Annotated in this window: 52 protein-coding genes, 1 tRNA gene and 1 pseudogene (1 of these 54 cut by a window edge); 36 read left to right on the forward strand and 18 right to left on the reverse strand. The window is 71.0% G+C overall.

The features are described from left to right. Together ACH427_RS06560 and ACH427_RS06565 are read left to right on the forward strand one after the other, a co-directional pair. A pseudogene (locus tag ACH427_RS06560) lies at positions 1 to 181 on the forward strand (NAD-dependent malic enzyme); the annotation flags it as partial. Between the two features lie 273 nt (positions 182 to 454). Continuing rightward, positions 455 to 736 carry an HU family DNA-binding protein gene (locus ACH427_RS06565; protein ID WP_071961969.1) on the forward strand — a complete coding sequence of 94 codons (282 nt, stop codon included), beginning with the start codon at positions 455 to 457 and terminating at the stop codon, positions 734 to 736. Positions 737 to 1,069: 333 nt separating this feature from the next. Here ACH427_RS06565 and murA read toward each other — a convergent pair whose 3' ends face one another. Then, positions 1,070 to 2,410 (reverse strand): UDP-N-acetylglucosamine 1-carboxyvinyltransferase, encoded by a 1,341-nt coding sequence (gene murA, locus ACH427_RS06570; protein ID WP_398868303.1) that lies wholly within the window; start codon positions 2,408 to 2,410, stop codon positions 1,070 to 1,072. Between the two features lie 233 nt (positions 2,411 to 2,643). Between murA and ACH427_RS06575 the strand changes: the two genes are divergently transcribed. Continuing rightward, on the forward strand, positions 2,644 to 3,243 hold the full coding sequence (locus ACH427_RS06575) for a YqgE/AlgH family protein (protein WP_398868304.1): 600 nt from the start codon (positions 2,644 to 2,646) through the stop codon (positions 3,241 to 3,243). On the opposite strand, the gene ACH427_RS06580 is transcribed toward ACH427_RS06575, so the two are convergent. Then, positions 3,236 to 4,084 (reverse strand): LysR family transcriptional regulator, encoded by an 849-nt coding sequence (locus ACH427_RS06580; RefSeq protein WP_398868305.1) that lies wholly within the window; start codon positions 4,082 to 4,084, stop codon positions 3,236 to 3,238. The two genes, ACH427_RS06575 and ACH427_RS06580, sit on opposite strands and share 8 nt — an antisense overlap. Positions 4,085 to 4,213: 129 nt before the next feature. Here ACH427_RS06580 and ACH427_RS06585 point away from each other — a divergent pair, with 129 nt between their 5' ends. The 12 genes from ACH427_RS06585 (at position 4,214) to ACH427_RS06640 (ending at position 19,105) form a co-directional block, all read left to right on the forward strand. Continuing rightward, complete coding sequence (locus ACH427_RS06585; RefSeq protein ID WP_398868306.1) at positions 4,214 to 5,434, forward strand: MFS transporter; 1,221 nt, start codon at positions 4,214 to 4,216, stop codon at positions 5,432 to 5,434. Continuing rightward, positions 5,421 to 5,714, forward strand: coding sequence for a DUF3039 domain-containing protein (locus tag ACH427_RS06590; protein ID WP_116212048.1), 294 nt, complete (start codon positions 5,421 to 5,423; stop codon positions 5,712 to 5,714). The genes ACH427_RS06585 and ACH427_RS06590 overlap by 14 nt, the downstream gene beginning before the upstream one ends. A gap of 133 nt (positions 5,715 to 5,847) precedes the next feature. Then, positions 5,848 to 7,482: a beta-N-acetylhexosaminidase gene (locus ACH427_RS06595; protein ID WP_398868307.1), complete on the forward strand. Its 1,635-nt coding sequence runs from the start codon at positions 5,848 to 5,850 to the stop codon at positions 7,480 to 7,482. A gap of 296 nt (positions 7,483 to 7,778) precedes the next feature. Beyond that, on the forward strand, positions 7,779 to 8,675 hold the full coding sequence (locus ACH427_RS06600; RefSeq protein WP_398868308.1) for an FAD binding domain-containing protein: 897 nt from the start codon (positions 7,779 to 7,781) through the stop codon (positions 8,673 to 8,675). Further along, complete coding sequence (locus tag ACH427_RS06605; protein WP_398868309.1) at positions 8,672 to 10,651, forward strand: 2Fe-2S iron-sulfur cluster-binding protein; 1,980 nt, start codon at positions 8,672 to 8,674, stop codon at positions 10,649 to 10,651. The genes ACH427_RS06600 and ACH427_RS06605 overlap by 4 nt, the downstream gene beginning before the upstream one ends. Positions 10,652 to 10,674: 23 nt before the next feature. Then, positions 10,675 to 13,014: a xanthine dehydrogenase family protein molybdopterin-binding subunit gene (locus ACH427_RS06610; RefSeq protein WP_398868310.1), complete on the forward strand. Its 2,340-nt coding sequence runs from the start codon at positions 10,675 to 10,677 to the stop codon at positions 13,012 to 13,014. A 96-nt stretch (positions 13,015 to 13,110) separates the two neighbouring features. Further along, positions 13,111 to 13,530 (forward strand): hypothetical protein, encoded by a 420-nt coding sequence (locus tag ACH427_RS06615; protein ID WP_398868311.1) that lies wholly within the window; start codon positions 13,111 to 13,113, stop codon positions 13,528 to 13,530. Then, positions 13,527 to 15,062: a hypothetical protein gene (locus tag ACH427_RS06620; protein ID WP_398868312.1), complete on the forward strand. Its 1,536-nt coding sequence runs from the start codon at positions 13,527 to 13,529 to the stop codon at positions 15,060 to 15,062. The genes ACH427_RS06615 and ACH427_RS06620 overlap by 4 nt, the downstream gene beginning before the upstream one ends. Positions 15,063 to 15,168: 106 nt before the next feature. Next, positions 15,169 to 16,269: a type VII secretion-associated serine protease mycosin gene (mycP, locus tag ACH427_RS06625; RefSeq protein ID WP_398868313.1), complete on the forward strand. Its 1,101-nt coding sequence runs from the start codon at positions 15,169 to 15,171 to the stop codon at positions 16,267 to 16,269. Between the two features lie 48 nt (positions 16,270 to 16,317). Beyond that, positions 16,318 to 16,698: a hypothetical protein gene (locus ACH427_RS06630; protein WP_398868314.1), complete on the forward strand. Its 381-nt coding sequence runs from the start codon at positions 16,318 to 16,320 to the stop codon at positions 16,696 to 16,698. A gap of 6 nt (positions 16,699 to 16,704) precedes the next feature. Beyond that, a complete protein-coding gene (locus ACH427_RS06635; RefSeq protein ID WP_398868315.1) occupies positions 16,705 to 18,534 on the forward strand; it encodes an alpha/beta hydrolase in 1,830 nt (609 codons plus the stop codon). Positions 18,535 to 18,616: 82 nt separating this feature from the next. Continuing rightward, positions 18,617 to 19,105: a hypothetical protein gene (locus ACH427_RS06640; RefSeq protein ID WP_398868316.1), complete on the forward strand. Its 489-nt coding sequence runs from the start codon at positions 18,617 to 18,619 to the stop codon at positions 19,103 to 19,105. Positions 19,106 to 19,896: 791 nt separating this feature from the next. Here ACH427_RS06640 and ACH427_RS06645 read toward each other — a convergent pair. From ACH427_RS06645 to ACH427_RS06660, 4 genes are all read right to left on the reverse strand, one after another. Next, positions 19,897 to 20,253 (reverse strand): hypothetical protein, encoded by a 357-nt coding sequence (locus tag ACH427_RS06645; RefSeq protein ID WP_398868317.1) that lies wholly within the window; start codon positions 20,251 to 20,253, stop codon positions 19,897 to 19,899. 299 nt (positions 20,254 to 20,552) lie between these two features. Beyond that, a complete protein-coding gene (locus ACH427_RS06650; RefSeq protein WP_398868318.1) occupies positions 20,553 to 20,894 on the reverse strand; it encodes a hypothetical protein in 342 nt (113 codons plus the stop codon). A 320-nt stretch (positions 20,895 to 21,214) separates the two neighbouring features. Further along, positions 21,215 to 21,289: transfer RNA gene (locus ACH427_RS06655), tRNA-Cys, on the reverse strand. Between the two features lie 77 nt (positions 21,290 to 21,366). Then, a complete protein-coding gene (locus ACH427_RS06660; RefSeq protein WP_398868319.1) occupies positions 21,367 to 22,239 on the reverse strand; it encodes an alpha/beta fold hydrolase in 873 nt (290 codons plus the stop codon). Between the two features lie 88 nt (positions 22,240 to 22,327). Here ACH427_RS06660 and ACH427_RS06665 point away from each other — a divergent pair, with 88 nt between their 5' ends. The 3 genes from ACH427_RS06665 (at position 22,328) to ACH427_RS06675 (ending at position 25,026) form a co-directional block, all read left to right on the forward strand. After that, the gene (locus ACH427_RS06665) at positions 22,328 to 23,233 is read left to right on the forward strand and encodes a LysR family transcriptional regulator (RefSeq protein WP_398868320.1); all 906 of its coding nucleotides are present in this window, start codon (positions 22,328 to 22,330) and stop codon (positions 23,231 to 23,233) included. A gap of 144 nt (positions 23,234 to 23,377) precedes the next feature. Continuing rightward, on the forward strand, positions 23,378 to 23,932 hold the full coding sequence (locus tag ACH427_RS06670) for a cysteine dioxygenase (protein WP_398868321.1): 555 nt from the start codon (positions 23,378 to 23,380) through the stop codon (positions 23,930 to 23,932). Beyond that, the gene (locus tag ACH427_RS06675) at positions 23,932 to 25,026 is read left to right on the forward strand and encodes a YeiH family protein (RefSeq protein WP_398868322.1); all 1,095 of its coding nucleotides are present in this window, start codon (positions 23,932 to 23,934) and stop codon (positions 25,024 to 25,026) included. Before ACH427_RS06670 ends, ACH427_RS06675 begins: the two co-directional genes overlap by 1 nt. Positions 25,027 to 25,097: 71 nt before the next feature. On the opposite strand, the gene ACH427_RS06680 is transcribed toward ACH427_RS06675, so the two are convergent. Next, a complete protein-coding gene (locus ACH427_RS06680; RefSeq protein ID WP_398868323.1) occupies positions 25,098 to 25,790 on the reverse strand; it encodes a hypothetical protein in 693 nt (230 codons plus the stop codon). 117 nt (positions 25,791 to 25,907) lie between these two features. Between ACH427_RS06680 and ACH427_RS06685 the strand changes: the two genes are divergently transcribed. The 4 genes from ACH427_RS06685 (at position 25,908) to ACH427_RS06700 (ending at position 31,735) form a co-directional block, all read left to right on the forward strand. After that, positions 25,908 to 27,422 carry an MFS transporter gene (locus ACH427_RS06685; RefSeq protein WP_398868324.1) on the forward strand — a complete coding sequence of 505 codons (1,515 nt, stop codon included), beginning with the start codon at positions 25,908 to 25,910 and terminating at the stop codon, positions 27,420 to 27,422. Positions 27,423 to 27,717: 295 nt separating this feature from the next. Continuing rightward, positions 27,718 to 29,508, forward strand: coding sequence for a DEAD/DEAH box helicase (locus ACH427_RS06690; RefSeq protein WP_398868325.1), 1,791 nt, complete (start codon positions 27,718 to 27,720; stop codon positions 29,506 to 29,508). Positions 29,509 to 29,836: 328 nt separating this feature from the next. Continuing rightward, positions 29,837 to 30,478: an IclR family transcriptional regulator gene (locus ACH427_RS06695; protein ID WP_398868326.1), complete on the forward strand. Its 642-nt coding sequence runs from the start codon at positions 29,837 to 29,839 to the stop codon at positions 30,476 to 30,478. A gap of 462 nt (positions 30,479 to 30,940) precedes the next feature. Then, positions 30,941 to 31,735, forward strand: coding sequence for a PDZ domain-containing protein (locus tag ACH427_RS06700; protein WP_398868327.1), 795 nt, complete (start codon positions 30,941 to 30,943; stop codon positions 31,733 to 31,735). A gap of 12 nt (positions 31,736 to 31,747) precedes the next feature. On the opposite strand, the gene ACH427_RS06705 is transcribed toward ACH427_RS06700, so the two are convergent. The 5 genes from ACH427_RS06705 to ACH427_RS06725 form a co-directional block, all read right to left on the reverse strand. Continuing rightward, on the reverse strand, positions 31,748 to 32,743 hold the full coding sequence (locus tag ACH427_RS06705; RefSeq protein ID WP_398868328.1) for a glycine betaine ABC transporter substrate-binding protein: 996 nt from the start codon (positions 32,741 to 32,743) through the stop codon (positions 31,748 to 31,750). Position 32,744: 1 nt separating this feature from the next. Continuing rightward, positions 32,745 to 33,620, reverse strand: a complete 876-nt coding sequence (locus ACH427_RS06710) for an ABC transporter permease (RefSeq protein ID WP_398868329.1) — start codon at positions 33,618 to 33,620, stop codon at positions 32,745 to 32,747. A 163-nt stretch (positions 33,621 to 33,783) separates the two neighbouring features. Then, complete coding sequence (locus tag ACH427_RS06715) at positions 33,784 to 35,043, reverse strand: ABC transporter ATP-binding protein (RefSeq protein ID WP_398868330.1); 1,260 nt, start codon at positions 35,041 to 35,043, stop codon at positions 33,784 to 33,786. Next, a complete protein-coding gene (locus ACH427_RS06720) occupies positions 35,036 to 35,683 on the reverse strand; it encodes an ABC transporter permease (RefSeq protein ID WP_398868331.1) in 648 nt (215 codons plus the stop codon). The genes ACH427_RS06715 and ACH427_RS06720 overlap by 8 nt, the downstream gene beginning before the upstream one ends. A gap of 70 nt (positions 35,684 to 35,753) precedes the next feature. Then, on the reverse strand, positions 35,754 to 36,233 hold the full coding sequence (locus tag ACH427_RS06725; protein ID WP_116212028.1) for an Lrp/AsnC family transcriptional regulator: 480 nt from the start codon (positions 36,231 to 36,233) through the stop codon (positions 35,754 to 35,756). A gap of 121 nt (positions 36,234 to 36,354) precedes the next feature. On the opposite strand from ACH427_RS06725, the gene hppD reads away from it, so the two are divergent. Then, on the forward strand, positions 36,355 to 37,497 hold the full coding sequence (gene hppD, locus ACH427_RS06730) for a 4-hydroxyphenylpyruvate dioxygenase (protein ID WP_398868332.1): 1,143 nt from the start codon (positions 36,355 to 36,357) through the stop codon (positions 37,495 to 37,497). A gap of 256 nt (positions 37,498 to 37,753) precedes the next feature. Further along, entirely contained in the window at positions 37,754 to 39,121 is a 1,368-nt protein-coding gene (locus ACH427_RS06735; RefSeq protein WP_398868333.1) for an FAD-binding oxidoreductase, read from the forward strand. Positions 39,122 to 39,317: 196 nt separating this feature from the next. Here ACH427_RS06735 and ACH427_RS06740 read toward each other — a convergent pair whose 3' ends face one another. Then, positions 39,318 to 39,722, reverse strand: coding sequence for an SsgA family sporulation/cell division regulator (locus ACH427_RS06740; protein WP_398868334.1), 405 nt, complete (start codon positions 39,720 to 39,722; stop codon positions 39,318 to 39,320). 362 nt (positions 39,723 to 40,084) lie between these two features. On the opposite strand from ACH427_RS06740, the gene ACH427_RS06745 reads away from it, so the two are divergent. Together ACH427_RS06745 and ACH427_RS06750 are read left to right on the forward strand one after the other, a co-directional pair. After that, on the forward strand, positions 40,085 to 41,446 hold the full coding sequence (locus tag ACH427_RS06745) for an RDD family protein (protein WP_398868335.1): 1,362 nt from the start codon (positions 40,085 to 40,087) through the stop codon (positions 41,444 to 41,446). A gap of 75 nt (positions 41,447 to 41,521) precedes the next feature. Then, positions 41,522 to 42,328, forward strand: a complete 807-nt coding sequence (locus ACH427_RS06750) for an RDD family protein (RefSeq protein ID WP_398868336.1) — start codon at positions 41,522 to 41,524, stop codon at positions 42,326 to 42,328. Here the strand turns inward: ACH427_RS06750 and ACH427_RS06755 are convergent. Continuing rightward, complete coding sequence (locus ACH427_RS06755; RefSeq protein ID WP_398868337.1) at positions 42,314 to 42,601, reverse strand: hypothetical protein; 288 nt, start codon at positions 42,599 to 42,601, stop codon at positions 42,314 to 42,316. The genes ACH427_RS06750 and ACH427_RS06755 overlap by 15 nt on opposite strands. A gap of 315 nt (positions 42,602 to 42,916) precedes the next feature. Here ACH427_RS06755 and ACH427_RS06760 point away from each other — a divergent pair, with 315 nt between their 5' ends. Together ACH427_RS06760 and ACH427_RS06765 are read left to right on the forward strand one after the other, a co-directional pair. Next, the gene (locus ACH427_RS06760) at positions 42,917 to 45,322 is read left to right on the forward strand and encodes an immune inhibitor A domain-containing protein (RefSeq protein ID WP_398868338.1); all 2,406 of its coding nucleotides are present in this window, start codon (positions 42,917 to 42,919) and stop codon (positions 45,320 to 45,322) included. Between the two features lie 130 nt (positions 45,323 to 45,452). Further along, the gene (locus ACH427_RS06765) at positions 45,453 to 45,779 is read left to right on the forward strand and encodes a hypothetical protein (RefSeq protein WP_398868339.1); all 327 of its coding nucleotides are present in this window, start codon (positions 45,453 to 45,455) and stop codon (positions 45,777 to 45,779) included. Between the two features lie 152 nt (positions 45,780 to 45,931). On the opposite strand, the gene ACH427_RS06770 is transcribed toward ACH427_RS06765, so the two are convergent. Together ACH427_RS06770 and ACH427_RS06775 are read right to left on the reverse strand one after the other, a co-directional pair. Continuing rightward, a complete protein-coding gene (locus tag ACH427_RS06770; protein WP_398868340.1) occupies positions 45,932 to 46,525 on the reverse strand; it encodes an isochorismatase family protein in 594 nt (197 codons plus the stop codon). A 157-nt stretch (positions 46,526 to 46,682) separates the two neighbouring features. Next, complete coding sequence (locus ACH427_RS06775) at positions 46,683 to 48,011, reverse strand: nicotinate phosphoribosyltransferase (protein WP_398868341.1); 1,329 nt, start codon at positions 48,009 to 48,011, stop codon at positions 46,683 to 46,685. Between the two features lie 128 nt (positions 48,012 to 48,139). On the opposite strand from ACH427_RS06775, the gene clpS reads away from it, so the two are divergent. The 8 genes from clpS to ACH427_RS06815 all read left to right on the forward strand — a co-directional run bounded on the left by clpS (position 48,140) and on the right by ACH427_RS06815 (position 54,001). Beyond that, positions 48,140 to 48,451 (forward strand): ATP-dependent Clp protease adapter ClpS, encoded by a 312-nt coding sequence (gene clpS, locus ACH427_RS06780; protein WP_398868342.1) that lies wholly within the window; start codon positions 48,140 to 48,142, stop codon positions 48,449 to 48,451. Continuing rightward, complete coding sequence (locus tag ACH427_RS06785) at positions 48,451 to 49,044, forward strand: DUF2017 domain-containing protein (RefSeq protein WP_398868343.1); 594 nt, start codon at positions 48,451 to 48,453, stop codon at positions 49,042 to 49,044. Before clpS ends, ACH427_RS06785 begins: the two co-directional genes overlap by 1 nt. A gap of 342 nt (positions 49,045 to 49,386) precedes the next feature. Then, a complete protein-coding gene (locus ACH427_RS06790; protein WP_398868344.1) occupies positions 49,387 to 50,877 on the forward strand; it encodes an amino acid permease in 1,491 nt (496 codons plus the stop codon). Between the two features lie 212 nt (positions 50,878 to 51,089). Further along, positions 51,090 to 51,512: a Mov34/MPN/PAD-1 family protein gene (locus ACH427_RS06795; protein WP_398868345.1), complete on the forward strand. Its 423-nt coding sequence runs from the start codon at positions 51,090 to 51,092 to the stop codon at positions 51,510 to 51,512. A 96-nt stretch (positions 51,513 to 51,608) separates the two neighbouring features. Then, positions 51,609 to 51,725, forward strand: a complete 117-nt coding sequence (locus ACH427_RS06800) for a putative leader peptide (RefSeq protein WP_361523696.1) — start codon at positions 51,609 to 51,611, stop codon at positions 51,723 to 51,725. A 65-nt stretch (positions 51,726 to 51,790) separates the two neighbouring features. Continuing rightward, positions 51,791 to 52,078, forward strand: a complete 288-nt coding sequence (locus tag ACH427_RS06805; protein WP_398868346.1) for a MoaD/ThiS family protein — start codon at positions 51,791 to 51,793, stop codon at positions 52,076 to 52,078. Between the two features lie 14 nt (positions 52,079 to 52,092). Further along, a complete protein-coding gene (locus tag ACH427_RS06810; RefSeq protein ID WP_398868348.1) occupies positions 52,093 to 53,043 on the forward strand; it encodes a PLP-dependent cysteine synthase family protein in 951 nt (316 codons plus the stop codon). Between the two features lie 208 nt (positions 53,044 to 53,251). Continuing rightward, positions 53,252 to 54,001 carry an MBL fold metallo-hydrolase gene (locus ACH427_RS06815; protein ID WP_398868580.1) on the forward strand — a complete coding sequence of 250 codons (750 nt, stop codon included), beginning with the start codon at positions 53,252 to 53,254 and terminating at the stop codon, positions 53,999 to 54,001. Positions 54,002 to 54,108: 107 nt separating this feature from the next. On the opposite strand, the gene ACH427_RS06820 is transcribed toward ACH427_RS06815, so the two are convergent. Both ACH427_RS06820 and ACH427_RS06825 read right to left on the reverse strand, forming a co-directional pair. Then, positions 54,109 to 55,398, reverse strand: coding sequence for a PTS transporter subunit EIIC (locus tag ACH427_RS06820; protein ID WP_398868349.1), 1,290 nt, complete (start codon positions 55,396 to 55,398; stop codon positions 54,109 to 54,111). A 279-nt stretch (positions 55,399 to 55,677) separates the two neighbouring features. Further along, positions 55,678 to 56,464, reverse strand: partial view of a PTS transporter subunit EIIC gene (locus tag ACH427_RS06825; protein ID WP_398868350.1) — the 3' portion only. 527 nt of this gene lie beyond the right edge of the window; only the last 787 of its 1,314 coding nucleotides appear in the window; its start codon lies beyond the right edge, outside the window; the stop codon is at positions 55,678 to 55,680.

Raw genomic sequence — 56,464 nt, forward strand, 5'->3', positions numbered from 1 at the left:
CACCGAGATGATGCTCGCCGCCGCCGGCGCCCTCGCCGACGTCGTCGCCGAAGACGAACTCAACGCGAACTACATCATCCCCAGCGTCTTCAACGACAAGGTCGCCGGAGCCGTCGCCGGGGCCGTCCGGGAGGCCGCCAAGGCCGCCGGCGCGGCTGTGACGGGCACCACGACCGCCTGATGACGGCGCGTCGCGGGCCTTCGGGCCCGCGACCTGCCCATAAGGTGTCGGGCAGAAATCAGGCCGCAGAAATGCGGCTGTATCCGAGGCTGTGCCGCTTTCCGTGTGACTCTCCAGGGTGCCGGATTGGCTTTCCCGCCACTGGTGGGGGCAGGATGCGTAACCGGGCGCGAGGGTCTGGCAACAGACCCGGGTCCGGGGACTGTCCGAGGGCCCTGGCAGCATCGGCTTCGATCTCACGCCTCATTGGCAAGAAGAACACGGGAGTACAACATGAACCGCAGTGAGCTGGTGGCCGCGCTGGCCGACCGCGCCGAGGTGACCCGCAAGGACGCCGACGCCGTCCTGGCCGCGCTCGCCGAGACCGTCGGTGAGATCGTCGCCAAGGGCGACGAGAAGGTCACCATCCCCGGCTTCCTGACCTTCGAGCGCACCCACCGTGCCGCTCGCACGGCTCGCAACCCGCAGACGGGTGAGCCGATCCAGATCGCTGCCGGTTACAGCGTGAAGGTCTCCGCGGGCTCCAAGCTCAAGGAAGCCGCCAAGGGCAAGTAAGACCCCAGCGCGAAGGGCGGCCACCCCCTGGGGGGTGGCCGCCCTTCTGGCGTCTGGGCGCCCGTGCGGGCCGTACGGGCCGGCGGAGCACCCCGGACATGGAAAAGCGTCTGTACGGGCCTTGAATGGCCCATACAGACGCTTACGGCCCGTCAGGGCGGACCGCCTCCTTCACGCCTGTCGGCGCATCAGGCTTCCGGACGCCTCGGACCGTGTCTTCCGGGGGACGGCCCCCGGGCCCCCGGCCGGGGTGTTCGTCCGGCCGGGGAGGGTCGTCAGGCTTCCGTGCGCCTCTCGCGGAAACGGTCAGGCTTCCGCGAGGCCGGGAGGCCGTCAGGCTTCCGCGCCGCCCGGGAGCTCGACGTTCGCGCCCAGCTCCTTCAGCTTCTCCATGAAGTTCTCGTAGCCGCGGTTGATCAGGTCGATGCCGTGGACGCGGGACGTGCCCTGGGCGGCCAGGGCCGCGATCAGGTACGAGAAGCCGCCGCGGAGGTCGGGGATGACCAGGTCGGCGCCCTGCAGCTTCGTGGGGCCGGAGACGACCGCCGAGTGCAGGAAGTTGCGCTGGCCGAAGCGGCACGCGGAGCCGCCGAGGCACTCGCGGTAGAGCTGGATGTGCGCGCCCATCTGGTTGAGCGCGGATGTGAAGCCCAGCCGGGACTCGTAGACCGTCTCGTGCACGATCGACAGCCCGGATGCCTGGGTCAGCGCCACGACCAGCGGCTGCTGCCAGTCCGTCTGGAAGCCGGGGTGCACGTCGGTCTCCAGCGCGATCGCGTTGAGCGAGCCGCCCGGGTGCCAGAAGCGGATGCCCTCGTCGTCGACCTCGAAGGCGCCACCGACCTTGCGGTAGGTGTTGAGGAAGGTCATCATCGACCGCTGCTGCGCGCCGCGGACGTAGATGTTGCCCTCGGTGGCCAGCGCCGCGGACGCCCAGGAGGCCGCCTCCAGGCGGTCCGGCAGGGCGCGGTGGTTGTAGCCGCCGAGCGAGTCCACACCGGTGATCCGGATGGTCCGGTCGGTGTCCATGGAGATGATCGCGCCCATCTTCTGCAGTACGCAGATGAGGTCCTCGATCTCCGGCTCCACGGCCGCGTTGGACAGCTCGGTGACGCCCTCCGCCAGGACGGCGGTCAGCAGCACCTGCTCGGTCGAGCCGACCGAGGGGTAGGGCAGGCGGATCTTGCAGCCGCGCAGCCGCTGCGGGGCCTCCAGGTACTGGCCGCCCTCGCGCTTCTCGATGGTCGCGCCGAACTGGCGGAGCACCTCGAAGTGGAAGTCGATCGGCCGGCCGCCGATGTCGCAGCCGCCCAGGCCCGGGATGAACGCGTGGCCCAGCCGGTGCAGCAGCGGGCCGCAGAAGAGGATCGGGATGCGCGAGGAGCCGGCGTGCGCGTCGATGTCGGCGACGTTGGCGCTCTCCACGTGGGAGGGGTCCATGATCAGTTCGCCGGGCTCGTCGCCGGGGCGGACCGTCACACCGTGCAGCTGGAGCAGGCCGCGGACCACGCGCACGTCGCGGATGTCGGGGACATTGCGCAGCCGGCTGGGTCCGCTGCCGAGCAGCGCGGCGACCATGGCCTTCGGCACGAGGTTCTTCGCGCCGCGGACACGGATCTCGCCCTCGAGAGGGGTGCCGCCGTGGACAAGCAGTACATCGTCAGGGCCGGTCATGGATCTCGCGTTCCTGGAGTTGGGCAGGGGGCAAGAAGAAAGGGTAATGCGACCGGGGGGCCCTCCTGTATGCGTAAGGGGGCTCAGGGCATGTCATGGATTGGCAACAACACGCTGCGTTAACGGAATGGTCGCTACCGGTTACGTCGCCGGCCGGCCGCGAAGCAGCCGCTTTCGCACCGGAGTCGGGCGTCCGGCCCCCGTCCCGGCCCGAAATGCGGGATCATGTGCCCATGTCCGAGGTGTCCTCGCTCACAGGACGACTGCTTGTCGCGACACCGGCGCTCGCTGACCCGAATTTCGACCGCGCGGTGGTGCTGCTGCTCGACCACGACGAGGAGGGGTCCCTCGGTGTGATCCTCAACCGCCCGACGCCCGTCGGCGTCGGCGACATCCTGGAGTCCTGGGCGGCGCTCGCCGGGGAGCCGGGCGTCGTCTTCCAGGGCGGCCCGGTCTCGCTGGACTCCGCGCTGGGCGTGGGCGTGGTGCCGGGGGAGGGCCACGGCAGCGCCCGTGGCGACGCGGCACCGGCCGGTGACGGCCCGCTCGGCTGGCGGCGGGTGCACGGCGCGATCGGCCTGGTCGACCTGGAGGCACCGCCGGAGCTCCTCGCGGCGGCCCTGGGCTCGCTGCGGATCTTCGCGGGGTACGCCGGCTGGGGCCCCGGCCAGCTGGAGGACGAGCTGGTCGAGGGCGCGTGGTACGTGGTGGAGTCCGAGCCCGGCGACGTCTCCTCGCCCGACCCCGCCCACCTCTGGCGGGCCGTGCTCCGCCGCCAGCGCAATGAACTGGCCATGGTCGCCACCTACCCCGACGACCCCAGCCTCAACTGACCGGCCGCACGAGCCCCAGCAGCCGCTCCGCGAGCGGATGCGGGCCGCGTGCCGGCACCGCGAGGCGTACGGGCACGGGCGGCGCGTCCTTCAGCCGTACGAAGCGCACGCCCGGGTGCGTGTAGCGGTCGGCGGCGGAGCGCGGGGCCACCCCGACGCCGTGGTCCGCCGCCACGGACTCCACCCACTCGTCGAAGTTCCCCGCCGTGCACGCCACCTGTGGACGGTCGTTTTCCGGCCACAGCTCCGGGCGGGTGGTGCCGCTCACCGTGTTCACGACCAGCGGCAGCCCGGCCAGCTCCGCCCAGCCCAGGACGCGGCGGCGCGCCAGCGGCGAGGTGCGGGCGACCGCCGCGACGCGCTCCTCGTGGAAGAGCACCCGGCTGCGCACGCCCTCCGGCTCCTCGCCCCGCAGCACCGCCACGTCCGTCTCCCCGGTGTCGAGCCCGGCCAGGGACGCGTCCCGGCGCACGAGCCGCACGCCCGCGCCGGTCTCCGCGCGGAAGCGCTCCACCAGGCGGGCGCACTCCTCGGGGAACAGCCAGGTGAAACCGAGCCGCAGTACGGCTTCCCGGGCGGGCGCCCGCAGGGCGTCGTCCAGGCGCGGCAGCAGCCCGGACAGCTCCTCGTACAGCCGCCGGCCCGCCTCCGTGGGCTCGACCCGGCGCGTGGTCCGCTCCAGCAGCCGCGCGCCGAGCGTCGCCTCCAGCGCCTGGACGGCGCGGGTCAGCGCGGGCTGCCCGGTCCCCAGTCGCGCGGCCGCGTAGGTGAAGCTCCGCTCCTCGGCGACAGCGGCGAAGAAGCGCAGCTGACGGAGCTCGACCCCGCTGAGATCACTCATGCGTACGAAGCATAAACAGGCCCCCGGAAGCATTTCCGCGCGCCGTCGCCCGCTGCCTAGCCTCGCGGCCACCGAGCCGGTGGAACCGGTGGAACCGGTGGAACCAGTGGAAGAGGACGGGAGACAAGCGTGCGCAAGGTCCTGCTGCTGGCCCTGGGGTCGTTCACCCTGGGGCTGGACGCCTATGTCATGGCCGGGCTGCTGCCCGCCATCGCCGACGACACGGGCACGACCGTGGCCCTCGCCGGGCAGCTCGTGACCGTCTTCACCCTGGCTTACGCGGTCTCCGCGCCGCTCTTCGCGACCCTGCTCTCCGGCCGGTGGCCGAGGGCCGCGCTGATCGTCTCGCTCGCGGTCTTCACCGCCGCGAACGCCGCGACCGCGCTCGCCCCCACCTTCGCGCTGCTGCTGGCGGCCCGTGCCGTCGCCGGTGCGGGGGCGGGTCTCTACTCCGCGCTGTCCACGGCCGCGGCCTCCACGCTCGTGCCGCCGGAGCGGCGCGGCCGGGCCCTCGCCCTCGTCATGGGCGGAATGAGCACGGGCACGGTCCTGGGCGTGCCGCTCGGGGTGCTGCTCGCCGAGCGCACCGGGTGGCGGGCCACGCTGTGGCTGGTCACGGCCCTGGGCGCGGGCGCGCTCAGCGGTCTCGCCGCTCTGCTCCCGCCGCTGCCCGCGGCGCCCGCGGCCGCCGTGCGCGACCGGCTGGCCGCCCTGGCCGACCGCTCGGTCGCACCCGTCGTCGCGGTCTCCTTCCTCGCCGCCGTCGCCAGCCTCGGGCTGTACACCTATCTCGCGCCGGTGCTGGAGGCGGCGGGCGGTGTCCACGGTGTGACCCCGTACCTGTGGGCCTGGGGCGTCGGCGGGGTGCTGGGCAGCCTCGCGGCCGGGCCGCTCGTGGACCGCGGTGGCCGGATCCGGGCGCTGGTCGGGGTGGTCCTGGCCGCCGTCGCCACCGCGCAGGCGCTGCTGCCCGCCCTCGCGCCCCACCCGTTCGCCGCCGGCCTCGCCCTGGTGCTCTGGGGTGCGGGCGGGTGGGCCCTCCAGGTCCCGCAGCAGCACCGGCTGCTCGCGCTGAGCCCGGGCCGGGGCCCGGTCGTGCTCGCCCTGAACAACTCCGCGCTCTATCTCGGCAGCGCCGTCGGCTCCGCGCTCGGCGGCCTCGCCCTCTCCTCCGGGATCCCCGCCTCCGCGCTGCCGTGGGCCGCCGCCGGGACCGTGGGCGCGGGGCTGCTGCTGCACGCCGTGACGGCCGTACGGGCGGGCCGCGCGACCTGCCGGGCGACTGACCTGCCCGGGGCGGACCCGAAGGAGTCGGCCCCCAGTACCCTTGGGATCCATGAGCACTCTTGAGCCCGAGCGCGGGGCAGGGACCGGCACCCTCGTAGAGCCGACGCCGCAGGTGTCGCACGGCGACGGCGACCACGAGCGCTACGCCCATTACGTCCAGAAGGACAAGATCATGGAGAGCGCGCTCTCCGGATCGCCGGTCGTCGCCCTCTGCGGCAAGGTCTGGGTCCCCGGGCGTGACCCGAAGAAGTACCCGGTCTGTCCGATGTGCAAGGAGATCTTCGAAGGCATGGGCGCCGGAGGAGACAAGGACAAGGGCGGCAAGGGCGGCGACAAGAAGTAGCCCCCACCCCGATTTCCCGCGGCCCCCGGACACGCGTCCGGGGGCCGTCCTGTTCCAGGGCCCGGGCCCCCGTGTCCGACGGAGTCGCGCCTGGGGGCTGTGCGAAGGGGCGGGGCCGGGAAGGATCGCCCGCATGAGCGACTACGAGACGGACCTGATCCCGGCCCCGCGACGTATCAGCACGACCGCCACCCCCCGCACCCTCGACGAGCGCACAGAACTCGACGCGCGCCCCGGCACCGACCGGGTCGCGCGCTGGCTGCGCGCCACCGTCGGCCAGGCCACGGGCCTGCCTCTGCCGCCCGGCACGGGCCCCGGCCGCGTCCGGCTGGAGATCCGCCCCGGGCTCGCCGAGGAGGAGGGCCCCGAGGCATACCGACTCACCGCCGACGCGCACGGCGTCACCATCGAGGGCGCGAGCGAAGCGGGCGTCTTCTGGGGCGCGCAGACCCTCCGTCAGCTGCTCGGCCCGGGCGCCTTCCGGCGGGCGCCCGGCACGGACCGGCCGGCCTGGGAGCTGCCCGGCGTCGTCATCGAGGACGCCCCGCGCTTCGGGTGGCGCGGCATGCTGCTCGACGTCGCGCGGCACTTCATGCCGAAGGACGGCGTGCTGCGCTACATCGACCTGCTGGCCGCGCACAAACTCAACGTCCTCCACCTGCACCTGACGGACGACCAGGGCTGGCGGCTGGAGATCGAGGCGTTCCCCCGGCTCACCGAGGTGGGGGCCTGGCGCGCCCGCACCAAGCTCGGCCACCGCGACTCACCCCTGTGGGACGAGCGGCCGCACGGTGGCTACTACACGCGGGCCGATATCCGCGAGATCGTCGCGTACGCCGCCGAACGCCACGTCACCGTCGTACCGGAGATAGACATCCCGGGGCACTCGCAGGCCGCCATCGCCGCGTACCCCGAGCTGGGCAACACCGACGTCATCGACACCGCCTCCCTTCCGGTCTGGGACACCTGGGGCGTCAATCCCAACGTACTCGCCCCCACTGACAACACCCTCGCCTTCTACGAGCAGGTGCTCACCGAGGTCCTCGCGCTCTTCCCCTCGACATACGTCCACCTCGGCGGTGACGAGTGCCCCAAGGACCAGTGGCGGGCCTCGCCCACCGCCCAGGCGCGGATCGCGGCGGAGGGGCTCGCGGACGAGGACGGGCTCCAGAGCTGGTTCATCCGCCACTTCGACCGCTGGCTCGCCGAGCGCGGCAGGCGGCTCGTCGGCTGGGACGAGATCCTGGAGGGCGGCCTCGCGCCGGGCGCCACCGTCTCGTCCTGGCGCGGCTACGCGGGCGGCATCGCCGCGGCGCGCGCCGGACACGACGTCATCATGTGCCCGGAGCAACAGGTCTACCTCGACCACCGGCAGGCCGGCGGTACCGAAGAACCCGTACCGATCGGGTACGTCCGCACCCTGGAGGACGTCTACCGCTTCGAACCCGTACCCCCGGAGCTCACCGGCGCCGAGGCCGCGCGGGTCGTCGGCGCGCAGGCCAATATGTGGACCGAGGTGACGGAGACCCAGCAGCGCGTCGACTACCAGGTGTTCCCCCGGCTCGCGGCCTTCGCCGAGACCGCGTGGTCGCACCTGCCCGCACCCGCCGACCGCGACCACGCGGGCTTCGAACGCCGGATGACCGGGCACTACGCCCGCCTCGACGCCCTCGGCGTCGACTACCGCCCGCCCGCCGGTCCCCGCCCCTGGCAGCGCCGTCCCGGCGTCCTCGGACGCCCGATCGAGGGCGCGCCCCCGATCGTGTGAGCCACGGCCAAGCTCCCCGCCCCCACGGCGGGTCCCTGGCACGGTGGTCCTTCCACACACGCCGTAAGCCGTACAAGGGCCCCCGAACGATGGCAATCCGCACACAGCGGCGACAGAACGGAATTCCGGACCATTCGCCGTCCCGGATACGGACCGGCGGTTCGCGGACCCTCGCGACGACGAACGCGGAAGATGTGCCAGAGTTGCCACGTCCGGGCCGACAGCACGTACCGTACGGCGGGATCAGGCGGTATCAGGCGGGAAGAGTCGGGACCACCGGGGAAGGGGCAGCTGGGTTGACCACGCACGCACCGCAGGCGGCGCACACCGTGACGTTGCCGGGCTCGCTCGACGAGGCCGTGGCGGCGCTGACCGCCATGCCCGCCGCCGTGCCCGTCGCGGGCGGTACCGATCTGATGGCGGCCGTCAACTCCGGGCTGCTGCGGCCCGCCGGGCTCGTCGGCCTGGGCCGCATCAGCGAGATCCGCGGCTGGCAGTACCAGGACGGCCACGCCCTCCTCGGCGCCGGCCTCACCCACGCCCGGATGGGGCGGCCCGACTTCGCCGCCCTCATCCCGGCACTCGCGACCGCCGCCCGCGCCGCCGGGCCGCCCCAGATCCGCAACGCCGGGACCCTCGGCGGCAATATCGCCTCGGCCGCGCCGACCGGCGACGCGCTGCCCGTGCTCGCCGCGCTGGAGGCCAACCTGGTCATCGCGGGCCCCGGCGGCGCCCGGCGGGAGATCCCGATAGGGCATCTGCTGACCGGCTTCGACATGCTCCGGCCGGGCGAGCTCATCGGCTACGTCCGCGTGCCGCTGCTGCATGCCCCGCAGACGTTCCTCAAGGCCACCGGGCGCACCGGTCCGGGCCGCGCCGTCGCGTCCGTGGCCGTCGTCCTCGACCCCGCCCGGCGCAACGTGCGGTGCGCCGTCGGCGCCGTCGCGCCCATGCCGCTGCGTCCGTTGGACGCCGAGCGCTGGGTCGCCTCGCTCATCGACTGGGACGGCGAGCGCACGCTCGCGCCCGAAGCCTGCGCCGCCTTCGGCGACTACGTGGCCGCGGCCTGCATCCCCGACCCCGCGCCCGGCCCCGACGGCGGCGAGCCGGGCACCCTGCCGCCCGCCGCGCTGCACCTGCGTCGTACGGTGGCGACTCTGGCCCGCCGAGCTCTGGGGAGGGCACTCGCGTGAGTGACGAACAGCAGCGACACACTCAAGCCGGCCCGCCCGGCTGGCAGCCGATCCCGCGGGGCGCGGAGTACGACGCGGACGGCACCGCCTTCCTGCAACTCCCGCCCGAACTCCTCGCCCACCCGGGCGCGGCGCTCTCCGGCAGCGGCGGCTGGGACCCCCTGGCCGCCACCGGCGCCGGCGGTTACACCCCGCCGACGGGCGAGTCCTGGCAGCAGCCGCACGCACCCGTCCAGGCGCAGCCGCAGTGGTCGGAGCAGTGGAACGCCCAGGCGTCCTACGAGCCCCCGCGCACCGATGCCCCGGCCGACGGCGGCACCCACGGCGGCGCCGACCCGCACGCGACGGCCGAGTGGGCGATGCCGTTCGCCGAGCCGTCGCACGCTCCGGAAGCGCAGAGCGCTCCCCCCGCCGGCCATGCCGCCCAGGGCCACTGGACGGTCCCGGCCGCAGGGGACGACCCGGTCGACGAGTCGGGCGAATTCGTCCTGCACGGCCGCCCCGGCGGGCAGTCCGCGCAGCACGTGGACCCGCACGACCCGGCGGCCGCGTACGCCGTGCGGCAGCCGCCCGCCGCTCCCGGTGCCCACGACGCCGTGGCCGCGCCGGACGCGTACGCGATGGCGGACGGCACCCCCGCGCACCCCGCCGCCGAGCCGGGCGACGGCCTGCCCGGCCGTCCGGACGCGCAGGGCACCGAGCAGCAGCCCGCGGCCCCGCTCGGCACAGACACCCACACTGATCCGCGCCCCGCCGGCGACGGCCCGTCGGGCGCCTCCGGCACGTACGTCCTGAGCGACGGCACGGGCCCGCAGGGCGTCGGCCCGGGCGGTCACCCCGGCCCGCACGCCCCCGAGCAGTGGACGCCGCACGGCGGAAGCCCGCACGCCTGGCAACAGCCCGCCGCGGCCGCGCCGGACGGTGCTGCCGCCGCGGGCGGTCCGAGCGGCCAATGGTCGATTCCGGTTGCGCCCGACGAGCCTGCCGACGAGTCGGGGGAGTATGCCCTCAGCGGCCTCGCCGGAGGGGTTCCCGGCCCGTCCGAGGCCCCGGACCCGGCGCCTGCGGCGGATTCCACTTCGTCCTCCGGCAGTTCCTCGCGGGACGCCGCCTCCGAGGTGTTCGCCGCGGCCCCGCAGGACGACACCGGGGTCACCGATACGGGCGATCATCAGACCGCGGCGTGGACGCCTCCCGCGGAACACGCGGACCCGGCGGCCGCCGCGCGGCCGACACAGCCCGAGCAGCCCGCGCCGTCCGCACAGTCCGCGCCGTCCGCACAGGAGGAAGCGGCCCCGGACGAAGGCCCGGCCGGAGCTGCGGCGGAGCCCGCGACCGACAGCGCGCCGCCCGCGGACCAGCTTCCCGAGCCCGCGTACCCGGCGGACCCGCACACCGAGCACCCCTGCGCCTCGTACGTCCTGCGGGTCAACGGCACCGACCGCCCCGTCACCGACGCCTGGATCGGGGAGTCGCTGCTCTACGTCCTGCGCGAGCGCCTCGGCCTCGCCGGGGCCAAGGACGGCTGCTCGCAGGGCGAGTGCGGCGCCTGTTCCGTCCAGGTCGACGGGCGGCTCGTCGCCTCCTGCCTCGTCCCCGCCGCGACCGCCGCGGGCGCCGAGGTGCGCACGGTCGAGGGCCTCGCCGTCGACGGCCGGCCCTCCGACGTCCAGCGGGCGCTCGCCGAGTGCGGTGCCGTGCAGTGCGGCTTCTGCGTACCCGGCATGGCCATGACCATGCACGACCTGCTCGAAGGCAACCACGCCCCGAGCGAGCTGGAGACCCGCCAGGCCATCTGCGGCAACCTCTGCCGGTGTTCCGGCTACCGAGGTGTGCTCGACGCGGTGCGCCAGGTCGTCGACGAGCGCGCGGCGACGGCCGCCGCACAGGAAGAAGCGCAGCCGGAGACGGAACAGGCACGCATCCCGCACCAGGCGGGCCCGCTCGGCGGCGGCACCGGAAAGGCATCGGCATGACGGGAACGGGTGGCATGGGCCAAATGGCGGGAACGGCCGGTACGGCCGAGGGCGCCGCCACCGCGGCCTCCGTCGCGTCGTCCGCCCTGTCCGGCGGCCCCGCCGGCCCGCCGCCGCACGGCCTCGGCGTCTCCCTGCCCGCCGCCGACGCGGACGCCAAGACCCAGGGCACCTATCCCTACGCCGCCGACCTGTGGGCCGAGGGTCTGCTGTGGGCCGCCGTCCTGCGCTCGCCGCACCCGCACGCCCGCATCCTCTCGATCGACACCGCCGAGGCCGCCCGCATGCCGGGCGTGCGCGCCGTCATCACCCACACGGATGTCCCCGGCGACGGCGCCCACGGCCGTCGCGTCGCCGACCGCCCCGTCTTCGCCTCCGACATCGTGCGCCACCACGGCGAGCCGATCGCCGCCGTCGCCGCCGACCACCCGGACACCGCCCGGCTCGCCGCCGCCGCCATCGCCGTCGAGTACGAGCCGCTGGAGCCGGTCACCGACCCCGAGCAGGCGTTCTCCGCCGAACCGCTGCACCCCGACGGCAATCTGATCCGGCACATCCCGCTCCGCTTCGGCGACCCCGAGGCGACCGGCGAGGTCGTCGTCGAGGGCCTCTACCGCATCGGCCGCCAGGACCCCGCCCCCATCGGCGCCGAGGCCGGCCTCGCCGTGCCGCGTCCCGACGGCGGCGTCGAGATCTACACCGCCTCCACCGACCCGCACGCCGACCGCGACCTCGCCGCCGCCTGCTTCGGCCTGGAGCCCGAGCGGGTCAAGGTCGTCGTCACCGGCGTCCCCGGCGCCATGGGCGACCGCGAGGACCCGGGCATGCAGCTGCCGCTCGGCCTGCTGGCCCTGCGCACCGGCCACCCCGTCAAGCTGGCGGCCACCCGCGAGGAGTCCTTCCTCAGCCACCCCCACCGCCACCCGACGCTGCTCCGCTACCGCCACCACGCGGACGCCGACGGCAAGCTGGTGAAGGTCGAGGCCCAGATCCTGCTGGACGCCGGCGCGTACGCCGACTCCTCCTCCGAGGCGCTGGCCGCCGCCGTCGCCTTCGCCTGCGGCCCGTACGTCGTCCCGCACGCCTTCGTCGAGGGCTGGGCCGTCCGCACCAACAACCCCCCCTCCGGCCACGTCCGCGGCGAAGGCGCGATGCAGGTGTGCGCCGCCTACGAGGGCCAGATGGACAAGCTCGCCGCCCGCCTCGGCCTCGACCCCGCCGAGCTGCGCCTGCGCAACGTCATGGCCACCGGCGACCTGCTGCCCACCGGCCAGACGGTGACCTGCCCGGCCCCCGTGGCCGAACTCCTGCGCTCCGTGCGCGACTTCCCGCTGCCCGCGCTCCCCGTGGACGACCCCGAGGAGCAGTGGCTGCTGCCCGGCGGCCCGGACGGCGCCGGCGAGCCGGGCGCGGTGCGCCGTGGCGTCGGCTACGGCCTCGGCATGGTCCACATGCTCGGCGCGGAGGGCACCGACGAGGTCTCCACCGCCACCGTCAAGGTCACCGGCTCGGTCGCCACCGTCATCTGCGCCGCCGTCGAGACCGGCCAGGGCTTCGCCACTCTCGCCCGCCAGATCGTCCAGGAGATCCTCGGCCTCGACGAGGTCCACGTCGCCCCCGTCGACACCGACCAGCCCCCCTCCGGCCCCGGCGCGCACAGCCGCCACACCTGGGTCTCCGGCGGCGCGGTCGAACGGGCCGCCCGGATGGTGCGCACCCAGCTCCTCCAGCCGCTGGCCCACCAGTTCGGCATGTCCACCGAGCTGCTGACCATCGCCGACGGCAAGATCACCTCCTACGACGGGGTGCTCAGCACCACGGTCGCCGAGGCCCTCGACGGCAAGGAGCTGTGGGCCACCGCCCAGTGCCGCCCCCACCCCACCGAGCCCCTGGACGACACCGGCCAGGGCGACGCCTTCGTCGGCATCGCCTTCTGCGCGGTGCGCGCCGTCGTCGACGTCGACATCGAGCTCGGCTCGGTGCGCGTGGTGGAGATGGCCGTCGCGCAGGACGTCGGCCGCGTGCTCAACCCCCGGCAGGCCCGCGCCCGCATCGAGGCGGGCATCACCCAGGGCGTCGGCGCGGCCCTCACCGAGAACCTCCGCGTCACCGGCGGCCTCGTCCGCCGCCCCGACCTCACGGGTTACTCCCTGCCGACGTCGCTGGACACCCCCGACATCCGCATCGTCAAGCTCGTCGAGGAACGTGACGTCGTCGCCCCCTTCGGCGCCAAGGCGATCAGCGCGGTGCCCGTCGTCACCTCCCCCGCGGCCGTGGCCGCCGCCGTGCGCGCGGCGACCGGACGCCCCGTCAACCGCCTCCCGATCCGCCCGCAGGCGGCGGTGGGCGCGGGAGCGGTCTGAGTAGGCGTACTCATGCGGGTGTCACTGCCCGACAGTAATGTGTAGCCGGAAGTTACATGTGCCGTCGGGTGGTTGGGAGAGAGCAGTGAGGCGCGCGTGAGCCAGGATCCGTCGGGCGGCCTCGCCGCCGAGCTGTCCTCCCTCAGGACGTTCAAGGGGCGCGTGGACGAACTCCTCACCACCTTGGGCGACTCCGAGGCCGCGCCGGAGCGCGTCGCCGACGCCCGGCTGACCGGCGCCCACCTGGGCACCGGCTTCAACGCCGCCCACGCGCTCTACGGTGCCTACAACGACGTCCACCAGCAGCTGGAGTCGCTCGCCAAGCTGCTCTCCGACCAGATCGAGTTCCTGAGCATGGCCGTGCACGGCGCGGGCACGGCGTACGCCGACACCGACGACGACCAGCGCGCCCGCATGTGGGAGATCCAGAACCGGGTCAAGCAGCAGTACGACCCGGCCCGGGACCCGTACGCCGCGCCCCCCACGGCCTCCTCCGGCGGCAAGGGGAGGTTGTGACCGTGACCGAGCCCGGCCCTTCCCTCAACTCACCCCTGATCAAGCCCTCCCCGGCCAACTCGCCCCTGGCCAACCCCGCGGACCCGCGCCGCCAGTTCCCCTCGCCCTTCGCCACGTACGACTTCACCTCGATCCCGCACGAGCAGCTCCTCGCGATGATCGAGCCCGCGGACGCCGAGAAGGTCACCGCCCTCGCCGGCAAGCTGAAGTCCGCCTCCACCGCCATCAACAAACTCGGCGAGGACCTCAAGGGCTACCTCGACGGCGTCGCCTGGGAGGGCAAGGGCGGCCAGTCCTTCCGCGACTGGGCCTCCCGCATGTCCAACGCGACGCTCCGCCTGGGCCATTACGCGGAGAACGCCGGCACGTGGATGGACCACGCCGCGGCGACACTCACTCAGGTGCACAGCCAGATGCCGAAGTATTCGGCGGCGTCGAAGGCGACGGTGGACGCCTACCTCAAGGCGCGGCCGCCGAACGCGCAATACATCCAGAAGCCGCTCTTCGACGCCCCGGCCGTCGGCTCGGGCCCTTCCCAGAATCAGGCGTACGAGGCCCAGCGGCGGTTGCATGACGACCATATGCGTGCGGCTGAGCTGATGAAGAAGTTGGCGGAGTCTTATAACGCGTCGGGGGTGCAGTTGCTCAAGGCTGAGCGGCCTAATTTTCCGCCGGCGCCGGGTGAGGTGATGCCGAAGGATACGCGCCATTATGGTGGGTACGAATACCTTCAGCCCAATGGTTCGGATGACTCGTCGCAGGGGCAGATTCGCAACGGGGCGGGCTCGGCGCAGTCGTCGGGCTCCGCGATGGTGGATTCCGGGGCGTCAGGCAATAGCGCCGCGGCGTCCCGACCGGGGGCCCATGAGGCTGGGCGCATGATTCCCCGCCTTCCCGATCGAGCCAGTACCGAGATCGACAGCACCCTTCCAGCGCCCACGATTCCTACGGCGCCGCCCAGAGGCGTGCCCGGCAGCCTGCCTGGTAGTGGGTCAGCGGATGGCATCGTTCCACCTCCTCGCCTTCCTGCACCGTCATTGCCGCGCCCTGAACCGCGGCCAGTTGTACCGGAGATCGGCACTCGCTTCCCCACGCCTCGCCCGGCTTCGCCCAGTGGGACGGGAGCGCTGGGCACGCGACCCGTTCCACCCGCGCCGCGTGCTTCCGAAACCGGTGTTGTCGGTGGCCGCCCCCTGCCTGCTCCTTCGGGGCGTCCTGTGGAGCCGACCCCGCGTGGCACGGTCATCGGAACCGAACCCGGCCGGGGTATGGGGCGCCCGACGGGGTCCTACGGTCCCGGTGCTGCCGGGAGCATCGGCCGTACGAACCCTGGGGCGGCGGCAAGCGGGGCGTTCACGCAAGGTGGCACCGGTCTGCCCCGTGGTGGCGCTTCCGGCATGGCTCCCGTGCACGGGGCGCCCGGCGCGGCACCTCAGCGGCGGCGCGGAAGCCAGCGTCCTGAGTATCTCGTCGAGGACGAGGAGACCTGGCGTCGGGGAGAACGCCGTGTGGTTCCACCAGTCATCGAGTGACCTCAGTTTCAAGGGGAATTGCATGTGGGCCATGGAGAGCCGAGGGCGCACCATGCGGAGAGCGGCGAGCTGGGCCCTCGGCTGCCTGCTAGTAGGTGTGGCTGCCGTGCCGGCCCAGGCCGAGTCCGTTCGTTCGCAGCAGTGGCATCTCGATGCCATGCACGCCGATGAGATGTGGCAAGTCAGTACCGGGAAGGGGATCACCGTCGCGGTGATCGACACCGGTGTGGATGACACGTTGCCGGACCTTCACGGTCAGGTGCTTGAAGGTAAGGATTTCTCGAACCAGACCGGTGGCGCACACACCGATGTCGCCAATCACGGTACCCAGATGGCAGTTCTGATCGCTGGAACGGGTAAGCGCCCGGGAGGAAACGGATCGTTCGGCCTTGCCCCCGGAGTCAAAATCCTGCCGTTGCGTGTCTCTGATGGTGCTGATTCGAAGAACGAGGCTGAGGCCACCCGGAACTTCTCCGCGACCGTGAGCGCAGCAATCCGCTACGCCGCTGACAGCGACGCCAAGATCCTCAGCATCTCTATGGGGCAACAATCGGGAGACGTGCAGATTCAGAAAGCCGTGCGATACGCCCGTGACAAGGGCAAATTGATCCTCGCCGCAGTCGGTAACAACGGCGAAAAAGGCAACGCAGTCGAGTATCCAGCGGCAACTCCAGGAGTCCTGGGCGTAGCAGCCGTCGACAGGGACGGCATGGCGACCAGAGAGTCCGAGCACGGTCCCCAGGTGGACCTCGCGGCCCCTGGCGAGGGAATCGTCTCAGCCTGCGTCGGCGGAACGCAGCTGTGCAAGGGGCACGGCACGAGCGCCGCCACAGCCCTAACCTCCGCCTCCGCCGCCCTCATCTGGTCCGTCCACCCCACCTGGACCGCCAACCAGATCACCCGCGTCCTCATCAACACCGCCGGCGCCCCGGAAAGCGGCGAGAAGCGCACGGACTTGATCGGCTATGGCACCGTCCGCCCTCGCATCGCCCTCAAGGATCCGGGCGACCCCGGACCGGCCGACGTGAATCCGCTCGACGGGCCGGAATCCAAGTCCGCTGCGGGAGAAGTGCAGAAGCCGACGGCCGCCTCCAAGGATGACGACGGCCCGAACGCCACGTGGATCGCCTGGGGAATCGGCGCAGCCATCCTGCTGGGTGCGGCCGTTACGGCCCCGATCCTGATCGCCCGTCGCCGCGGGATCTGAATAAACTCTTCGCTTTCGACTGACCGTCCCACGGGGGGAGCCCTCACGATGTCCGATGCCCGAATACGCCTGGCCTCTGCCGGAGGCGACACCGGCACGCACAAGGCGAGCCAGAAGCCTTGGACCACCGCGGCGGGTGTCGCGGGCGAACTGCACGAGGACATGAAGTCCGCTCTCACGGATCTCGAGCATGCCCACGACGGAATCAAGTCGGGAACGACGGGCTTCGTGAGCGCGGGAGCATTGGCCGGAATACTCGGCGGCTGGGGCGACCGCCTTGGTGCTGTGCGGGACGAATGCCACAAGCTCGACGGGAGCTTGAAGACGGCGGGGACGAAGTTCGGAGAGAACGACGCCAAGGTGGAGCAGTCGTTCGACGCGACCAGGTCGAAGATCGACGCCTACAGCCAGCCGAAGCAGGGGCGCTGATCCCTGATGGTCACGATCGATGAACTGACCAAGCTGGACAGATCCAAGTTCACCAAGGCCGCAGAGGCGTGGTCCAAGGTGAGTAACCGGGCCAGCGTGGCGAAGGGCCGGACGGAAAGTGAGATGCTGGCCACGCTGGACAGAACGCAGCAGGGCGATGCTGCGACCAAGGCGTTCGAGAGTCTCACCCGGCTGAACAAGAACTACCAGTACATTCACGCCGAGTGCGGCCTCATCCGCACCGCACTGACCGGCCTCGCCGAAGAGCTGGAAGGCCCGCAGAACAAACTGAAGCAGGCTCTCAAGGATGCCGAGGACCTGAAGTTCACGGTCAACTCGGACGGCTCGGTCAAGTATCCGACGTCGGAGGCGACCAAGGTCCCCTTCGTCCAGCAGCCGGCGCGCGCTGAAAACGTGCCGTTGATCGGTAAGCCGGACCCCAACCAGGCCAAGGCGCAGGAGATAGCGGATCGCATCGCAACGGCGCTTCGGGATGCGGCAGAGATAGACGGCCGCTACGCCCAGGCGCTCCGGAAGCTCAACACGAACGGCAAGCTCGATCAGACGGACTGGTCCGATGTGGCCCGGGACTTGAAGGACGTCCGAGCGGCGGCGGGCAAGCACTTCTCGGAAGACATGATCCCCAAGGGCAAGACACCGAAGGAGAACGCCGATTGGTGGGCGAAGCGCACGCAGGCGGAGAAGGACGAATGTGTCGCCCTCTACCCGGCGAGCATCGGTGCGCTCGACGGGTTGCCTGCCGTTGTTCGTGATGACGCCAACCGAATGGTTTTGAGCGAAACTCGCCAGGATATTGATCGGCAGATCAAAGAGCTTGAAGGTAGTGAGCCGAAGAAGCGTGAGCAAAAATTCAACGACATCACTGGCCTGCCCATCCAAGGTGAGGAGCAGACAACATATCAGTGGAAACGGTGGGACGAGAAAAAGAAAGCCCTGGAAGAGAAACTCAAGGGAATCAAGCAGATTGAGAAGAGGTTTGATGAGACGGGAGATGGAGGGCTTCCTAAGGCTTACCTTCTAGGTTTCGACACTAAGGGCCTCGGCCGTGCTGTAATCGCAAACGGTAATCCTGACACCGCTGAGCACACTGCGGTGTACGTGCCGGGGACGACGTCTCGGTTGAGTAATGCGTCGGGCGATATAAACAAGATGACCACGCTATGGCGGGCCAGTAACGCCATGCCCGGGAATCCATCGGTTTCAACTATTACATGGATCGGGTACGACGCTCCGCAGAGCGCGATGCCCACCCAGAACGGGGACCTTGTCCCGGATGCTCTCTTTAGGTCTTATGCCGACAAGGCGGCTCCGACCCTAGGTAAATTCCTCGATGGTACGCGCGTGGCTCAGGGCGGGCCTCATGCGAGTCATCTCACTGTGGTTGGACACAGTTATGGAACTACCGCTATTGGCGATACTTCTATAAAGCATGGGCTAGGAGCTGATGACATCGTGTCGGTCGCCAGTCCAGGCATGCTGGTCGGCCATGCAGACGAACTTGATGCCCCGAAGGGGCACGTGTGGTCAGAAGCCGCCTCAACACTCAAGGACCAGGTTCCCCTTGGTGGGAAACTCGTGGGCCTTGGGGGTGACAGCCCGATAACCCCATTGATTTCTGCGCTACCTTTCGGTGTGGTCGGCGAAATCGGGGCTCTGGCAAGCCAGAACGTTCCCTCTGACAGAGCCTTCGGAGCCAATATCATGCAGACGGATTCGGATGGGCATGGGGGATACTGGAAAGGTAAGGATTCCATAAGCGTGCAAAATCAAGCAGCTGTGGTGACCGGAAATTATGGAGCGGTGAAACGTGCCTAGGTGTGAGGCAGTGAGTCATCGTCGAAACTCGGCCGCCGCGCTGGCGGCGATAATTAGTGTAGGAATTTCGGGGTGTGGTGATATGGAGAAGTCTGAAAATTCTGACGTAAAGCCTCAGGTTCGAGAGGTCGAGAGCGTCCGCACTGAAGCAAAGGATCTCTCCAGTCAGATCCTTGATGCCATCAGCTTGAAGGGGCGGGTGAGTGAACCCGGGCCTGGCGTGTCGCGATGCGATGAGGACCCCGAGCATCTTTATAAGATTCACCACGCATGGTCCCTGTGGGGAGTCCCTGAGTCAGATATGGAGCGATCCATGGACCGGCTCAAGGCTGAGTTGCCCAAGCGTGGGTGGAAGGTGGCGAGCTACGGGCGCGATAAGAGCCTGGCCAAGAATCTTGAACTGGTTGCCGATTCGATAAATTTCAAATTTTCGGTCGACATCACCTTCATGGACAAAAGAAGGTCGAGTGAGTACGACGCCCCCCACGCCAGTAAAGAATCCGGCATCATGGTCAATCTTGAGTCCGCTTGCTTCTCTGTCCCAGACGGTAAAACTGTGGAAGGTTACTGAGCTGACTGTGTCGTTTCGCGGCTCGTCGCAGTCGCCACGAGGGCACCCGTTGCGTGGTCAAGACCCGGAGCGCGGGATCATGCGATCTGTTCGGGAGCGGGGTTCCGGTACGGCACGGTGGCGAGTGCAGCCGCCGTCCGTCGTGAGTCTGATGCCGTAGATGGGCCGATTGCGGGGGACGCCATTGCTGTCGAAGCCGATCTCATCCATGCATGAGGTGCTGAGCTCCTCGCTGAAATGTTCGGGATCTGCTGGCTTGGGGCGCAGTTGCCCCACTTCATCTTGTCAGATTGCTGCGTCCGGACGTCGCGCTTGAGGTATTCGTCAGCGCTATGTACGGGGCCGCCCGTCATATCCTGAAAAAAAATCGTGTCGGAAACGGCGCCCCATCTGATCAAGGCGAGCAAAATCAGGCCGACGGTCCAGCGGCGCACGATAACAGAGCGGCTCACTCCCATGGTCGCGGCGGCGGTCCCTGCTGTCGGCTGAGTTATCTCCATGGAGATTCCCTCCGATGCGTTGCCGCGGTAGCAGGGGCCATCTGCTCATTTGTGTGAGTAGTCCTGCTCGGAGCTACTTCCTGGCATACGCGATGACAGAGCCAACCGCCAGAGCCAGTCCCAGGAGGCCGATTCCTGACTGGGCCAGAATCTGGAGCGATCCGGCTCCGTCCGCCGTACTGCGGATCGCCCCGGCCAGTCCGCCTACAGCTGCGATGATCCCCAGAACCAAGGTTCGGTGTCCCAGGAGCAAGTCACTCGGGCGGGGGCGGCCTTCGTGTCGGTCGCGCCTCAACGGATGATCGCCCCGACCGTGACCCACGCCGCCATGAGCAGCACGACCGCGGTGACCCACGCGGCGGGTGCCCATCGCCGGCGGGAGCAGATGCCCCAGGTGCCCACGGCGAGGGCGATCGGGACGGTGAGCTCCGGGATGAGGCCGACGGCCTGTTGGACGTCTACGGAGCAGATCGTCCGGGTGTCACCCTGGTCGCAGTTGTCGCTTGCCATGACCGAGAGGGGGAGCACGAAGAGGGTGTATGCCGCGAAGAGCCATAGGACGACGCATCCGACGAACTTGAGGACCACGCTTGCGGGGTCGTTGTGTTGGCCGGTCCGCGGCGGCTGGATGTCAGGCGTCAAAGTCATGCTCGTGACGGTAGGCGGGCCGTTGGCCGCGCACATCCGTACGGATACCTAGACCTCGCCAAACGCCTTGAGGTGCCCGGGTGCACAGAGCTACCAGGAACGACGCCGAGCAGCGCGTCCACATCGTCCGCCCTCATCCGAATTGGTACTGATGGCTACTTCACACTGCGGGTAGCACCTCGGCTTGGTCATCCCCGAGGGGGCTCCGCCCTGGGAGAAATCCGCCCCGAGCCTGACCGCACCCCCCTCCGCTGGCACGCCCTCTTGTGTTTGCAGAGTCCCCACCTCCCAATCTCCATTCATTCGGTGATTGCCTTCACCGCGGCCCATGCACCTATGAGCAGCAACATCGCTCCCATCCAAGCGATCAGCCCTACTCCCCGGCGCGAGCAAAACCCCCACGTGCCGAGGATGGCGGCGGTCGGGGCGGTGAGCATGGGGATGGCGACGACGGCCTGCTGGACGGCCAAGGAGCAGATGGGCTGGGTGTCGCCCTCGTTGCAGCCGTCGCTCGCCATGACCGTGATGGGGAGCACGCAGAAGGTGAACGCCGCGAACAGCCAAAGGACGGCCCCTCCGAGGAACTTGGCGCCCGTGCTCATCGGCTGCGGCTGCGGCTCTGTCCCAGGCATCGACATCATGCCCCCGACGCTAAGCGCGCCCCCCAACCCCGCACATCCGTACGCCTACCTGAGTATCCCCACAGCCCCACCACCCCACCCACTCCATGGCAATCTGGACCCCATGGACGAACAGTCATGGCGCCCCCACGCCCTGCCCGGCGAGCCGTATCACACCACCGATACCTGTAGCGGGTGCGGATCGGTCGTCCAGGGGATTCACGGGCGGTGGACGTGTCCCAACTGTGGGGCGTGCAGTCCCTATCAGGAGCCGCCCGAGGGGTGGGCCACGGAGATCACCACGGCGGAGCTGGTCACCAATACCGTGGGGTACGACGACGTGGAGGCCGTGGCGGGAATCGAACCCGCGTAACTCGCTTTGCAGGCGAGCCCCTCAACCACTCGGGCACACGGCCGTGTTGTGCTGGCTCTCCGAGCGTAAGCAGAGCGGGTGAGGGGGAGCAATGGGCGCCGGGCGGATGACACATCGTGTTCATGCTGGGCGTGGTGACAGGAATTCCTCCACCATGGGGCGGAACAGCTCCGGCTCGTCCACCCAAGGGTAGTGGCCGACCTCGTGCAGGGGACGCAGCGCCGCCGAGGGGAAGGAGGCCGCGGCGAGTTCGCCCGCGCGCATGCCCGTGATCGCGTCGCGGTCGCCGGTGATGACCAGCACCGGGCAGCGTACGTCGCCCAGGCCGTGGAGCAGGGCGAGGCGGGCCGGTTCGTCGACGCCCTGCCAGAAGCCGGCGCGGGGGACGGGGTTCAGCTGGTCGCCCTCCGCGGCGGCGTGCGCGCGCTGGGGCGCGTCCCAGCGGCCGTAGCCCATGGGCGCCGCGCGCCACAGCAGGTCGCGGACCTCGCCCAGGTCGCTGGTCGTGGGGAGCGTGTGCACGGCGACGTACGCGTCCGTCCACCAGTCCTCCGTGGCGCGGGCCTCGAAGATCTGCTCGGCGTCGTCGGGCAGCTCGCCCTGGAGGCGCGAGCCGGGGGTGACGAGGACCAGCCGGCTGAGCCGGTCGGCGTGGGCCGCCGCGTACGCCTGGGCCGTCGCGCACCCGGCGTCGTGGGCGAGGAGGGCGAAGCGCTCCAGGCCGAGGTGGCGGCGGAGCGCCTCCAGGTCCTCCGCGAGGGCGGGGAAGGCGTAGCCGCCCGGGTCGGGGGAGGGCGGCGAGGCGCCCGTGCCACGGCTGTCGGGGATCACCAGGGTGTGGCGCGCGTCGAGTCCGCCGAGGTCACCGAGATAGGCGGCGTCCCGTCCCGGCCCGCCGGCGAGGCAGACGACGGTCTCGCCGCCACCGCCGTCCCGGGCCTGAAGGACGCGGTACGCCAGCTCCGTCGAGTCGTAAGAGGTGTAGTGCCGCACGTGTCCACCTTGCCCTAATAGTCCGTCGATCCAGAAGTGACTCCCCGCTCACTCCCCTGCTCCCCCAAATTCCGCTTATGATTCCGATGTGTTCGACACCCGGCACATCAGAACGTTCCACGCGGTGGTCACGGCCGGGTCGTACTCCGCGGCCGCTCGTGCGCTCGGCTACACCCAGCCCGCGATCACGCAGCAGATCAAGGCGCTGGAGCGCGTGGTGGGCAGCCCGCTCTTCGTGCGCGCGGGCAGCAGGATGCGGCTGACCGAGGCCGGTGAGGCGCTCACCCGGCACGCGGAGACGATCCTCGACAGCCTGACGGCCGCGCAGCAGCAGATGAGCTCGCTGACCCGGCTGCGCGCCGGGCGGGTGCGGGTCTGCGCGTTCCCCAGCGCGAGCGCCACCCTGATCCCGGAGGCGCTGGCCCGGCTCGCCGCCGACCATCCGGGCGTGCGGGTCGAGCTGCTGGAGGGGGAGCCGCCGGAGTCGATCCGCCGCCTGGTGCGCGGCGAGTGCGACATCACGCTCGCCTTCACCTATCCCGGCCTCCACGAGCAGGTGCCGGAGGAGGTGGTGGAGCTGCGGCTGATGGAGGATCAGCTGACGGTGCTGATGCCCACCGGGCACCCGCTCGCCCGCCGCCGCGCCGTCAAGCTCGCGGACCTGGCGGAGGAGCGCTGGATCGCCGGCTGTCTGCGCTGCCGCACCAACTTCCTGCACGAGTGCGCCGAACTGGGCTTCGCGCCCGACATCGCCTTCACCACCGACGACAACCTCGTGGTGCAGTCGCTGGTCGCCGAGGGGCTGGGCGTCGCCATGATGCCGGGTCTGGTGCTGTCCTTCCTCCGCCACGACAAGATCACCGGCCGGGCGCTGGACCCGGCCTCGCGCCGCCAGGTCTCGGCGTACGTGCTCCGCGAGCACCTGCGCGTTCCGGCCACGGCGCTCGTGCTGGACGAGCTGAAGGCGGTCGCGGCCCGCCGGATCGGCTGCTGATCCCGGCGGGATGTCTCATGCGATGCGGCCGGGATGTCTCAAGCGATGCGGCGGGGACGTTTCCAGCGAGGTATAAGCGGGAGTGAGGCTCCCGTCAACAAACTGTCGTTGGACCGATGGATCACGCCGTCCGACGCTGCACCTATGACCACACCCACCGCAGCCCCGACGACCGCGCGCATCGACCAGCTCGTCGACGACGTACGCGAGGCCGTAGGCCGCGGCCTGCCGCCCGACACGACGGCATATCTCGTCGGCGAGCGGCTCGCGGCCCACCTCGGCTCCCCCGACCTGCTCACCCCGGAGCAGCGCGAGGGCGACCCCGAACGCTACCGGCAGCACCTCCTGCACGCCGAGCACGACGGCAGCTTCTCGATCGTCGCGCTCGTCTGGCTGCCCGGCCAGGAGACGTGCGTGCACGACCATGTGTCCTGGTGCGTCACGGGAGTTCACGAGGGGACGGAGAGCGAGCGCCGCTATCGCCTCGTCCCCGACGGCACCACCGCCCGCCTCGTCGCGACCGAGGACGTGGTCAACGCCCAGGGCGACGTCTGCGGCTTCGCGCCGCCGGGCGACATCCACCGTGTGCGCAACGCCTGTTCGTCCACCGCCATCTCGATCCACGTCTACGGTGCCGACGTCTCCCGCCTGGGCAGCAGCGTCCGCCGCGTCTACGACCTGCCGGCCGACGAACTCTGATGGCCCTGGACTCTCCCCGTACGAAGGCGGGCACGCGACCGGGCGGCCTGCCCGCCGCCCCGCCGAAGAGCAGGCTCCCGGGCGCGGACAGGCTCCCGGGCAAGGACAAGCTGCCCGGGCTGGCCATGGCCGCCGCCGGTGTCGCCGTGGCCTGGGCCGTCCACCGGCTCGTACCCGCGGTTCCCATGCTCACCGCGGCCGTCGTGCTCGGCATCGCCGCCGCGCACATCCCCGGCGTACGGGCCCGGGTGCGCGGCGCGGCCCGGCCGGGGCTGACGCTGGCGGGTAAGCGGCTGATGCGCGTCGGCGTCGTGCTGCTCGGCCTCAAGCTGAGCGTCGGCGATGTGCTCGGGCTCGGCTGGGCCACCGTCGCGATGGTGGTCGCCGTCGTGGCGGCCACGTTCTTCGGGACGCTGTGGCTCGGGCGGCGGCTGGGGCTGCGCGGTGACCAGCCGCTGCTGATCGCCACCGGCTATTCCATCTGCGGCGCCTCCGCGATCGGCGCCGTCAGCGAGGTGTCGGGCAGCGACGAGGAGGACGTGGCGACCTCCGTCGCGCTGGTGACCCTGTGCGGCACGCTCGCCATCGCCGTGCTCCCGCTGCTCCACCACCCGCTCGGCCTGGACGACGCGCAGTTCGGGCGCTGGGTCGGCGCGGGGGTGCACGACGTCGGGCAGGTCGTGGCCACCGCGCAGACCGCGGGGCCCGAGGCGCTCACCGACGCCGTCCTCGTCAAGCTGATGCGGGTGGCGCTGCTCGCGCCGCTGGTCGCGGCGGTGGCTGTGTCCATGCGGCGCCGCCGGGCGCACGACCCGCAAGCGGGCACCGGCAAGCGGCCCGCGCTGGTGCCCCTCTTCGTCCTCGGCTTCCTGGCGATGGTCGGCGTGCGCACCACCGGCCTGGTGCCGGGCGGGGCGCTCGACCTCGCGCAGCATGTGCAGGAACTGCTGCTCGCCGCCGCCCTGTTCGGCCTCGGCAGCGCGGTGCACCTGCCCACGCTGGTGCGCACCGGCGGCCGGGTCGCGGCGCTGGGCCTGTGCTCGTGGGTCGTGATCGCGGGGGCGTCGTACGGGGGAGTGCTGCTCACCACGTAAGAGCGGACCGTTCGCGGAAAGGCGGGGCCCGGCCGTATCGCCGGACCCCGCCTCGTGCGTTTCGCAGGTGACTACGAGCCGTAGAGCTCGGTCATCTCGGTGATCTTGTTGTCCGGGCCCACCGCGACGTCGTAGTAGTTCTGCCCGGCGCAGTATTCGTCGCTCTTCCGCTTCGACTGCCCGCTGTCGTACTGCTGGTGGCCGGGGTCCGCGCACTCCTTGACGTGGCCGATCCCGGAGAGCGTCGTGCCGGAGTTGGCCGCCGGGCGGGCCTCGGGGCCGTTCCCGCCGATGACGGTCACCTTGGCCCGCGGGTCGAAGGAATAGGTCGTCGCCGGGCCCTCGGCGCGGTAGAAGGCGCCCTCGTCCATCTCGGTGTTGCAGGACACCTCGGCGTCCCGCGCGATGACATTGGCCATCGCGCCCTCGACGTGGTCGACCCGGATGAGCCTATGGCCCTTGGGCAGCGGTCCGCAGGGGTCCTTGGACTTGCCGCCGCCCGCCGGCCTGGCGGTCGCGCTCCCCGCCGGGGAGGCGGACGAGGACGGAGCGGAGGACGCCTTGCCCCCGTCGGCCGGCCCGCAGGCGGCCAGGGTGAGCGCGCCGGAGACGAGCAGCGCGGCGGCGAGTACGTGCCGAACGGAAATGGTGTTCCCCCATGTGCTGCGCCCGGCCACCGTGGCCGGGCGTGAAGACGTGGTCTGCCCGCCGGACGCGCGGCGCCACGGGCCGGTGACCTGGCCGGATTCTATCTGCATGTACATGACGAGACTGTGTGCTTCCCGCCATGGCCGCCTGGCCTCCACACTAGGACCGAAGGACGAGAGGATCTGGTTCCCGCGACAGGTGTCATTTCCTGTTTCACTTCTTACGCTGAGGAAATGACCGCAGCCGAACCCGCCGATGCCCTGACCGCGGCCGAATCCATACCCACCGGATCCCTCACCGCCGAAGCCGCTGAGGTAGCTGTAGCCCCTGTAGCCCCCGAAGTCACCGGCCCCGTACCGGACCCGGACCCGGCCCAGGGCGTCCTCGGGCGCTCCTACCGGGCGCTGACGTTCGGCATCATCTCCGTCGTCTCCCTCATCGCCTTCGAGGCGAGCGCGGTCAACACCGCGATGCCCGTCGCGGCGCGGGCCCTCGACGGCGTCGGGCTCTACGCCTTCTCCTTCTCCGCGTTCTTCACCGCGAGCCTGTTCGCGATGACGCTGTCGGGGGAGTGGTGCGACCGCACGGGCCCGCTGGCACCCCTCTTCACGGGGATCGCGGCCTTCGGCGCCGGACTCGTCGTCGCGGGCTCGGCGCAGCGGATGTGGATGTTCGTGGCGGGCCGCGGCATCCAGGGCATCGGCGGCGGCCTGGTCCTCGTCGCGCTCTACGTCGTGGTGGGCCGCGCCTATCCCGAGCGGCTGCGGCCCTCGATCGTCGCCGCGTTCTCCGCCGCCTGGGTCGTACCCGTGATCGTCGGCCCGCTGGTGGCGGGCACGGTGACCGAACACATCGGCTGGCGCTGGGTGTTCCTCTCCATCCCCGTGCTGATCCTGCTGCCGCTCGCCGTGATGCTGCCCGCCCTGCGGGCGCTCCCCGCCGCCGAGCGCGCCCCGGCCATGGACCGCCGCCGCATCCTGCTGGCCCTCGCCGTCGCGGCGGGCGCGGGCCTCCTCCAGTACGCCGGGCAGGACCTGCGCTGGGTGGCGCTCGTCCCCGCCGCCGCCGGGCTCGGCATGCTCGCCCCCGCCGTCCTGCGGCTGCTGCCGCGCGGCACCCTCCGCGCGGCCCGCGGGCTGCCGTCCGTCGTCCTGCTGCGCGGCATCGCCGCGGGCGCCTTCCTCGGCACGGAGAGCTTCATCCCGCTGATGCTGGTGACCGAGCGCGGCATGTCCGCCACCACGGCCGGGCTCTCCCTCACCGGCGGCGGCCTGACCTGGGCCCTCGGCTCGTACACCCAGAGCCGCCCGCGCCTGGAAGCCCACCGCGAGCGCCTGATGACGCTCGGCATGCTGCTCGTCGCCGCCGCCGTCGCGCTGGCGTCGACCGCGCTGATCGACGGCGTGCCCGCGTGGATCGTCGCCGCCTCGTGGATCGTCGGCGGCTACGGCATGGGCCTGACGATCTCCGGCGGCAGCGTGCTGCTGCTCAAGCTCTCCCGGCCCGGCGAGGAGGGGGCCGACGCGGCCTCCCTCCAGATCTCCGACGCCCTCGGCAACATCACCCTCGTCGGCGTCGGCGGCGTCCTCTTCGCCGCCCTGGGCGGCGGCGCCGGCGGTGACACGGCCGCGCCGCACGCCGCCTTCGTCGTGGTCTTCCTCACCATGGCGGCGGCCGCGCTCGTCGGCGCGTACGTGACGACGCGGCTGCGGCCCCGGACCCAGGCGCTCCGCGGGAAGCGCCCGTGAGGTGCCGCCGTTCGTCCGCGGCGCCGCCGTGGCCGGCCGCGCCCGCGCGGCGGACCGCTTACGGTCACAGCCCCTCCGGGGCGCTGCCGGGCCGCGGTGGACCCCGCCCTGCCCGCTCGGCCGTCCGGTCCCACGCGACCTGGGGGTTCGCTCCCACGGCCCCGCCCCTCGCCCGGCGAGCGGATTGTGAGCTCGGTCCCACCGCCGGGTGAGGGCGGGCCGTCCCTCCCGGGTTCCGCCGCGGACGCGGGTAGGCTGACGCGGTTGCCGATCGCCGAGCCAGCCGACGGAGACCGTGACTACCACCACAGCCGCCAATCACCACCTCTCGCCCGCCTTCCCCGGCCGGGCCCCTTGGGGTACCGCGAACAAGCTGCGCGCCTGGCAGGAGGGCGCGATGGGGAAGTACGTACAGGAACAGCCCCGCGACTTCCTCGCCGTCGCGACCCCGGGCGCGGGGAAGACCACCTTCGCGCTCACCCTCGCCTCCTGGCTGCTGCACCACCACGTGGTGCAGCAGGTGACCGTCGTCGCCCCCACGGAGCACCTCAAGAAGCAGTGGGCGGAGGCCGCCGCCCGCATAGGCATCAAGCTCGACCCCGAATACAGCGCGGGCCCCCTCGGCCGCGAGTACCACGGCGTCGCCGTGACCTACGCCGGTGTGGGCGTACGGCCCATGCTCCACCGCAACCGCTGCGAGCAGCGCAAGACCCTCGTCATCCTCGACGAGATCCACCACGCCGGTGACTCCAAGTCCTGGGGCGAGGCGTGCATGGAGGCGTTCGAGCCCGCGACCCGGCGGCTCGCGCTGACCGGCACGCCCTTCCGCTCGGACACCAACCCCATCCCCTTCGTCACCTACGAAGAGGGCAACGACGGCATCCGCCGCTCCGCCGCCGACTACACCTACGGCTACGGCAACGCCCTCGCCGACGGCGTCGTCCGGCCGGTCATCTTCCTCTCCTACAGCGGCAACATGCGCTGGCGGACCAAGGCGGGCGACGAGCTGGAGGCGCGCCTCGGCGAGCCCATGACCAAGGACGCCGTCTCCCAGGCCTGGCGCACGGCCCTGGACCCGCGCGGCGACTGGATGCCGAACGTGCTGCGCGCCGCCGACCGCCGCCTCAGCGAGGTCCGCAAGGCCATACCGGACGCCGGCGCCCTCGTCATCGCCTCCGACCAGGAGTCGGCCCGCGCCTACGCCAAGCTCATCCGCGAGATCACCGGCGAGGGCGCCACGCTCGTGCTCTCCGACGACAGCGGCGCCTCCCAGCGCATCGACGACTTCGCGCACTCCGACGCCCGCTGGATGGTCGCCGTCCGCATGGTGTCCGAGGGCGTGGACGTGCCGCGCCTCGCGGTCGGCGTCTACGCGACGACGATCTCCACCCCGCTGTTCTTCGCCCAGGCCGTCGGGCGCTTCGTGCGCTCCCGGCGGCGCGGCGAGACCGCGTCCGTCTTCGTGCCGACCATCCCCACGCTGCTGACCTTCGCCAACGAGATGGAGGTCGAGCGCGACCACGTCCTCGACAAGCCGAAGAAGGACGGCGAGGAGGACCCTTACGCCGAGTCCGAGAAGGAGCTGGCCGAGGCCGAGCGGCAGCAGGACGAGGACACCGGCGAGGACGACCAGCTGTCCTTCGAGGCGCTGGAGTCCGACGCGGTCTTCGACCGGGTGCTCTACGACGGTGCCGAGTTCGGCATGCAGGCGCACGCGGGCAGCGAGGAGGAGCAGGACTACCTCGGCATCCCCGGCCTGCTCGAACCCGACCAGGTGCAGATGCTGCTCCAGAAGCGGCAGGCACGGCAGATCGCGCACAGCCGCAAGAAGCCGGACGCCGAGGTGGACCTCCTCGAACTCCCCGCCGAGCGGCGCCCGGTGGTCACCCACAAGGAGCTCCTCGAACTCCGCAAGCAGCTCAACTCCCTCGTCGGCGCCTATGTCCACCAGAGCGGCAAGCCGCACGGCGTGATCCACACCGAACTCCGCCGCGTCTGCGGCGGCCCCCCGAGCGCGGAAGCGACGGCGGGCCAGCTCAACGAACGCATCCGCAAGGTGCGGGAGTGGGCTACGCGGATGCAGTAGGCGGACGCGGGAAGCCGGGATGTGCCGCAGGTCGTCGACGACCTGCGGCACAGCTGTTTCCGGCCCGCACCCGTCCGCATAGTGGGATCCGGCCCCCGGTATTCGTGAATCCGCCCCGCGATGACCGGATGTTGGGCAGACTCTTCCGCTGAGCGGATCGGCGGCGCTACGGTGCCGGTCACGCACACGCCCCGTGGCAGCGCCGCCGCGGAGCGCAGCCGGTGCCTTGAGACAAGCGGCCGGCGGCCTCTCCTCGCGCGCTGCCGGACGGGACCGGTGGCGCATCCCACCGCGATGACGGGCCGCCACTCATCGGAGGAGGGGCGTCGTGACCGCGGAAACCTCGCAGACGCTCGACAGAGGACTGCGTGTCCTGAAACTGCTCGCCGACACCGATCACGGTCTGACCGTCACCGAGCTCTCCACCAAGCTCGGCGTCAACCGCACGGTGGTCTATCGACTGCTCGCCACACTGGAACAGCACGCACTCGTGCGCCGCGACATCGGCGGCCGCGCACGGGTCGGCCTGGGGGTGCTGCGGCTCGGCCGCCAGGTCCATCCGCTGGTACGGGAGGCGGCCCTGCCCGCCCTGCGGTCACTGGCCGAGGACATCGGTGCCACGGCCCACCTGACCCTGGTCGACGGCACCGAGGCCCTGGCCGTGGCCGTCGTCGAACCGACCTGGACGGACTACCACGTGGCCTACCGCGCGGGCTTCCGCCACCCCCTGGACCGCGGGGCCGCGGGCCGCGCCATACTCGCCGCGCGCCGCGGCGACGCGGACAACCCCGGCTACGCCCTGACGCACGGCGAACTGGAGGCGGGGGCGAGCGGGGCCGCGGCCCCGCTGCTCGGCGTCCTCGGCATCGAGGGGAGCGTCGGCGTGGTGATGCTCGCCGACTCGGTCCCGGACCGCGTGGGCCCACGGGTCATGGAGGCGGCGAAGGAGGTGGCGGACGCGCTTCGCTGACGCGGCGGCGGGTTGTCCGGGTGCGGGTCCGTCCGTATGCGGCCGCGGGTCCGTTCTTCCCCCAGCTGACGCTGGGAGGTGCCCCCATGGGCTGAGATGTGGCTGGGGCGAGCGCGCTTCAGCAGGCTTCGGGCGACAAAAGCCCGTCCGGCATGCGAGGGCGGCTCCAGGGCGCGGCCCGTCACACGCCGGGCGGCCCAGCGGACGCCGCGGGCGTGGGTCCTCCGGCCGCGGGTCCATCGCGTCCGCGCCCGGGTTCTCAGGCGCTGGGCGGGCTTGATCACTGCCCGGAACGGGGGGAAACGCGGCTTCGCCGGGCCATGTCCGAGGCCGTCCGGCACCTGAGTCCGAATCCCGGGCGGAGCCCACCACACGGCGGAGCCGCCCAGCGGACGCCGCACCCGCACCCGCACCGCTGCGCCGCCGGACGGCGAGCCGCGCGCGGCAGGTAGATTCGATCGCATGCTTGCTCCGACCAGCACCCGCGCGCGCCTGGCGATCTGCGCCGCCCCCTTCGTCGCCCTGCTCGCCGTCGCCGCGTTCGTCCCCCTGCCCTTCGCCATCGCGCAGCCGGGGTCGACCGTGAACGTGCTCGGGTCGGACGAGGGCAAGCCGGTGATCACCCTCAGCGGCGCCGACAGCCGGCGGACCACCGGGCAGCTGCGGATGACCACGATCCAGGCCACCGGACCGCGCGTCGAGGTGAGCCTGGGCGAGGTGATCAGCGGCTGGTTCCGTACGGACCGCGCGGTCATGCCGCACGACGCCGTCTACCCCGTCGGCGACACCGACAAGGAGGTCGAGGCGCACAACACGGCCGAGATGAAGAAGTCGCAGGACTCCGCCTCCGAGGCAGCCCTGCGCTATCTCCACAAGTCCCCCGGCCAGGTGAAGGTCGGGCTCAGCCTCGCCGACGTCGGCGGGCCCAGCGCCGGCCTGCTCTTCACCCTCGGGATCATCGACAAGCTGGACGGCGACGGCCGCGGCGGCGACCTCACCGGCGGCCGGACGATCGCCGGCACCGGCACGATCGAGCCGGACGGCACGGTGGGCGCGGTCGGCGGCGTCCCCCTGAAGACGCAGGCCGCGAAGCGGGACGGGGCGACGATCTTCCTCGTGCCGCAGGGCGAGTGCTCGGACGCCCAGGCCAACCTCCCCAAGGGCCTGCGGCTGGTGCCGGTCGAGAAGCTCGCCGACGCGGTGACGTCCCTGAAGGACCTGGCCTCGGGCCGGGAGGACAAGGTGCCCACCTGCTGAACCGGGCCGCCCTCACCCCTTGCGGATGAAGCCCTGCTCCACCAGCCAGTCCTTCGCCACGTCGTGCGGGTCCTCGCCCTCCACGTCGACCCGCGCGTTGAGCTCCCGCGCCACGTCGTTCGTCAGCTTCGCCGTGATCGGGTCGAGCACCTCCCGGATCGCCGGATACTTCCGCATCGCCGCGCTGTTGATCTCCGGCGCGGCGTTGTAGTTGGGGAAGAAGCCCTTGTCGTCCCGCGTGACGAAGAGATTCATCGCCTTGATCCGGCCGTCCGTCGTGAAGACCTCGCCGAACGTGCAGGAGCCGCCGCCGGAGACCTGGGTGTAGATGATCCCGCCGTCCATCTTCTGGATCCGGGAGGCGGGGATGTTCATGCCGTACGTCTTCGCCATGCCCGGCAGCCCGTCGTTGCGCGCCGCGAACTCGCTCTCCACGCACAGCGACACCGCCGCCGGGTCGCGCTTCGACAGCCGGGCCACGTCGGAGAGGGTCCGCGTGCCGTACCGCTTCTCGTTCGCCTGGTTCAGCGCCAGCGCGTAGGTGTTGTTCAGGGCGGCCGGGGCGAGCCAGGTCAGGCCGTTCTTCGCGTCGGCGTCCACGACCGCCTGCCACTGCGCGCGCGGGTCGGCGATCGGGGTGTCGTGGCCGAGGTAGGTGATCCAGGCGGTGCCGGTGTACTCGTACATCCCGTCCGCACCACCGGACTTGACCGCCTCGCGGGCGCCGATCGAGCCCTGGATGTTGGTGCGGTCGAGCACCTTCGCGCCCGCCGCCTTGAAGGCGAGCCCCATGATCTGGCCGAGGATGATGTTCTCGCTGAAGTTCTTCGACGCCACGGTCAGGTCGGCGCCCTTGAGCGGCAGGCCCTGGCCGATCGAGCCCGGCCGGACGTCGTCGGCCATCGGGGAGCCGCTGGTCAGCCCGCAGCCGCCGAGCGCGAGGGGCAGCAGGAGCGCGCAGCCGAGGGCCGCCGCCGCAAGGCCCGTACGCCGCCTTGTCGCTCTCACCTCAGCCTCCCGATTCCAGGCCGCGCGGCCGCAGCAGGATCTCGGCCAGGGACGCCAGCCAGTCCACGAGCAGCGCCAGCGCCACGGTCAGCACCGACCCCAGGACCAGCACCGGCATCCGCTGGTTGGTGATGCCGGACGCGATCAGGTCGCCGAGCCCGCCGCCTCCGCCGAAGTAGGCGAGCGTCGCCGTGCCCACGTTGAGCACGAGCGCGGTGCGCACGCCGGCGAGGATCAGCGGTACGGCCAGCGGGAGTTCGACCCTGCCCAGCACCCCGAGGGCGGACATCCCGATCCCCCGCGCGGCCTCCACCAGGGTCGGGTCGATGGCCCGCAGGCCCGCCATGGTGTTGGCGAGGACGGGCAGCACGGCGTAGATGACGATGCCGACGAGCGCGGCGCGCATCCCGATGCCCATCCAGATCACCAGCAGGGCCAGCAGGCCGATCGCGGGCGTGGCCTGGCCGATGTTGGCGACGGCCATCACGACGGGCGCGGCGCGGCGCACCCGGCGGCGGGTCAGCAGGATGCCGAGCGGGATCGCGATGATCAGGACGAAGAACGTCGAGACGACGGTGAGCACGATGTGCTGGCGCAGCCGCAGCCAGACGTTGCCGCCCCCGATCGAGTTCTGGGCGATGGCGTCGAGGGTCGCGCCCCGGAACCAGAGCCAGGTGGCGAACAGGACGGCGAAGATGATCACCGGAAGGACGGTCAGCTTCGGCCAGGTGAGGCGGCGCGCGGGGGAGGCGGGCTCCGCCGCGGGCGGGCGGTGGTGGAGACCGGGGTCGTCGAGGCCGCCGAGATCGTGCTGGCCACGATCCCGGTAGGCGTTCCCATGGACCTCGGGTCGTGGCCGGTCCTCACCCCAGGTCATGACCCCCACCTCCGGCCTGGTCCGCGGCGGCCGCACCACCGCTGCGCGGCGGTGTCCCGCAAGCTCCCCCAGCGGTGGCCGGGGGAGCTTGCGGACGCGGCCCAAGGCCGCTCGCCGCCGCAGGCGGAAGACGGAGCCGCGCCCGGCAGCGCGCCGTCCCGCCTCACGCCGTCTCCCCGGGCTCGCCCGGCGCCCCGCCTTCTTGCTCCTGGCGGGTCTGCTGCGCGCGCTGTTCCTCCAGGCGGTGCTGGTGTTCCACCGCGTCCAGGCGGTCCGCCTCCAGGAGTTCGTGCACCGACTTCATGAGGGTCTCCATGTCCACCACCCCCTCGTACTCCCCGCGCCGCCCGGTCACCGCCACCCGCCCGGCGTTGTCGATGAGCACCGCTTCCAGTGCGTCGCGCAGCGTCGCGTCGCGGGTGACCGTGTCGTGCACCAGCGTCCCGGCGCGTGCCAGGGAGCCCTTGGCACGCATCAGGTCGCCGCGGCGCAGCCACTTGTAGGGGCGGCGGTGCCGGTCGAGGAGGAGCACCTCGTTGGCCGTGCCGGTGCGCAGCTGGTCGAAGATGGACTGCAGCGGGTCGTCGATCGTCGCGGTGGGGAAGGCGACCACGCCCACGTCCCGCACACGCGTGAGGTTGAGTCGTTTGAGCGCCGCGCCGGCGCCGACGAAGCCGGAGACGAAGTCGTCGGCGGGGTTGGTGAGGATGGCCTCCGGGGTGTCGAACTGGGCGATGTGCGACCGCTCGCGGAGCACCGCGATCCGGTCGCCGAGCTTGATGGCCTCGTCGAAGTCGTGGGTCACGAAGACGATCGTCTTGTGCAGCTCGTGCTGGAGCCGGATCAGCTCGTCCTGGAGGTGATCGCGGGTGATCGGGTCGACGGCGCCGAAGGGTTCGTCCATCAGCAGGACGGGCGGGTCGGCGGCCAGCGCGCGGGCGACCCCGACGCGCTGCTGCTGCCCGCCGGAGAGCTGGCGTGGATAGCGGCCGCGGAACTCGCCGGGGTCCAGCCCGACCAGGTCGAGCATCTCCTCCACCCGGGCGCCGATCCGCGCCTTCGGCCAGCCGGTCATCCTCGGTACGAGCGCGATGTTCTGGGCGACGGTCATGTGCGGGAACAGGCCGGACGACTGGATGGCGTAGCCGATCTTGCGGCGCAGCTTGACCGGGTCCATGTCGGTGACGTCCTCGTCGTCGATCCGGATCCGGCCGGACGTCGGCTCGATCAGCCGGTTGATCATCTTCATGGTGGTGGTCTTGCCGCAGCCGGAGGGGCCCACGAAGACCACCAGTTCACCGGCCTTGATCTCCATGTTGACGCAGTCGACGGCGGGCGCCGAGGTGCCCGGGTAGCGCTTGGTGAGGTTCTCCAGCTGGATGGTGGCGCCCGAGGGCGCGCCGGCCGCGGAGGGCTCAGGCACGGATCCCCCTCGGAATGGTCAGGCGTCCTATCAGCACATACGCGGCGTCGAAGAGCAGGGCGAGGACGATGATGCCGAGCGTCCCGGCCAGCACCTGGTTGAGCGCGTTGGCGCTGCCCAGGGAGGAGATGCCGCGGAAGATCTCGTTGCCGAGGCCGGGCCCGGAGGCGTACGCGGCGATGGCGGCGATCCCCATCAGCATCTGGGTGGCGACCCGGATGCCGGTGAGGATCGGCGGCCAGGCGAGCGGCAGTTCGATCCGGAACAGCCGGGCGAGCCGCGACATGCCGATGCCCTTCGCCGCGTCGACCAGCGAGGGATCCACCCCGCGCAGCCCCACGACGGCGTTGCGGACGATCGGCAGCAGGCCGTAGAGCACCAGGGCGGTGACCGTGGGCGCCACGCCCAGCCCGGTGACCGGGATCAGCAGGCCGATCAGGGCCAGGGAGGGGATGGTCAGCAGCGTCGCGGTGGCGGTGACCGCGAGGGCGCCGGCCCATTCGCTGCGGTAGGTGAGCACGCCGATCGTCACCCCGATCAGCGTGGCGACCACCATGCACTGGAAGACGGCGCTCGCGTGCTGATACGTATCGGCCAGCAGCTGTGCGTGCCGGTTGCCGACGTATTTCCAGAAGCTCACCCGCTCACTCCTCGCCATCGCCGTGCCCGGTCGCCGAGGAGACCGGGAGAGCCGCCGCCGAAAAGCCGCGTCAGGGCCGGTACGGGTCCTCCGACGCCTGTTTCACCAGGGGGATGATCCGCAGGGGAACCGCGTTCTCCATCACGATCGCCGTGGAAGCCCGGACAATGCCATCAAAACCCACAACCCGGTCGATCACACGCTGGAGGTCGGCGTTCGAGCGTGCGACCAGGCGGCAGAGCATGTCGCCGTGGCCGGTCGTGGTGTGGAGCTCCAGCACCTCGGGAACGGTCGCCAGGTGGGTCCGCACGTCCGCGCCCTGCCCCTGCTTGATCTCCAGGGTCGCGAAGGCGGTGACGGGATACCCGAGCGCCGCCGGGTCCACGTCGGGCCCGAACCCCCGGATCACCCCCTGTGCCTGCAAGCGGTCGAGCCTCGCCTGCACGGTACCGCGCGCGACTCCCAGGCGGCGAGAGGCTTCCAGCACCCCGATGCGCGGTTCCTCGGCGAGCAGTTCGATGAGCCTGCCGTCCAAACGATCGATCGCCATGGTCGCCTCCCTGTGGTCATCGTGTACAGAACTCCCGGCATTACCGGGCGAGCGCTATGCATTCTGCCCAGTGAATATGCGAACTATTGCGCACCTTGTGGATCGGCGGGAACCTGCGGCCATGACACAGACCACGGATCACACCCTTCACACCGCTCGGCAGGCCGACCCCTTCCCGGTCAAGGGCATGGACGCGGTGGTCTTCGCCGTCGGCAACGCCAAGCAGGCCGCGCACTACTACTCCACCGCCTTCGGCATGAAGCGCGTCGCCTACTCCGGACCGGAGAACGGCAGCCGTGAGACCGCGAGTTACGTGCTGGAGTCCGGCAGCGCCCGCTTCGTCTTCACCTCCGTCATCAAGGCGGCCACCGACCACGGCCGCTTCCTCGCGGAGCACGTCGCCGAGCACGGCGACGGCGTCGTCGACCTGGCCATCGAGGTGCCCGACGCGCGCGCCGCGTACGCCTACGCCGTCGAACACGGCGCCACGGGCGTCAAGGAGCCCCACGAGCTGACGGACGAGCACGGCACGGTCGTCCTCGCCACGATCGCCACCTACGGCCAGACCGTCCACACCCTGGTCGACCGCTCCGCCTACACCGGCCCCTACCTCCCCGGCTTCGAGGCCGCCGAGCCGATCGTGGAGGCCGGCCCCCGCCGCTTCCAGGCCATCGACCACTGCGTCGGCAACGTCGAACTGGGCAAGATGGACGAGTGGGTGGCGTTCTACAACAACGTCATGGGCTTCACCAACATGAAGGAGTTCGTGGGCGACGACATCGCCACCGAATACTCCGCCCTCATGTCGAAGGTCGTCGCCGACGGCACCCGCAAGGTGAAGTTCCCGCTCAACGAGCCCGCGATCGCCAAGAAGAAGTCGCAGATCGACGAGTACCTGGAGTTCTACGGCGGCCCCGGCGTGCAGCACATCGCGCTCGCCACGAACGACATCGTCGCGACCGTACGGGCGATGCGCGCGGCCGGCGTCCAGTTCCTGGACACGCCCGACTCCTACTACGACACCCTCGGCGAGTGGGCGGGCGAGACGCGCGTCCCCGTCGAGACCCTGCGCGAGCTGAAGATCCTCGTCGACCGCGACGAGGACGGCTACCTGCTCCAGATCTTCACCAAGCCGGTGCAGGACCGCCCGACGGTCTTCTTCGAAATGATCGAACGCCACGGCTCGATGGGCTTCGGCAAGGGCAACTTCAAGGCGCTGTTCGAGGCGATCGAGCGGGAGCAGGAGAAGCGGGGCAATCTCTGAGTCTTTCGTTTCCCGGCTCCGCCGCGTGGGGGCTGCGCCCCGGAACCCGCACCACGGCTTCGCCGCGTTGTCCTCGATCGCCGGACGGGGTGATTTCAGCCCGTCCGGCGATCGAGGACGCGACCGAAGGCCGCTGGGGTCCGGGGTCTCCCCGGCTTCGGGAAGGGGCGGGACGGGGGAACAAAGCGCCGCAGGCCGACGGGCCCGGGGCGCGGGCCCGGTTCGGGGAGGGGCGGGGTGGGGAAAGAGTGACCACATGGGCGACCTGATCGAGCTGTTGTGCGAAGCACTCCCCGCGGAAGCGGTCCTCACCGACCCCGACGTCACCGCCTCCTACGCCAACGACATGGCCAGCTTCTGCGAAGCCGGCCGACCAGCCGTCGTCGTGCTCCCCCGCACCGTGGAACACGTCCAGCACATCATGCGCACCGCGACAGCGCACCGCGTCCCCGTCGTCCCGCAAGGCGCCCGCACCGGACTCTCCGGCGCGGCCAACGCCAGTGACGGCTGCATCGTGCTGTCGCTCGTGAAGATGGACCGGATCCTGGAGATCGACCCGGTCGAGCGGATCGCCGTCGTCGAACCCGGCGTCGTCAACGCCGTGCTCTCCCGCGCGGTCGCCGAACAGGGCCTCTACTACCCGCCGGATCCCTCCAGTTGGGAACAGTGCACCATCGGCGGCAACATCGGCACCGCCTCCGGCGGCCTCTGCTGCGTCAAGTACGGGGTGACCGCCGAGTACGTCCTCGGCCTCGACGTCGTCCTCGCCGACGGGCGCCTGCTGACCACCGGCCGCCGCACGGCCAAGGGCGTCGCGGGCTACGACCTCACCCGCCTCTTCGTCGGCTCGGAGGGCAGCCTCGGCGTGGTCGTGCGGGCCGTCCTCGCGCTCAAGCCCGCGCCGCCCCAACAGCTCGTGCTCGCCGCCGAGTTCCCCTCCACGGCGGCCGCCTGCGACGCCGTACGCGAGATCATGGCCCGCGGGCACGCGCCGTCCCTCCTGGAGCTGATGGACCGCACCTCGCTCCACGCCGTCAACGCGTTCGCCCACATGGGGCTGCCCGAGAGCACGGAGGCCCTGCTCCTCGCCGCCTTCGACACCCCCGACCCCGCGCCCGACCTGGCCGCCGTCGCCGAGCTGTGCACCGCCGCCGGGGCGACGGAGGTCGTGCCCGCCGACACCCCGGCGGAGTCCGAACTGCTCCTCCAGGCAAGGCGGCTCACCCTGCCCGCCCTGGAGGCGCTGAAGGCCGCCACGATGATCGACGACGTGTGCGTACCCCGCTCCCGGCTCGCCGCGATGCTCGACGGCACGGCCGCCATCGCCGAGAAGCACGGCCTCACCATCGGCGTCTGTGCCCACGCCGGTGACGGCAACACCCACCCCGTCGTCTGCTTCGACCCCGCCGACGAGGACGAGACGCGGCGCGCGCGGGAGTCCTTCGACGAGATCATGGCGCTCGGGCTCTCGCTCGGCGGCACGATCACCGGGGAGCACGGGGTGGGCGTCCTCAAGCGGGAGTGGCTGGCACGGGAGCTCGGCCCGGTGGCGATGGAGGTCCAGCGCGGCATCAAGGCGGTCCTCGACCCGCTGGGGCTGCTGAACCCGGGCAAGGTCCTCTGAGCGGGCCCGGCGAGGTCCGGTACGGTCCGGCGGCTCCTCGACAGGGCGCGGGCAGCCGTGCGTCCGGCCCCGGCACACCCGCGGATGGCGTGCCGGACTTCCGGCGGAGCGCTCGGCGTTCGCCCGGAGGGCGCCCACTTCATTCCTAGGGCAGACGTCCGTTTCCGGGGGCTTTCGCCCCCGGGCCCCGCCGCCCTCACGCGCCCAGGATCTCCCGCAGCGCCTCGTCCAGGGCGAGGTCCTCGGAGCCCGGGGCCACCACGCGGAGCGTCCGCTCCAGCCAGCCCGTGACCGGCCGCGCGGGCGCCTCGAGCAGCGCGTCGCCGTCCGGTGACGACAGCGCCATGCACACGACGTTCCGCCCTTCCGCCACGGTCGGCCACACCCGCACGTCCCCGTGCCCGGCCGGGCGGAAGAGGCCCTCCATCAGCAGGTCGCGCGCGAAGGTCCAGCTCACGGGGGTGGCCGAGGTGACGTGGAAGGTGATGTTGACGGCGTACGGATCGGCCGTCCGGTAGCTCAGCCGGCAGGGCACCGGAACGGTGCGGTCCGGCGACAGCACCAGGTCGATCTGCAGCTCTCGTTCCACCACGGTGTGCATGAAGTGCGCCCTCTCTGCTCTGCGTTCCCTCGGTGCGTGGCCCTTCGCGAACGGGCCCGCACCGGATAGAGCGCGTCGACCCCCACACCATTACGCGACTTCGCCTCATCGATGACCGGACTCTTCGCGTCGCGCCACCGGTCGCACGTGTGAGTGGTCCCGCCCGCGGGACGGCCGCAGAGGAGAGAGCCGTCTGATAGACCTGTCCGGAGCGTCCCTGGTTGCCTTTTGTGCATTGAGGTCACGAGGCACCGGAGCAGCGCACAGGACGTGACGCGCGTGCGGCAGACTGAGTGTTCGCCAGCCGCCCGCCCACGACACGACACCCAGCACGGCCGAGCAGATACGGGACATCGGACACCATGAGCGCTCCTACCTCAGGATCCGCCGACAGCAGCCCTGTGGAAGGCTTCTATCCGGACCCGTCCATTCCTGGCTATATCCGGTACTGGAGCGGCGCCGCCTGGGTGCCCGGCACGAGCCGGCCCGCGCCCGCCGAGGGCGAGCCGCTGCCGGCGCCGCCCTCCGGCTTCGCCGCGCCCGCCCCCGCGCTCGCCGCGCCCGTGCCGCCCACCCCGCGGCGCGCGGACACCCCGCCCGCGGGCGGGGCGCTGCCGGAGGAGACCGGGCCGATGTTCCTCGACGAGGAGCCCGCCCTGCGGGAGGCCCGCGCGGAAGCGGCGGATCCGCGCACCGGCGACGGCGGCCGTGGCGGCCGCGCCCCCTGGGACGCCGCCGGCGGCCCGGTGATCCCCGCCGCCCGCGACCCCCGCCTCCCCGCGAGCCAGGAGACCCGCGCGCCGGAGCCGCCGCCCGCGCGGAGCGAGGCCCCGCCCGCCACGGGAGCGGCCGGCCGGACCGGCGGGACGATCCAGCTGCGCCCGTCCGCGAGCCCGCAGCCCGTCTCCTCGCCCGCGCCGCGGCCCTGGCCCGGCCCGGCGGCCCAGGAGCCGCCGCCGCGCGCCCAGGAGGCCCTCAAGGACACGCGCTCGGCGCAGGAGACGCCCGTGCTGCCCGCCGTCCCCGAGCGGCACGCGCTGCCCGCCCCGGCGGCGCCATCCACCGGCAAGAGTCCCGCCGCCGGAGGCTGGGCGCAGCAGGTGCACCAGCTGGCACAGCAGCAGCCCGCCGCCCGCCAGGCCCAGGAGCGCGCGGAGCCGCGCGGCGGCGAGGCCCCCGCGCCCTGGAAGCCGCCCAAGGACGACCCGTTCCTGCGGGCCGCGCGGGAGCAGCAGGGCAGGCCCGCCTCCCTCGGCCGCCGCCTCCTGGCGCGCCTGGTCGACTCCGCCGTGCTGGGCGCCGTCGTGGGCGCCGTGGCCGTGCCGCTGTGGAACAAGTCCGCCGACCACATCGACGCCAAGGTGCGGCAGGCCAAGCAGTCCGGCCAGACCGTGACGGTCTGGCTGCTCGACGGCACCACCGGCCCGTATCTGGGCATCGTGCTGGGCGTCCTGCTGCTGGCCGGGCTGGTCTACGAGGCGTTGCCGACCGCCAAGTGGGGCCGCACGCTGGGCAAGAAGCTGTGCGGCGTGCGCGTGCTCGGCATCGAGTCGCACGACACGCCGTCCTTCGGGCAGGCCCTGCGGCGCTGGCTGGTCTACGGCGTGCTCGGCGTCCTGGCGGTCGGCGTGCTCGATGTCCTGTGGTGCCTGTTCGACCGGCCCTGGCGGCAGTGCTGGCACGACAAGGCGGCCCGTACGTTCGTGGCGTCCAACGGCCGCTGAGCGCCCGGCGCGCCGCCGCACTCGAACGGCATACGGCCGGATGCGGCCGCCGGAAGGCTGGGTTCTACTCGGGACATGAGCACCCCCGAAGAGCCGCCAGAGGACGACCCGTTCCTGAAGAAGCCCCAGGAGCCGCCCGCCTCGCCGCCCCCCGGCGGCCCGGGCCCCGGCCAGGGTGCCACTCCGGGCGGCGGCCCCTATGGCGGCGGCCCGGGAGCCGGTGCCCCGGGCGGTGGTCCGTACGGCAGCGCCTCAGGCGGAGTGCCGCCCTCCGGCGGCCCTTATGGCAGTGGCCCGGGCGGAGTGCCGCCGTCCGGCGGTCCGTATCCCGGTGGCCCCTACGGCGGTGACCCGTACGGCGGCGCCGGTGCTCCCGGCGGCGGGCCCGGCAATCCGTACGGCGATCAGTACGGCGCCAGGGACCCGCTCGCGGGCATGCCGCCGCTCGCCGCCCGCTGGCGGCGGCTCGTCGCCCGGATCATCGACGGCCTGCTCGTGTCCATCCCGGTCACCGCCGTCTTCTCGGCGGCCACCTGGGGCTGGGACTGGGACCTGGCGAACAACAACGGCAAGTCCACCAGCCTCGGCATCATCATCGCCGTCGTCTATTTCGTCTACGAGGGGCTGATGCTGACCAAGCGCGGCCAGACGGTCGGCAAGATGGCCATGCGGATTCGCGTGGCGATGCTGGAGAACGGCGCGGTCCCCGAAGGCACACCGGGCTGGACGCGCGCCGCCGTCTACTCCCTGCCCGAAGTCGTGCCCTGCTGCGGCTTCGTCTTCTGGCTGGTCAATGTGCTGTGGTGCACGTGGGATATGCCGTATCACCAATGCATTCACGACAAAGCGGCCAAGACCGTGGTGGTCTCAACCGCGCATTGAGGTCTCCGTCATCCGGGTCTCGGCCGACAGCGGCGCGCGCTGTCCGGGCAGCCGTCCCGCCCCGGCCGCGCGGGCCCGGCGGACCCTGGCGCGCAGTGACGCGCGGGGCATCGGCACGGTCACGGCGACCAGCAGTCCGAGGGTGAGGGCGACAAGGGCAATGACCGCGATCCCGGGCCCTGTTCGCGTCTGCGACAGCAGCAGCATGGCGAGGGTCGAGATGACGACGGTGGCCGAACCATAGGCTATCTGTGCGGGGGTCGGACGCGGCATGGCGGGATCCGTCCTCGGGGCAACGGGTGGGGTGCGGAGCCGGCTGGTGCGTACACCAAAACGACTCTATGGACCTGTCTGCCCGAGCGGAACTGCTGGTAAGCGTGACCTAATCCACGGTCTTGGAGCACGGGGGGCGCACACGGGCATGCACCTGTCCAACAGGTGAGACAGGCACGCCCGTTGGTGTCCGAAATCCGCAAGTTAAAGATCCCATAACGTACTTGGCTCGCCAAGGGTCAGTCAAGATCTGTCTTTTCTTGTCTCGTTCCGGTCAAATACCTCCACGGTTGTTACTGGGGAGGACAGACACAAGTGAAGATCAGCCAACGGAGGGTCGTCAGATCCGCCGCCGTGGCCACGGTCGTCGCGCTGGGCGCGGCGACCCTCTCGGCACAGGTGGCGAACGCGGCCGGGGCGGCAGGGCCCGACCAGCCCGCCGCCGTCGAGCGCCATGACCCGGCGCAGGCCAAGCAGGGCGTCGAGCACGACCTCAAGGGCCCCTTCAGCAAGAAGAACGAAGCGCAGCGCAAGGCCGCCCTCGACAAGGTGCTGGCCGGGGACGCGAAGACCGAGCAGCGGGGCGGCTCGCAGGTCGTCCAGCTGGGCAAGGGCAAGTACGTCGAGCTGGCCCGGCAGAAGACCGACAAGATCTTCACGATCCTGGTGGACTTCGGCGACAAGGTCGACGACACCACGATGTACGACCCGGACGGGCCGGACGGCCCCAAGCCGCCCGTCAAGAAGTACGGCGGCACACCGGGCCCGGCACACAACCGGATAGCCCAGCCGGACCGTGCGAAGGACAACAGCACGGCCTGGCAGAAGGACTACAACCGCGAGCATTACCAGGACCTCTACTTCTCGCACGACAAGAAGAAGGAGTCCCTCGCCAAGTACTACGAGAAGCAGTCCTCGGGCCGCTACTCGGTCGACGGCCAGGTGACGGACTGGGTGCGGGTGCCCTGGAACGAGGCCCGTTACGGCTCCAACTACTGCGGCTCCACCAACTGCCCCAGCGCCTGGGACCTGGTGCGCGACGCCGTCAACAAGTGGGTCGAGGACCAGAAGGCCGCCGGCCGCAGCGACGCCGACATCAAGGCGACGCTCGCGCAGTACGACCAGTGGGACCGCAACGACTACAACCACAACGGCAACTTCAACGAGCCCGACGGCTACATCGACCACTTCCAGATCGTGCACGCCGGCGAGGACGAGTCCGCCGGCGGCGGCGCGCAGAAGACCGACGCCATCTGGGCCCACCGCTGGTACGCCTACGGCTCGGACGCGGGCAAGACCGGCCCGGCGGACAACAAGGCCGGTGGCACCCAGATCGGTGACACCGGGATCTGGGTCGGCGACTACACCATGCAGCCGGAGAACGGCGGCCTCGGCGTCTTCGCCCACGAATACGGCCACGACCTGGGCCTCCCCGACGAGTACGACACCACCGGCAAGGGCGAATCGTCCGTCGACTACTGGTCGTTGATGTCGGCGGGCTCCTGGCTCGGCACCGGCAAGGAGTCCATCGGTGACCTGCCCGGCGACATGAGCGCCTGGGACAAGCTCCAGCTCGGCTGGCTCAACTACGACAAGGCGAAGGCGGCGACCAGGTCGACGCACAAGCTGGGCGTGGCGGAGTACAACACCAAGGACAAGCAGGCGCTCGTCGTCAACCTGCCGGACAAGGCGGTCAGGACCGACGTGGTCAAGCCCGCCGAGGGTGCCAAGCAGTGGTGGGGCGGTCAGGGCGACGACCTGAAGAACACCCTGACCCGGCCCGTCGACCTCACCGGCAAGTCCAAGGCCCGGCTGGACCTTTCGGGCTGGTGGGACATCGAGGCCAACTACGACTACCTCTACGCCGAGGTCTCCACCGACGGCGGCGCCGACTGGACCCCGCTCGACGGCACCGCCGACGGCAAGGCCATCACCCGGGACGGCGGCGACCGGCCCGCGCTGACCGGCACCTCCGGCGCGTACAAGAAGCTGGTGTACCCGCTGGACGCCTACGCGGGCAAGAAGATCGACCTGCGCTTCCGCTACCAGACGGACGGCGGCACCTCCGGCAAGGGCTTCACCGCCGACGCCATCAGTGTCACCGCCGACGGCACCGCCCTCTTCACGGACGGCGCCGAGGGCGACGACAACGGCTGGACCTCCCACGGCTTCTCGCGCATCGGCGAGTCCTTCACCAAGGACTACCCGCAGTACTACATCGCCGAGAACCGCCAGTACGTCTCCTACGACCAGACCCTCAAGGCCGGCCCGTACAACTTCGGCTGGAAGAGCACCCGGCCGGGCTGGGTCGAGCACTTCCCGTACCAGAAGGGCCTGTTGATCTGGAAGTGGGACACCTCGCAGCCCGACAACAACGTCGGCCTGCACCCGGGCACCGGCCGCATCCTGCCGGTCGACGCCCACGCCAAGGCGGAGAAGTGGGCGGACGGCTCGCTGATGCGCAACCGCTTCCAGGCGTACGACTCGACGTTCAGCTGGTTCCCGACGCAGGGCTACACCGTGCACAACGACGGCGTCGCCACCCGCGTCAAGGGCAAGCTCGGCACGCCGGTCTTCGACGACCGCAAGGGCTCCTACTACGACGAGAGCAACCCGACGGGCGGGGTGCGAGTTACTGACACCAACACCAGGATCCGCATTCTCACCGAGGCGCTGAACGGCTCCACGATGACGATCCAGGTGGGCCCGTCCACCCGGTAAACCGCCAGTAATCAGCGTTTTCGCAGGTCAGAGACGTATCGGCCGTCGCCCTCTAGCGGGCGGCGGCCGATCGCGTTTAGATGACTGTCGTGACGCTCTTATTGACACAGGTGGGGGAGAGGTGGCGCGGATGGCAGGTGGCGGGTTCATGAAGCTGCCGGGCGGCAGCGTGGTCGTCGCCCTGTCGCTGCCGACGCCTCCGGGCGGCGGCGCACCGCCCGGAGGGCGTGTCCGGGTCCTGGTCCACGCGGCGAACCGCGCGCGGGCGCTGACCCGCCTGCGCAACCTCGGCCTCCGGGCCGTCTACCTCAGGGGCAACAGCGAGCCCCCCACGCCGGACGAGATAACCGCGGTCCTGCATCACCCGGACGGCCTGGTCTGGCGGGCGGACCCGGGCGACGACACGGAATCCTGGCACCCGATAGCGGCCCTCTTCCCCCGCCGCTCGGCGGCGTAACCGCGGCAGGGGTGCGGACCGTTGCTGCCGGTCCGCGCGGGACCACGGTCGCGTCCGCCATATCCAGCCCGCCCGGCGTTCGAGGACGCCCCGCAGGGGATCCCGCCGCAGGCGGCGGTGGTCCGCACCCGGCCGACGGCCCGCAGCGGCCCTCACCCCCCGGAAAGCACCGGCTTGCCGCTCAGCTCCACGCCCGCCGCGCGGAGCTCGTCCAGGGCCTTCTCCGTCGTGTGGGGGGAGACGCCCGCCGTCAGGTCCAGGAGGACGTGCGTCGCGAAGCCCTCCGCGCGGGCGTCCAGGGCGGTGGCGCGGACGCAGTGGTCCGTGGCGAGGCCGACGACGTCGACCTCCGTCACGCCCCGCTCGCGCAGCCAGTCGCCGAGCGCCGTGCCGTTCTCGTCGGTGCCCTCGAAGCCGCTGTACGCCGCCGCGTGGGCACCCTTGTCGAAGACGGCCTCTATGGCGCCGGAGGCGATGACGGGCGCGATATTCGGGTGGAAGCCGCTGCCCTCCGTGCCGGCCACGCAGTGCACGGGCCAGGAGTGCTCGAAATCGGGCTGCTCGGAGAAGTGATCGCCGGGATCTATGTGGTGGTCGCGCGTCGCGACGATGTGCCGATAGCCGGGGGCGGCCTCACCGACGAGGTCGGTGATGGCGGCGGCCACGTCGGCCCCGCCGGCCACCGCGAGGCTGCCGCCCTCGCAGAAGTCGTTCTGCACGTCGACGATGATCAGTGCACGCTGCATAGTGCGGATCCTTTGTGAAGGGCCCTCGGCCGACAGTGCGGATCAAGTCGCTGTGACCGAGGGTAGTGACTCCCGTGGCGTATTGGGAGGGGGTCTCGGCGCGCCCGGACGGCGCACCGGTGGCGGTGCGCCCAGGTCAGCACGTGGACCCCGCCCGTCAGGCGTACTCCGTCGGCAGCACCGGCTCGCCGCGGGAGAGCTGGGTGGCCGACATCGGCAGTCCCGCCCGGGCCGTCCTGTGCCGGTCGCGGACGGCGTCCAGGGGCTCCCGGGCGACGGTCTCGCCGCCGCGTACGAGCTCCACGAGCAGCTGCCGGTCCGCGAGCTCCGGCGGCACCTCGCCGGTGCCCACGACCTCGGCCTCGGCCACGCCGTTCGCGTCGAGGCGGCGGGCGGCCCACTTGCGGCCGCCGACGGAGCTCTTGCCGCCCATCGACTTCTTCGCCACCGGCCGCAGCTCGGCGTCCGGATCGCCGGAGTCCGCGCGGGCCACCAGCTTGTAGACCATCGAGCAGGTGGGGTGCCCGCTGCCGGTCACCAGCTGGGTGCCCACGCCGTACGCGTCCACCGGCGCGGCGGCCAGCGAGGCGATGGCGTACTCGTCCAGGTCGCTGGTGACGACGATCTTCGTCCGGGTGGCCCCGAGCTCGTCCAGCTGCCGGCGCACCCGGTGGGCGAGGAGCAGCAGGTCGCCGGAGTCGATCCGCACGGCACCCAGCTCGGGGCCCGCGATCTCCACGGCCATCCGGACGGCCTCGGTGACGTCGAAGGTGTCCACCAGGAGGGTGGTGCCCCCGCCGAGCGAGTCGACCTGGGCGGTGAAGGCGTCCCGCTCGCTGTCGTGCAGCAGCGTGAAGGCGTGCGCACTGGTGCCGACCGTCGGAATGTTGTATCGGAAGCCCGCCGCCAGGTCGGAGGTGCTGGCGAAGCCGCCGACGTAGGCGGCACGGGAGGCGGCGACGGCCGCGAGCTCGTGGGTGCGCCGGGCGCCCATCTCGATCAGCGGCCGTCCGCCCGCGGCGGCCGACATCCGGGAGGCCGCGGCGGCGACCGCGGAGTCGTGGTTGAGGATGGAGAGGATCACCGTCTCCAGCAGCACCGCCTCGGCGAAGCTGCCCTCGACCCGCATGATCGGCGAGCCGGGGAAATAGACCTCGCCCTCGGGGTAGCCCCAGATGTCCCCGCGGAAGCGGAAGCCGGCCAGCCACGCGAGCGTCGGCTCGTCGACGATGTGCTGGTCGGCCAGGAACGTCAGGACGTCGGGGTCGAAGCGGAAGTTCTCCACCGCGTCCAGGACCCGGCCGGTGCCCGCCACGACGCCGTAGCGGCGGCCCTCGGGGAGCCTGCGGGTGAAGACCTCGAACACCGAGCGCCGGTCCGCGGTGCCGGACCGCAGGGCGGCCTGGAGCATCGTGAGCTCGTAACGGTCGGTGAAGAGGGACGTCGACGGCACAGCCACCGGCAGTCCCAGGTCCGCAGCGTTCACTTCGCCCTACCTCGCATTTTTGTCCTGTCCTTCGCGACGATGCTACCGCGAATACTCGTCAGAGTGACGATTTCTGGGGGGCTGTTTGCCGGGACCCGTTTGTGCGCCGGCCGGGCGTGAGTGGCAGCATGGGAGGCGTGAGCGTTGCCCCTGTTGAGATCGAACGTCCCGAGTCGAGCGAGGCGCCGTACGCGGTGGCGGAGCCCGATGTTCCCTGGGTCACGTTGGTTCACAACGACCCTGTCAACCTTATGAGTTATGTGACGTATGTCTTCCAGGCTTACTTCGGATATTCCAAGGACAAGGCCCATAAGCTGATGCTCGACGTCCACCAGAAGGGCCGCGCGACCGTTTCCAGCGGCAGCCGCGAGGAGATGGAGCGTGACGTGCAGGCGATGCACGGATACGGCCTGTGGGCGACCCTTTCGCAGGACCGCTGATGGCCGGGCACTTCGAGCCGCTCGCCGGCGGCGGGGCCGCCGTCGCGCTCGACGAGGTCGAGATCTCCATCCTGCGCAGCCTCGCGGTGCAGCTGCTGGAGCTGATCGGGCCGGGGGACGGGCAGGGCCCGGACGACGCGGACCCGCTCGCCCGTCTCTTCGCGGAGGGCCCCAGTGAGCCGCCCGCCGACCCCGCCCTCGCCCGGCTCTTCCCCGATGCGTACGGTGAGCCCGGGGCCGCTCAGGATCCGCAGGAGCGCGCGCACGCGGCCGAGTTCCGCCGCTACACGGAGAACGACCTGCGGGCCCGCAAGCGCGAGGACGCCCTCGGCGTCGTCCGCTCGCTGGACTCGCTGACCGCCGGCGGCGACCGCGGCGCGGTGCTGCGGCTGGCGCCGGAGGACTGCCGCCGGTGGCTCGGCGCGCTCAACGACCTCCGGCTGGCCATTGGCACCCGGCTGGAGGTCAGCGACGAGGACGACAGCGACGAGCTCTTCCGGCTGCCGGACGAGGATCCGCGCAAGCCGATGGTGATGGCGTACCTCTGGCTGGGGGGCCTCCAGGAGACCCTCGTCGAGGCGCTGATGCCCTGACCCGGGGACCGTCCGGACCCCTCGATTCCGTCCGGAATGCGAACACCCTTCACCGGGTGTTCGCTCATCGGACGCTCAATTCCGGATAACGATCGCGTTACCGTGCAGGCCGCCAATGAGCGGCCTTTTTGTATTTGTCCTACTTTAAAAGTGGCCCAGGCCACACGCGGGTAGACGATCTCATTGCGCCACGTGATAAATCTTCACGACCTGCCTCCGTGACGCCACCCATGTCGCGGCGGGAGCGCTTCGCCGGCCGACCGTCGGCACGCAGGACTCCATCCGGGGGGATCTGGACCCGGTCCGAATTTGTCGGACCGGTATGGAGAAAGGCGCACCACCATGACCTCTGAGCAGGTCGCGGACCGCTCCGCCGACGCGGAGGCCGCACGGCAGGACGGAAGCGGACAGGACGCTTCCGAGGGTTACCAGCGGGGGCTGGGCAACCGGCAGATTCAGATGATCGCCATCGGCGGTGCCATCGGCACCGGCCTCTTCCTCGGCGCGGGCACGGCCATCCACAGGGCCGGACCCAGCCTGATCCTGGCCTACGCGATAGCCGGCCTCGTCATCTTCTTCATCATGCGCGCGCTCGGCGAGCTGCTCATGTACCGCCCGGTCTCGGGCTCCTTCTCCGACTACGCACGCGAATTCCTCGGCCCCTTCTGGGGCTATGTGACCGGCTGGACGTACTGGCTCTTCTGGGTCGTCACCGGCATCACCGAGGTCACCGCCGCGGCCACCTATGTGAACTTCTGGTCCAAGGGCAGCATCCCGCAGTGGGCCTCGGCGCTGGGCTTCACGGTCGTCCTCTACTTCGCCAACCTGATCTCCGTGAAGCTCTTCGGCGAGCTGGAGTTCTGGTTCTCCATGGTCAAGGTCACCGCCATCATCGGCATGATCCTGATCGGCATCGGCGTGATCACCCTCGGCTTCTCCGACGCCGGTGACACCGCCACCTTCAGCAACCTCTGGTCGCACCACGGCTTCTTCCCCAACGGCATCAAGAGCACCCTGATGACGTTGCAGATCGTGATGTTCGCCTTCCTCGCCGTCGAGCTCGTCGGCGTCACCGCGGGCGAGGCCAAGGACCCCAGGAAGACCCTCCCCAAGGCGATCAACACCGTCCCGTGGCGGATCGCGGTCTTCTACATCGGCGCCCTCGTCATCATCCTGGCCGTCGTGCCGTGGACCGAGTTCATGCCCGGCGTCAGCCCCTTCGTGGCCGCCTTCGAGAAGATCGGCCTCCCCGCGGGCGCCGGCATCGTCAACTTCGTCGTCCTCACCGCGGCCCTCTCCTCCTGCAACTCCGGGATGTACTCCACCGGCCGCATGCTGCGCGACCTCGCGCTCAACGGCCAGGGCCCGAAGTTCTTCGCCCAGCTGACGAAGAAGGGCCTGCCGCTGCGCGGCACGACCGCCTCCGCCGCCCTGATGCTGGTCGGCGTCTGGATCAACTACCAGTGGCCGGGCCAGGCGTTCACCTACGTCGTCTCCTTCGCCACCATCTCCGGCATGTGGGCCTGGATCATGATCCTCGTGGCCCAGCTCCGCTACCGCTGGATGGCGAACAAGGGCCTCCTCCCGCAGTCCGCGTTCAAGGCCCCCGGCGCGCCCTGGACCAGCGCCTTCGCGCTCGCCTTCATCTTCATGGTGATCGTGCTGATGGGCATCGACAAGGACTCCCGGGTCTCGCTCTACTGCGCCCCCGTCTGGGCCGCGCTCATGGTCGTCTCCTACTACACGCTCAAGCGCCGCAACCCGCAGGCGTTCACCCGCAAGTCCCCCGAGCACTACGCGCAACTGGCGGCAGCCACCCGCGCGGAGCCGTAACGCTGACGCCGCGCCGCGCGGCGGTTGGTTGTTGAGCTTGCTCAAACTCCCCCACGGGCTTGATTCGGCCGCTGCGTCGGCCGGATCAAGCCCGTCCGGCGTTCGAGGACACCGCCGCGCGGGCGGTGGTGCGGACGACTCGGCCCGCAGGGGCAAGACGTGCGCCAGCCGCCCAAGGTCCGCCCTCACACCTCGTGCTTATCCTTGCCCCCATGCTGACCATCACCCAGGACCTCCACGACCGGATCGTCGCCCACGCCCGCGCCGACCACCCCGACGAGGCGTGCGGCGTGGTCGCCGGTCCCGCCGGCAGCGACCGGCCCGAGCGCTTCGTCCCCATGCTCAACGCGGCCCGCTCGCCCACCTTCTACGAGTTCGACTCCGCCGACCTCCTCAAGCTCTACCGCGAGATGGACGACCGCGACGAGGAACCCGTCGTCATCTACCACTCGCACACCGCCACCGAGGCCCACCCGTCCCGCACGGACATCAGCTACGCGAACGAGCCCGGCGCCCACTACGTCCTCGTCTCCACCGCCGACACCGACGACGCCGGCCCCTTCCAGTTCCGCTCCTTCCGGATCGTCGACGGCACGGTGACCGAGGAAGAGGTCCGCGTGGTGACCGCGTACTGAGTGACCGCCTACGGGGTGACTGCCCACTGAGACCGGAGGGTCCGCATGCCGGGACGAACTTCCGGGGCGCGCACAGGGAATCGATACGATGCGCCCATGGTTGCCGACAACGTGAGCGACAGGACGCCGAGCAGCACGCTGCTCACGGCGCGGCTCCACGTCGACCTGTGCCGGCTCGCCGGTGCGCTGTGTCCGCGCGGCGCCGCCGCGTGACCCCCGCGGCGCGCACGCCTTCCCGTCGCCGCCGCCCCTCCCCGCACTCCGACAGGAGCACACCCATGGCCATCGAGGTCCGCATCCCGACCATCCTCCGCACCTACACCGACGGCGAGAAGGCCGTCCAGGGCGAGGGGGCCACGATCGACGAGCTCTTCAAGAACCTCGACGCCCGCCACCCCGGCATCCGCGAGCGCCTGGTCGACGAGGCAGCCGGCGGCGAACTGCGCCGCTTCGTCAACGTCTACCTCAACGACGAGGACGTCCGCTTCCTCGCGGGCATCGCCACCGGACTCGACGACGGCGACAGCGTCACCATCCTCCCGGCCGTGGCCGGCGGCATGGTCTGATCGGCGGGATCTCCGTGCGCTACGACAGCCCGCTGGCAGCGGTCGGCAACACCCCGCTCGTCCGCCTGCCGAGGCTCTCCCCCTCCGGCACCGTCCGGCTGTGGGCCAAGCTGGAGGACCGCAACCCCACCGGCTCGGTCAAGGACCGCCCGGCCCTGCACATGATCGAGCAGGCCGAGCGGGCCGGCCGGCTCACGCCCGGCTGCACCATCCTGGAGCCCACCTCCGGCAACACCGGCATCTCGCTGGCCATGGCGGCCCGCCTCAAGGGCTACCGCATCGTCTGCGTCATGCCGGAGAACACCAGCGAGGAGCGCCGCCGGCTGCTGGCCATGTGGGGCGCGGAGATCATCCCCTCACCCGCCGCCGGGGGCTCCAACACCGCCGTGCGCAAGGCCAAGGAGCTCGCCGCGGAGCACCCCGACTGGGTGATGCTCTATCAGTACGGCAACCCCGACAACGCCGGCGCGCACTACGCCACCACCGGCCCCGAGATCCTCGCGGACCTCCCCGAGATCACCCACTTCGTCGCCGGCCTCGGCACCACCGGCACCCTCATGGGCGTCGGCCGTTACCTGCGCGAGCACGTGCCCGGCGTACGGATCGTGGCCGCCGAGCCCCGCTACGACGACCTCGTCTACGGGCTGCGCAACCTCGACGAGGGCTTCGTGCCCGAGCTCTACGACGAGTCCGTGCTCACCACGCGCTACTCCGTCGGCTCCGAGGACGCCGTCCGCCGCACCCGGCAACTCCTCGCCGAGGAGGGCATCTTCGCCGGGATCTCCACCGGCGCCGCCCTGCACGCGGCGCTCGGGGTGGCCCGCAAGGCCGAACGGGCCGGGGAGCGCGCCGACATCGCCTTCGTCGTCGCCGACGGTGGCTGGAAGTACCTCTCCACCGGCGTCTACACCGCGGCCACCGACGAGGAGGCCGTCGGCGTCCTGCACGGCCAGCTCTGGGCGTGACGGGTCCCGCCCCCGCCGCCCCCGGCCGGCGGGGGCGGGAACAGGCTGGCCGGGAGTAGTCTCGACACCGCCGCCCCGCGGCATACGCGTCCGTACCGGTGACTTCAACCACAACCGAACCTCGCGGAGGAGCGACCGCCGACTTCGCGCCTTACGCTCGACGGACCGCATGGCCCCCCGTAACCAGCCCACGGAGGTTCAGGCCCGCATGAAGCTCACCGTCGTCGGATGCTCGGGGTCGTTCCCGTCCACGGAATCGCCCTGTTCGAGCTACCTCGTAGAGGCCGACGGCTTCCGGCTGCTCCTCGACATGGGCAACGGTGCCCTCGGCGAGTTGCAGCGCCACATCGGTCTCTACGACCTCGACGCCATCCTGCTGTCGCACCTGCATCCCGATCACTGCATCGACATGTGCGGCTATTTCGTCGCCCGCTACTACCGTCACGAAGGCGGCCGGGCGGAGGCCATCCCCGTCCACGGCCCCGAGGGCACCGAGCAGCGGCTCACCACCGCCTACGGCGACGTGGGCGAGAGCTGCATGGCGGAGGTCTTCGACTTCCGCACCCTGAAACCGGGCGCCTTCACCCTGGGCCCGCTGACCGTGCGCACGGACCGCGTCCGCCACCCCGTCGAGGCGTTCGCCTTCCGCGTCGAGCACGACGGCAGCGCGCTCGTCTACTCCGGCGACACCGGCCCCTGCCAGGCCCTCCACGAGCTGTCCGTGGGCGCCGACCTCCTGCTGTGCGAGGCGTCGTTCACCCATGGCAAGGAGGACATCCCCGACCTCCACCTCAACGGCCTGGAGGCCGGCGAGCACGCCGCCCGCGCCGGTGTCGGGCGCCTGGTGCTCACGCACATCCCGCCGTGGACGGACCCGCTGACCAACCTCCGCGATGCCCGGGCCGCCTTTGCCGGGCCGGTCGAGCTGGCCCGGACCGGGGCGGTCTACGAGATTTAGCCGAGGTAATGGCAGTCAAAAGGCGACAAGGGGAAGGGCCCCGGAATCCGATGGATTCCGGGGCCCTTCCCCTTGTTTTCCAGATTTCCGGGAATTCCCGGGGAGTGTCAGGCCTTGAGCTCGGCCGACTCCTCCTCGGATTCACGGCCCGGCGTCTTCAGATCGAACTTGATGATGGCGAAGCGGAAGACCACGTAGTAGACCGCCGCGAAGCACAGACCCACCAGCGCCAGCAGCCACGGCTTCGAGGCGATGCCGAGGTTCAGCAGGAAGTCGATCGCGCCGGCGGAGAAGCCGAAGCCGTCCTTCATGCCGAGCGCCCAGGTCAGCGCCATGGAGACACCGGTCAGCACCGCGTGGATCGCGTACAGCACCGGGGCGACGAACATGAACGTGAACTCGATCGGCTCGGTCACGCCCGTGACGAAGGCGGTGGCCGCGAGGGAGAACATCATGCCGCCGACGACCTTGCGGTTCTCGGGGCGGGCGCAGTGCACGATCGCCAGGCACGCGGCCGGCAGCGCGAACATCATGATCGGGAAGAAGCCGGTCATGAACTGGCCGGCGTTCGGGTCACCCGCGAGGAAGCGCGCGATATCGCCGTTGACGGTGCCCTTGGCGCCGTCGTACGAACCGGCCTGGAACCACGGGAAGGAGTTGAGCAGGTGGTGCATGCCGACCGGGATCAGCGCGCGGTTGGCGACACCGAATATGCCCGCGCCGACGGCGCCTGAGCCGACCAGCCACTCACCGAAGTTGTGCAGGCCGGTGCCCAGCACCGGCCAGATGTAGCCGAAGGCCACACCGATGATGAGGCCCGCGAAGGACGACAGGATCGGCACCAGGCGGCGGCCGCCGAAGAAGCCCGCCCAGTCCGGCAGTTTGGTGCGGTAGAAGCGCTGGTAGAGTAGCGCGACCACGAGGCCCATGACGACACCGCCGAGGACCTTGGCGTCGACCGCCTGCTCCACCATGGCGACCTTGTGGTCGACCACGGCCTCCTTCTTCGGCAGGCTGCCGTCGGTGAAGGTGCCCAGCACCTTCTGGAAGACCAGATAACCGGCCACGGCGGCCAGCGCGGTGGAGCCGTCCGACTTCTTGGCGTAGCCGATCGCGACACCGACGGCGAACAGCAGCGCCATGTTGTCGAGAATGGCGCCGCCACCGGCGGACATGAACTCGGCGATCTTGTTCAGGAACGCCGGGAAGGACTTCCTGCCCAGCATGTCGTCCTGGCCCAGGCGGACCATCAGCGCGGCCGCGGGGAGCACCGCGACCGGCAGCATCAGGCTGCGGCCGATGCGCTGCGCGACGCCCATGGCACCGGCGCCGAACTTCTTCTTCTCCGGCGCGGCGTCATCAGGCGCCGTCTTCGCCGCCTTGGCGCTCTTACTCATCGGATTCCTCCAGGTGAGGCGGGCGCTCGGGGGGAAGGGGGGACGGCCCGCAATCTGGTCTACACCACTCAGTGGTTTAGACCTGTTGTAGCACGTGAGTCCGGGATAAAGGAATCCATCGTTCCCGGTGGTCTCGGACACAGCCCGGCGCCCGACGACAAACCGTCCCCGGGCCCAACGGCCCGGGGACGGCGTTTCTCGTCGTTTCCCGGCGCCTCTCCTGGGAGAGGCGACCCTAAACCCAGCGCAGTGTCACTGGCTCCTCACTTCGCGTTCCCTTTACTTCACGTTCTCCTGCTCGATCTCCTCCGCGAGCTCTTCCGGCTCGCGCCCCGGTGTCGGCAGGTCGAACCTCGTAATCGCGAACCGGAAAAGCACGTAGTAGACCACCGCCAGGCACAGCCCGATGGGAATGATCAGCCACGGCTTCGTCGCCAGCCCCCAGTTGATGACGTAGTCGATCAGGCCCGCCGAGAAGCTGAAGCCGTCGTGCACCCCGAAACCCCACGTCACCGCCATCGACACACCCGTGAGCAGGGCGTGGATGACATAGAGCGCCGGGGCGATGAAGAGGAACGAATACTCGATCGGCTCCGTGATGCCCGTGACGAACGACGTCAGGCCGACGGAGAGCATCATGCCGCTCACCGCCTTGCGGCGGTGCGGCTTCGCGCAGTGCGCGATCGCCAGTGCCGCGGCCGGCAGCGCGAACATCATCACCGGGAAGAAACCGGTGGTGAACTGGCCCGCGTGCGGGTCACCCGCCAGGAAGCGGTTGATGTCACCGTGCACCACCGTGCCGTCCGGCTTGGTGTAGTCGCCGAACTGGAACCACATGAAGGTGTTGAGGAACTGGTGGAGCCCGACCACCAGCAGCGCGCGGTTGGCCACGCCGAAGACGCCCGAGCCCGCCGACCCCAGGTCCGACAGCCACTCGCTGAAGCTCGTCAGCGCGTCACCGACCGGCGGCCAGACCCACAGGCAGATCACCGCGAAGGCCAGCGCGACGAACGACATCAGGATCGGCACCAGGCGCCGGCCGTTGAAGAAGCCCAGCCAGTCCACC

Origin of the sequence: Streptomyces sp. NPDC020379 (assembly GCF_044387105.1) — a bacterium.
Classification (GTDB): Bacteria; Actinomycetota; Actinomycetes; order Streptomycetales; family Streptomycetaceae; genus Streptomyces.

Bases quoted from the DNA above. Each gene is read 5' to 3' on its own strand.
- ACH427_RS06565 (WP_071961969.1), top strand. From the start codon at position 455: ATGAACCGCAGTGAGCTGGTGGCCGCGCTGGCCGACCGCGCCGAGGTG.
- murA (WP_398868303.1), bottom strand. From the start codon at position 2,410: ATGACCGGCCCTGACGATGTACTGCTTGTCCACGGCGGCACCCCTCTC.
- ACH427_RS06575 (WP_398868304.1), top strand. From the start codon at position 2,644: ATGTCCGAGGTGTCCTCGCTCACAGGACGACTGCTTGTCGCGACACCG.
- ACH427_RS06580 (WP_398868305.1), bottom strand. From the start codon at position 4,084: ATGAGTGATCTCAGCGGGGTCGAGCTCCGTCAGCTGCGCTTCTTCGCC.
- ACH427_RS06590 (WP_116212048.1), top strand. From the start codon at position 5,421: ATGAGCACTCTTGAGCCCGAGCGCGGGGCAGGGACCGGCACCCTCGTA.
- ACH427_RS06595 (WP_398868307.1), top strand. From the start codon at position 5,848: ATGAGCGACTACGAGACGGACCTGATCCCGGCCCCGCGACGTATCAGC.
- ACH427_RS06610 (WP_398868310.1), top strand. From the start codon at position 10,675: ATGGCGGGAACGGCCGGTACGGCCGAGGGCGCCGCCACCGCGGCCTCC.
- ACH427_RS06630 (WP_398868314.1), top strand. From the start codon at position 16,318: ATGTCCGATGCCCGAATACGCCTGGCCTCTGCCGGAGGCGACACCGGC.
- ACH427_RS06635 (WP_398868315.1), top strand. From the start codon at position 16,705: ATGGTCACGATCGATGAACTGACCAAGCTGGACAGATCCAAGTTCACC.
- ACH427_RS06640 (WP_398868316.1), top strand. From the start codon at position 18,617: ATGGAGAAGTCTGAAAATTCTGACGTAAAGCCTCAGGTTCGAGAGGTC.
- ACH427_RS06645 (WP_398868317.1), bottom strand. From the start codon at position 20,253: ATGACTTTGACGCCTGACATCCAGCCGCCGCGGACCGGCCAACACAAC.
- ACH427_RS06650 (WP_398868318.1), bottom strand. From the start codon at position 20,894: ATGATGTCGATGCCTGGGACAGAGCCGCAGCCGCAGCCGATGAGCACG.
- ACH427_RS06670 (WP_398868321.1), top strand. From the start codon at position 23,378: ATGACCACACCCACCGCAGCCCCGACGACCGCGCGCATCGACCAGCTC.
- ACH427_RS06675 (WP_398868322.1), top strand. From the start codon at position 23,932: ATGGCCCTGGACTCTCCCCGTACGAAGGCGGGCACGCGACCGGGCGGC.
- ACH427_RS06680 (WP_398868323.1), bottom strand. From the start codon at position 25,790: ATGTACATGCAGATAGAATCCGGCCAGGTCACCGGCCCGTGGCGCCGC.
- ACH427_RS06685 (WP_398868324.1), top strand. From the start codon at position 25,908: ATGACCGCAGCCGAACCCGCCGATGCCCTGACCGCGGCCGAATCCATA.
- ACH427_RS06700 (WP_398868327.1), top strand. From the start codon at position 30,941: ATGCTTGCTCCGACCAGCACCCGCGCGCGCCTGGCGATCTGCGCCGCC.
- ACH427_RS06710 (WP_398868329.1), bottom strand. From the start codon at position 33,620: ATGACCTGGGGTGAGGACCGGCCACGACCCGAGGTCCATGGGAACGCC.
- ACH427_RS06725 (WP_116212028.1), bottom strand. From the start codon at position 36,233: ATGGCGATCGATCGTTTGGACGGCAGGCTCATCGAACTGCTCGCCGAG.
- hppD (WP_398868332.1), top strand. From the start codon at position 36,355: ATGACACAGACCACGGATCACACCCTTCACACCGCTCGGCAGGCCGAC.
- ACH427_RS06735 (WP_398868333.1), top strand. From the start codon at position 37,754: ATGGGCGACCTGATCGAGCTGTTGTGCGAAGCACTCCCCGCGGAAGCG.
- ACH427_RS06740 (WP_398868334.1), bottom strand. From the start codon at position 39,722: ATGCACACCGTGGTGGAACGAGAGCTGCAGATCGACCTGGTGCTGTCG.
- ACH427_RS06745 (WP_398868335.1), top strand. From the start codon at position 40,085: ATGAGCGCTCCTACCTCAGGATCCGCCGACAGCAGCCCTGTGGAAGGC.
- ACH427_RS06750 (WP_398868336.1), top strand. From the start codon at position 41,522: ATGAGCACCCCCGAAGAGCCGCCAGAGGACGACCCGTTCCTGAAGAAG.
- ACH427_RS06755 (WP_398868337.1), bottom strand. From the start codon at position 42,601: ATGCCGCGTCCGACCCCCGCACAGATAGCCTATGGTTCGGCCACCGTC.
- ACH427_RS06765 (WP_398868339.1), top strand. From the start codon at position 45,453: ATGGCAGGTGGCGGGTTCATGAAGCTGCCGGGCGGCAGCGTGGTCGTC.
- ACH427_RS06770 (WP_398868340.1), bottom strand. From the start codon at position 46,525: ATGCAGCGTGCACTGATCATCGTCGACGTGCAGAACGACTTCTGCGAG.
- clpS (WP_398868342.1), top strand. From the start codon at position 48,140: ATGGGAGGCGTGAGCGTTGCCCCTGTTGAGATCGAACGTCCCGAGTCG.
- ACH427_RS06785 (WP_398868343.1), top strand. From the start codon at position 48,451: ATGGCCGGGCACTTCGAGCCGCTCGCCGGCGGCGGGGCCGCCGTCGCG.
- ACH427_RS06790 (WP_398868344.1), top strand. From the start codon at position 49,387: ATGACCTCTGAGCAGGTCGCGGACCGCTCCGCCGACGCGGAGGCCGCA.
- ACH427_RS06795 (WP_398868345.1), top strand. From the start codon at position 51,090: ATGCTGACCATCACCCAGGACCTCCACGACCGGATCGTCGCCCACGCC.
- ACH427_RS06800 (WP_361523696.1), top strand. From the start codon at position 51,609: ATGGTTGCCGACAACGTGAGCGACAGGACGCCGAGCAGCACGCTGCTC.
- ACH427_RS06805 (WP_398868346.1), top strand. From the start codon at position 51,791: ATGGCCATCGAGGTCCGCATCCCGACCATCCTCCGCACCTACACCGAC.
- ACH427_RS06815 (WP_398868580.1), top strand. From the start codon at position 53,252: ATGAAGCTCACCGTCGTCGGATGCTCGGGGTCGTTCCCGTCCACGGAA.
- ACH427_RS06820 (WP_398868349.1), bottom strand. From the start codon at position 55,398: ATGAGTAAGAGCGCCAAGGCGGCGAAGACGGCGCCTGATGACGCCGCG.